Consider the following 57,671-nt stretch of genomic DNA (forward strand, 5'->3'; position numbering starts at 1 on the left):
GTCAGACAGGTCCGCATCGTTAGCATCGAAGTCGTTATAGAACACACGACCGCCGAGGCTGACGCCATCCACGGTAAAGTACGGGTTCGTCACCGACAGTTCAGTATAGGTCTGATAATCGTTTTTGGTGCCGTTAATCCCAACGGAATAGCCGGTACCGAGCCAGTTATCCTGCTGAACGCCGGCCTGGAAGCTGACGCCGCTTTCCGTACCGTAACCGACGCCGAAGTTAAAGCTACCGGTATTACGTTCTTTAACCTTATAGACCACGTCAACCTGATCCGGGCTGCCCGGCACGCGCTGCGTATCGGTATCAACCGTTTCAAAGTAGCCTAAACGGTTCAGACGATCTTTACCCTGGTCGACCAGGTCGCTACCCAGCCAGGCGCCTTCCATCTGACGCATTTCGCGACGCAGAACGGCATCTTTCGAGGTATCGTTGCCTTCGAAGCGAATCTTACGCACGTAGTAACGGTTGCCCGCATCGACGTTCACGTGCAGCTTCACGGTCTTATCGGTATCGCTGATTTCCGGCTGGGACTGAACGCGCGGATAGGCATAGCCGTAGCGACCGAGGAGTTTTTTAATGTCATTCTCCATTTTGGTCACTTTGGTGCCGTTATACAGCTCGCCCGGCTCGACTTTGGTCAGCGCTTCGATTTCTGCCGAATGCCCCGCCAGGTCGCCCGTCACCTGCACACCGGAAAGCTTGTACTGATCGCCTTCGGTAATGTTGATGGTGATGTAGATGCCTTTCTTGTCCGGCGTCAGGCTCACCTGCGTGGAGTCAATGTTGAAACGAGCATAGCCGCGATCCAGATAGTAGCTACGCAGCGTTTCAAGGTCCCCTGCAAGCTTCTGTTTCTGATACTTACGATCGCCCACCACGTTCCACCACGGAACTTCATCGCGCAGCTGGAAGGTCGAAATCAGTTCATCGGTGCTAAATGCATGGTTGCCGACGATATTGATCTGCTGGATTTTGGCCGAGACGCCTTCCTGGAAGACCAGCTTCAGGTCGACACGGTTACGCGGCAGCGGCGTCACGACAGCTTTAACGCTGGCGCTGTACTTACCGACACTGTAATAGAAATCCTCCAGCCCCTTTTCGATATCAGCAAGCGTGGTGCGATCGAGGGATTCCCCTACGCGTACGCCGGATGCCTCAAGGTTTTGCTTGAGCATGTCATCTTTCACCGACTTGTTACCGGAGAAAGTGATGCTGGCAATCGTTGGACGCTCTTTCACCTGCACCAGCAGGGTATCACCATCGCGCAGGACGCGAACGTCCTCAAAGTTGCCGGTGGCAAACAGAGCACGGATGGTGTTACTGATATCATCATCGGTTACGGTATCGCCAGGACGCACTGGCATACTGAGGAGGGCCGCACCAACAGCGACACGCTGAAGGCCTTCGAAATGAATGTCCTTCACCACGAACCCGTCAGCACCGTATACGGTTGCGCTGCTAAACAGCAGCGACGCTATGAGCAACTTTTTCATCGCCATCGTTATTATGCGTTCTTCCTAACAAACTCTCTTACAACCGAGAGAAATCATTGAAAAGTGCAAGCCCCATTAACAGCACCAGCAATATTGAGCCAATGCGATAACTAAAGTCTTGAACTCGCTCGGATACCGGTCCGCCTTTCAGCTTTTCAATCGCCAAAAACAGCAGATGTCCCCCGTCAAGAACGGGAAGCGGGAACAGGTTGATTATTCCAAGGTTCACGCTGATCAGCGCAAGAAACATCAGATAATAAATCAGCCCAAATTCCGCTGACATCCCAGCCCCCTGGGCGATAGAAATCGGCCCGCTGAGGTTGTTCAGTTTGACATCACCGGTTATCAATTTGCCCAGCATCCTGACCGTTAACGACATCAGCTGCCAGGTTTTATCCGTGGCTTCAGCGATGGCGGCAAACGGCCCGTACTGACGCACTGTCTTATATTCATCAGGCAGCGGGATGACCTTAGGTACGACCCCTGCAAACCCCTCAGCTTTGCCTTTGGTAGACTTCGTGTCCGGCGTCAAGTTCACCGACAAGGGGCTACCCTGCCGCTCGATGTCCAGAACTAATGCCCTACCCGGATTATCGCGCACCAGATTAACAAACGTCATCCACTGCGTTAACGGTTGACCATCGACTTTAACGATCCTGTCGCCCGCTTGCAAACCCGCCTTCTGCGCCGCCGAGCCAGATTGTACTTCAGCCAGGACGGTATCAATCTGCGCGCTGCGAGGCTGAATGCCCAACGAGGTAACCGGATCTTGTTTATCCGGCTCGAACGCCCAGTGCTGCAGATCGAGGATTTTATCCTGGCGTTGATTGGTCCCGAAAGGGGCGACGGTAACTATTGTTTGCCGATCGCCTATCTTCGCCACCAGCGCCATCCGTACTGCATCCCAATCAGGCGTTTCGATGCCATCTATCGCTTTAAGTTCCGTTCCTTTTGCAATTTGTGCTTGCGCGGCGATCGAGTTGGGCGTTATGTCGCCAACGACCGGACGAATGCCTGGGACACCTATAATGAAGACCAGCCAGTAGGCAAAAATGGCAAAAAGGAAGTTCGCGATGGGCCCTGCGGCGATAACGGCGGCGCGCTGACCAACAGTTTTGTTGTTAAACGCGGCGTGGCGCATCTCTGGCGCCACGGGCTCAACGCGTTCGTCGAGCATTTTGACATAACCGCCCAACGGGATAAGGGCGATAATAAACTCCGTTCCCTGCTTATCAAAACGGCGCCAAAGCGCTTTACCAAAGCCGATAGAGAAACGCTCAACGCGGATACCGCAGCGGCGAGCAACCCAGAAATGGCCAAATTCATGGACGGTGATCAGCACGCCCAGCGCAATAATAAAAGCAGCCAAATTCCAGAGAACGCTCAGCATAAAACCTTCCGTCAAATCGTCCTGAAAACCAACAAGAGTAGGCAAGCAAATACGGGCACCGCAGCGGTCAGGCTATCGATACGATCGAGAATACCGCCGTGTCCGGGGATCAGATTTCCGCTATCTTTAATGCCAGCTTCGCGTTTAAACATGCTCTCGGTCAGGTCGCCAAGTACCGAGGCCAGGGCCGCGACAATGGAACATACCAGCAGCACCATCGGCGTGACATCCAGATGAGCCCACCAGCCGTAAGCCCATGAGATAACCGCTGCCGTTAACAGACCGCCAAAAAAACCCTGCCAGGTTTTGCCCGGAGAAACCTTCGGCGCCAGCTTATGCTTACCGAACATTTTACCGAACATGTAAGCGCCGGAATCCGCGCCCCAGACCAGAATCATCACGTACAGCAACCACAGCGCGCCACTATAATGATCATCGGCGTAATGCCAGGCCCGAAGCGCCAGCATGCCCCAAAAAAACGGCACAATGGTCAGGACACCAAAAATCAGACGTAGCGTTTTTGAATTGCGCCAGAAAGCCGCTGAAGTGGGGTAAGTCAGCACCAAAAGCAGCGCGACGACCCACCAGCCAAATGATGCCCATAGCGCCCCCTCAACCAGCGGTTGATGAACGTCATAATGATATTCCGGCATCAGGAATAGCATCAGCGCCAGCAGCAGACCGCAAAGCACTGACAGCCAGACTCTCTGCGCCGTTGAAGTGAAGCCGCTAAATTGCCCCCACTCCCACGCGGCGAGCATGCAGACGACTAGCGTAACGATGGCAAAACCCGCGGGCGGCAGCAAAAAAAGCGCCGCTATCACCACGGGGATTAAGACGAAAGCAGAAATCAGGCGATACTTCAGCAAAAGTGACCCCCATCAGGCATTGTTGCCGCCCGGTTCAGTGCCGCCGAAGCGACGCTCACGATTAACAAAGGCATGGAGTGCACCTTCAAAGTCCTGTTCAGCGAAATCGGGCCAAAGAACATCCGTAAAGTAAAGTTCGGCATAGGCAATTTGCCAAATCAAAAAATTACTAATGCGATGCTCTCCCCCGGTCCTAATAACTAAATCTACGGGAGCAAGTTCATGCATACAGACCTGCTGGCTCAGCATCTCTTCTGTGATTTGCTCGGGCTGTAGCAACCCGTCTTGTACCTGTTTGGCCAGATGACGTACGCCCTGAACGATGTCCCAGCGGCCGCCGTAGTTCGCAGCAATGTTCAGGGTCAAACCGGTGTTGTTCTCCGTCAGCGCCTCGGCTTTGCGAATACGCTCCTGGAGACGCGCGTTGAAGCGCGTGGTCTCGCCGATGATACGCAGGCGCACATTATGTCGGTGCAGACTTTTCACTTCGCTATCCAGCGCCCAGACAAATAGCTCCATCAGCGCACTGACTTCCTGCGCCGGGCGATTCCAGTTTTCACTGCTGAACGCGTATAACGTCAACGCTTCAATACCATTATTCGCCGCGAAAGAAACGGCGCGACGAACAGATTTTGCGCCGGCTTTATGGCCAAAGGCGCGGATCTTTCCTTGCCGTTTTGCCCAACGCCCGTTGCCATCCATAATAATGGCCACATGACGGCACCCATGCGCAGGCAACATTTCGCTGACAGTTTGATTAGCAGACAACATAACGCGTTTTAAGTCCATAATAAGGATTAGCTAAGCTACTAAACACGGGCCACCGGTCAGCGCTGGATACGCATTTTTATCCGGTACCGGAGCTACGGCCAATCGCAGAGAACAACCAAAAGCTTTACGCAAAAAAGCCGTGTCTTGCCACGGCCACCGTAATCTTTCACAACAAAATGCAACGATCGGATGGCGCAGACTATATCACTGAAGCACAGCGCCCACAAATATCACAACGAGTATCAGAATTTGCGCCGCGCGGCCAGGAGCTGACCTGCGCTTACCCGGGCCATGGCATCAATAGCCAGCACTTCATCAATACTTTGCGGCTCATTTAACGCCTGTTGATCCAGCACCGCCTGATTTATCGCCGCAATATCGGTAAAGCGAATATCACCGTTCAGAAACGCCGCGACCGACACTTCATTTGCCGCATTCAGCGTCGTGGTCGCCGCCTGACCGACATCAAAAGCCTCCATGGCCAGCTTCAGGCACGGGTAACGGCCGTAATCCGGCGCCGAGAAGCTCAGATTGCTCAACTGACAGAAATCCAGCGGTTTCACGCCAGAATTAAGGCGTTTTGGCCAGCCCATCGTGTGGGCAATCGGCGTACGCATATCCGGCTCGCCGAGCTGCGCCAGGACGCTACCATCCTGATAACGCACCATCGAATGAATCACCGATTGCGGATGGATCAGAACTTCCATTTGCTCCGCCGAGGCGTTAAACAGCCACCGGGCTTCGATATACTCCAGCCCCTTATTCATCATGGTGGCCGAATCGACAGATATTTTGCGCCCCATCGACCAGTTTGGATGCTTACAGGCCCGGTCGGGAGTCATCGCCGCCAGCTCAGAAATCGCCGTTTCCCGGAAGGGGCCGCCAGAGCCGGTGAGGAGGATCGACGCCACGCCGTTTTGGGTTAAATCAGCGTATCCCAGATTATGTTGAATTGTTTCCGGCATACTCTGAAAAATCGCATTATGCTCGCTATCAACCGGTAACAATCGTGCGCCGGACTGCTGCACGGCCTCCATAAACAGACGACCGCAGGTCACCAGCGACTCTTTGTTCGCCAGCAGCACCGTTTTACCCGCGCGGATGGCTGCAAGCGTCGGCACCAGGCCCGCTGCGCCGACAATCGCCGCCATCACCTGCTCAACCTCGTCCAGCGCCGCCACCTCAGCCGCCGCCTGCTGGCCGCTCATGACTTCCGTACGGCTACCCTGCTCGCGCAGTTTTGCCCGCAGCAGCTCCGCGCTGTGCGCATCGTCCATTACCGCGTAACGAGGGGAGAATTCCAGACATTGTTCAACCATACGGTCGACATTTTTCCCGGCGACCAGCGCGGTGATAGAAAAGCTATCAGGATTATGGCGCACCACATCCAGCGTGCTGCAGCCGATAGAACCGGTCGAACCAAGAATGGTTAATTGCTTCATGAGGCGTCCAGAAAAATGAAGACAGGATAAAAAGCAAAACGCCGCCAGCAAACCCTTATGCATCAATCATCGGATAATAGAGCGGAGGCGCCGAGCCTTTGACATGGCGCCAAAGGCTACAAGGCCAGCCGTCTAAACGCAATCCCGAAAATTGAGCGTACGGTCTCCTGTACGGCGTTTCAGATTTTACGCAGGACAATGCTCAGACCTGCGTGTCGGCAGAGAATCAGAACTGCATCAGTTCCGCTTCTTTATCCGCCAGCGCCGCATCAACTTTCTTGATAGCAGCGTCAGTCATTTTCTGCACATCTTCCTGAGAGCGGCGATCGTCATCTTCGCTGATCTCTTTCTCTTTCAGAAGCGCTTTGACTTTATCGTTGGCATCGCGACGAACGTTACGCACGGCAACGCGCGCTTGTTCAGCTTCGCCACGCACGATTTTGGTCAGATCTTTACGACGCTCTTCGGTCAGCGGCGGCAGCGGAACGCGGATATCGCTACCCGCAGAGCTTGGGTTCAGACCGAGGTCGGAAGCCATAATCGCTTTTTCAACGGCCGGGCTCATGGAGCGATCGAAGACGTTGATCTTCAGGGTGCGGGAGTCTTCTACCGTTACGCTAGCCAGCTGACGCAGCGGGGTCGGCGTGCCGTAGTATTCCACGATAATGCCATCCAGCAGGCTGGGAGAAGCACGACCCGTGCGTATTTTGCTGATTTGGGTTTTGAACGCTTCGACGCATTTGTCCATGCGTACTTCAGCATCTTTTCTGATATCGCTAATCACGTTACGAATCCTTGAAAACTTGTCTCAGACAGACCAGACGGTCGCCCACTGCAAAAGTGAGCTAAGTATAGTCATGTTTATGCTCAGCGTCTTTCAGGCTACGGGTCAGCCGCAGCATTCCGTCCACAGAACATGTTGAAAACCATCGGGTCAAAAACCCGAAAAAGTAAGGCCGAATATTACCCGTATTTGACGCTGACGGGAATTACTCAGTAATTAATGTGCCTTCTTTTTCACCCATCACCACGCGGCGCAGCGCGCCAGGCTTATTCATATTGAATACGCGAATAGGCAGTTTGTGGTCACGCGCCAGGGTAAAGGCCGCAAGATCCATCACTTTCAGCTCTTTATCCAGTACTTCGCTGTAGGTCAGCTGATCGTACATGGTTGCGGAAGGATCTTTGGCCGGATCGGCGGTAAATACACCGTCGACTTTGGTTGCTTTCAGTACCACATCGGCTTCAATTTCAATGCCGCGCAGGCAGGCAGCGGAATCGGTGGTAAAGAATGGGTTACCGGTACCCGCGGAAAGAATCACCACGCGGTTGTTACGCAGCAGGCTGATAGCTTCCGCCCAGCTGTAGTTATCGCACACGCCATTCAGCGGAATCGCTGACATCAGGCGGGCGTTCACATAGGCGCGATGAAGTGCATCACGCATTGCAAGGCCGTTCATGACCGTTGCCAGCATGCCCATGTGGTCGCCCACAACGCGGTTCATACCCGCTTTCGCCAGACCAGCTCCACGGAACAGGTTACCGCCACCAATCACTACGCCAACCTGAATACCCAGCTCAACCAGTTCTTTGATTTCCTGAGCCATGCGGTCAAGTATGCTCGCATCAATACCGAAGCCTTCTGAACCTTGCAGAGCTTCGCCACTTAACTTAAGCAGAATACGTTTGTAGACGGGTTTTGCATTGGTAGCCATGTTTCTTTCCTGAGACTGTCAACGAATGAGATGAGTTAATTCTGGCGACATTGTACGTCGCTTTTCAGCGTACCCACTATAGCGGTTGGCTGAATTTACACATTAAGCGCAAAAAGAAGCCGCCCTCAGGCGGCTCCTTTTGAAAATTAAGACTGCTTGGACATCGCAGCAACTTCTGCTGCAAAGTCAGTCTCAACTTTCTCAATGCCTTCGCCCACTTCAAAGCGGATGAAGCCAGTCACGTCAGCGTTGTGCTCTTTCAGCAGCTGAGCAACAGATTTGCTCGGGTCCATAACGAACGGCTGGCCGGTCAGAGAAACTTCGCCGGTGAATTTCTTCATGCGGCCTTCAACCATTTTCTCTGCGATTTCTTTCGGCTTGCCAGACTGCATGGCGATGTCCAGCTGAACCTGGTACTCTTTTTCTACCACTTCAGCGGAAACGTCTTCCGGCTTAACGAATTCAGGCTTGCTTGCAGCGATGTGCATAGCCAGCTGTTTAACCAGCTCTTCGCTCGCGCCTTTAGCGGCAACCAGAACGCCGATACGCGCGCCATGCTGGTAAGAACCCAGAACTTCGCCTTCCAGAGAAGAAACGCGACGGATGTTGATGTTCTCACCGATTTTAGCAACCAGCGCAACGCGTTCTTCTTCGAACTGTGCTTTCAGAACTTCAACGTCAGTGATTTTGCCAGCAACAGCTGCGTCCAGAACTTTGTTAGCAAATGCCTGGAAACCACCATCTTTAGCAACGAAGTCAGTCTGGCAGTTAACTTCCAGAATGATGCCGTAGGTGCCATCGATTTTAGTAATGATTACGCCGTCAGCAGCAACGTTGCCTGCTTTTTTCGCTGCTTTAATAGCACCAGATTTACGCATGTTTTCGATTGCCAGCTCGATGTCGCCGTTCGCTTCAGTCAGCGCTTTTTTGCAATCCATCATGCCTGCGCCAGTACGCTCGCGCAGCTCTTTTACCAGGGATGCGGTAATTTCAGCCATTCTTTATTCCTCGGGAGATGTGATCTGCCCGGTTCCAGGAACCAGACAGATTTGAAAGTGAAAAAGGGGCCGCTAAGAGGCCCCTATTTATACACGGTACTAAATAAGGGTATGCCTTATTATTCAGCTTCTACGAAGCTTTCTTCCGCCTGAGAAGCCAGATCCTGAGAACGGCCTTCACGAACGGTAGCAGCAACAGCGCTCAGGTACAGGCTAACTGCACGGATTGCGTCGTCGTTACCCGGGATAACGAAGTCAACGCCGTCCGGATCGGAGTTAGTATCAACGATAGCAAATACCGGAATACCCAGGTTGTTTGCTTCTTTGATTGCGATGTGCTCGTGGTCAGCGTCGATAACGAACAGCGCGTCCGGCAGGCCGCCCATGTCTTTGATACCGCCCAGGCTGTTTTCCAGCTTGTCCAGCTCACGAGTGCGCATCAGCGCTTCTTTCTTGGTCAGCTTGTCGAAAGTACCGTCCTGGGACTGAGTTTCCAGGTCTTTCAGACGTTTGATAGACTGACGAACGGTTTTCCAGTTAGTCAGCATACCGCCCAGCCAGCGATGGTTCACGAAGAACTGGTCGCAGCTGTTAGCAGCGTCTTTTACCGCTTCGCTTGCAGCGCGCTTAGTACCAACGAAAAGGATTTTGCCTTTGCGAGAAGAGATCTTGTTCAGTTCAGCCAGAGCTTCGTTGAACATCGGTACAGTTTTCTCAAGGTTGATGATGTGAACTTTGTTACGCGCGCCGAAGATGAAAGGCTTCATTTTCGGGTTCCAGTAACGGGTCTGGTGACCAAAGTGAACACCAGCCTTGAGCATGTCGCGCATGGAAACAGTTGCCATGTTTAAAACCTCTATAGATAAAAGTTGGGGTTATGCCTCCACGTATCCCATATTACCGACCCCAAAGGGCACCCCGGAATATGTGTCGATACGTGTGTGTTGTTACACAAAGTGAGATTTGTCGCTTCAGTCCATCTTGTGTATCTGAGAATGGAACAGAAGTCCGGCGCGCTTTATACCACAAAACAGGATCGGAAACCAACTGTTGTTGACGTCGCGTGCTGCTAATGATTCTCAATTTGGCAGCAGGACGCCCGGACTGTTAACATTGTTCAGACATAATCTATTATTGTCGAAAAAATCGACACTGCTGGACACAATCCATGGCTATTTCTATCAAGACATCTGAAGACATCGAAAAAATGCGCGTTGCCGGCCGCCTGGCCGCCGAAGTGCTGGAAATGATCGAACCCTACGTAAAACCGGGCGTCAGCACCGGCGAACTGGACCGCATCTGCAACGATTATATCGTTAACGAACAAAAAGCCGTATCCGCCTGCCTGGGCTACCACGGCTTCCCGAAATCCGTCTGCATCTCTATTAATGAAGTGGTGTGCCACGGGATCCCGGACGACGGCAAATTGCTGAAAGATGGCGATATTGTCAACATTGACGTCACCGTCATTAAAGATGATTTCCACGGCGATACCTCGAAGATGTTTATCGTCGGTAAACCGACCATTCTCGGCGAGCGCCTGTGCCGCATCACCCAGGAAAGCCTCTATCTGGCCCTCAAAATGGTCAAACCGGGGATTAATCTGCGCGCTATCGGCGCCGCTATTCAAAAATACGTTGAAGCCGAAGGTTTCTCCGTGGTACGCGAGTACTGCGGCCACGGTATCGGCCGCGGTTTCCATGAAGAACCGCAGGTGCTGCATTACGACTCTCCGGAAACCAACGTGGTGCTCAAACCCGGTATGACCTTTACCATTGAGCCAATGGTCAACGCGGGTAAAAAAGAGATCCGCAGCATGAAAGACGGCTGGACGGTAAAAACTAAAGACCGGAGCTTGTCTGCGCAGTATGAGCATACTATTGTGGTGACAGATAACGGCTGCGAAATACTGACGTTACGCCAGGATGACACTATCCCGGCGATAATCTCGCACAACGAATGATGAAAAGCCGGCGCCAGCCGGCTTTTTTATGACGGGCATCCTGTGGGTCGCCGCAAGCGACGTTAATAATCGCTCCCGGCGATTTTTTATGACGGGCGTCCTGCCCGTCACCCTGTGGGCCGCCGCAAGCGACGTTAAAAATCGCTCCCGGCGATTTTTTATGGGCGATAGTTCTTTCTTATGGTGGCGCAATGAGCAACTCTCTATCTAATACTGTCCCCCCTGACCTGTACGCTCAGCCAGAAAATCCGGGCGAGTGGCCAAAAAGTGATTTCAATTGCGCGACGATTAAAGCGCTTATCGACGTTTTTCAGCGCTGGCTGGGCGAGGCTTTTGATAGCGGTATTGCCGCGGAAAGATTGATTGAAGCACGTACAGAATTTATCGATCAGCTGCTCCAGCGGCTGTGGGTCGAGTACGGTTTCGGTTCAATTAACGACATCGCGCTGGTCGCCGTCGGCGGCTACGGCCGCGGTGAACTCCACCCGCTTTCTGATATCGATCTGCTTATTTTGAGCCGCAAAAAGCTCCCCGATGAACAGGCGCAAAAGGTCGGCGAGCTGCTGACGCTGCTGTGGGATATCAAACTCGAAGTCGGCCACAGCGTGCGCACCCTCGAAGAGTGCCTGCTGGAGGGACTGTCGGACCTCAGCGTCGCCACCAACCTGATTGAATCGCGTCTGCTTATTGGCGACGTCGCGCTGTTCCTTGAACTACAAAAACACATATTCAGCGACGGCTTCTGGCCATCGGAAAAGTTCTTTGCGGCAAAAGTTGAAGAGCAGAATGTACGCCATCAGCGCTATCACGGGACAAGCTATAACCTGGAGCCAGACGTGAAAAGCAGCCCGGGCGGCCTGCGCGATATCCACACCCTACAGTGGATCGCGCGACGCCATTTCGGCGCCACCTCGCTTGATGAAATGGTCGGCTTCGGCTTCCTGACCGAAGCCGAACGCAACGAGCTTAATGAATGCCTGCATCAGCTCTGGCGCATTCGCTTTGCGCTACATCTTGAGCTCAATCGCTACGATAATCGCCTGCTGTTCGACAGGCAGTTCAGCGTCGCCCGCCGTCTGCGCTATGAAGGCGAAAGCAACCAGCCGATTGAGCATATGATGAAGGATTTCTTTCGCGTCACCCGCCGGGTGAGCGAGCTGAATCAAATGCTGATCCAACTGTTCGAAGAAGCGATTCTCGCGCTCACCGAGGATGAGAAGCCGCGGCCGATTGATGATGATTTTCAACTGCGCGGCACGCTTATCGATCTGCGCGATGACACGCTGTTTATCCGTGAACCGCAGGCCATTCTGCGCATGTTCTATACGATGGTGCGCAACAGCAGCATCACCGGCATTTACTCCACCACGCTTCGCCATCTGCGCCACGCCCGCCGTCATCTGGCGCAGCCGCTTTGCTACATTCCGGAAGCACGGACCCTGTTCCTCAGTATGCTGCGCCATCAGGGCGCGGTAAGCCGCGGGCTGCTGCCAATGCACCGCCATAGCGTGCTGTGGGCCTATATGCCGCAATGGTCGCATATTGTCGGCCAGATGCAGTTCGATCTGTTTCACGCCTATACCGTTGATGAACACACCATCCGCGTGCTGCTGAAGCTCGAGAGCTTCGCCAAAGAAGAGACCCGTAGCCGCCATCCGCTGTGCGTGGAACTGTGGCCACGCCTGACGCATCCGGAGCTGATCCTTATCGCCGCCCTCTTCCACGATATCGCCAAAGGGCGCGGCGGCGACCATTCGATTCTCGGCGCGCAGGACGTGCTGAAATTCGCCGAGCTTCACGGTCTTAACTCGCGCGAAACCCAGCTGGTCGCCTGGCTGGTGCGCCATCATCTGCTGATGTCGGTCACCGCCCAGCGTCGCGATATTCAGGATCCGGAAGTGATTAAGCAGTTCGCCGAAGAGGTGCAAACGGAAAATCGTCTGCACTATCTGGTCTGCCTGACCGTCGCCGATATCTGCGCCACCAACGAAAACCTGTGGAACAGCTGGAAGCAGAGCCTGCTGCGCGAGCTCTATTTCGCCACCGAAAAACAGCTGCGCCGGGGGATGCAAAACACGCCGGATATGCGCGAGCGGGTGCGTCACCATCAGCTACAGGCGCTGGCCCTGCTGCGGATGGAAAATATCAATGAACAGGCGCTGCACCAAATCTGGAACCGCTGCCGCGCCAACTACTTTGTGCGCCATACGCCAAACCAGCTCGCATGGCATGCGCGCAATCTGCTGCGGCACGATCTCAGCAAGCCGATGATCCTGCTCAGTTCCCACGCCACGCGCGGCGGCACCGAGATTTTTATCTGGAGCCCGGACCGCCCTTACCTCTTTGCTGCCGTTTGCGGCGAACTGGATCGCCGTAATCTTAGCGTTCACGATGCGCAGATCTTCACCACCCGAGACGGCATGGCGATGGATACCTTTATCGTTCTTGAGCCGGACGGCAGCCCGCTTTCCGCCGACAGGCACGAAATGATCCGCGTGGGCCTGGAGCAGACCATCAGCCAGCGCAGCTGGCAGCCGCCGGCGCCCCGTCGTCAGGCGGCGAAGCTGAGGCATTTTTCCGTGCCGACAGAGGTGAATTTCCTGCCGACGCATACCGACCGGAAATCCTTTCTTGAGCTGATTGCTCTCGATCAGCCGGGTCTGTTAGCGCGCGTCGGCCAGGTGTTTGCCGACCTCGGCATTTCGCTCCACGGGGCGCGAATTACGACAATTGGTGAGCGAGTAGAAGATTTATTTATAATCGCCACGGCAGACCGGCGCGCCCTTAATAATGAGCTACAGCAAGAAGTGCAACAACGGTTGACAGAGGCCCTCAATCCAAACGATAAAGGGTAACGTATTTTTTTTAAGTAAATGGAAAGAGTAAACAATGCAGCAATTACAGAACGTTATTGAGTCCGCTTTTGAGCGTCGCGCCGACATCACCCCGGCAAACGTGGATACCGTGACCCGCGAAGCGGTTAACCAGGTGATTTCTCTGCTTGATTCCGGCGCGCTGCGTGTCGCTGAAAAAGTTGACGGCCAGTGGGTCACCCATCAGTGGCTGAAGAAAGCGGTTCTGCTCTCTTTCCGTATTAACGATAACCAGGTTATCGATGGTGCGGAAAGCCGCTACTTCGATAAAGTCCCAATGAAGTTCGCGGATTATGATGAAGCGCGTTTCCAGAAAGAAGGGTTCCGCGTCGTTCCGCCAGCAGCCGTTCGTCAGGGGGCGTTTATCGCTCGCAATACGGTTCTGATGCCGTCCTATGTGAACATCGGCGCCTACGTTGACGAAGGTTCCATGGTGGATACCTGGGCGACCGTCGGTTCCTGCGCGCAGATCGGCAAAAACGTCCACTTGTCCGGCGGCGTCGGTATCGGTGGCGTACTGGAGCCGCTGCAGGCTAACCCGACCATTATCGAAGATAACTGCTTTATCGGCGCGCGTTCCGAAGTCGTTGAGGGCGTTATCGTCGAAGAGGGTTCCGTTATCTCTATGGGCGTGTACCTCGGCCAGAGCACCAAAATCTACGACCGCGAAACCGGTGAAGTGTTCTATGGCCGTGTTCCGGCAGGCTCCGTCGTCGTCTCCGGCAACCTGCCGTCAAAAGATGGCAAGTATAGCCTGTACTGCGCGGTCATCGTCAAAAAAGTCGATGCCAAAACCCGCGGCAAAGTTGGAATCAACGAACTTCTGCGTACCATCGACTAAGCAGTATGAAAAGCGGGAGGCATCCCGCTTTTTTTATATATTAAGCTGGCGAAGATAGATTTTTTCGTTAATTATTCAAAGATTACGATGATATCAAAGGTACCGTTATGTACGATAATCTGAAAAGTCTTGGTATTACCAATCCTGATGAAATCGATCGCTATAGCCTGCGGCAGGAAGCCAACAACGACATTCTGAAAATCTACTTTCAGAAGGATAAAGGCGAGTTCTTCGCTAAGAGCGTCAAATTCAAATATCCGCGTCAGCGCAAAACCGTGGTCGCCGACGGCGTGGGCCAGGGATATAAAGAAGTCCAGGAAATTAGCCCTAACCTACGCTATATCATCGACGAATTGGATCAAATCTGTCAGCGCGATCGTACCGAAATCGATCTGAAACGGAAGATCCTTGACGATCTGCGTCACCTGGAAAGCGTGGTGACCAATAAGATCAGCGAAATCGAATCCGATCTGGAAAAACTGACCCGCAATAAATAAGTTGAGCCCTGTTCCCGGCGTTAATCCTCCTGGCCGGGAACGGTATTCTATCTCTGCTCATCGAGCTGCAGCGCAATATACAGCAGCAGACGATCGTCAAAATTGCCTAAATCCAGCCCCGTCAGCTCAGAAATGCGGTTCAAACGGTATTCCAGCGTATTGCGGTGAATAAACAGCGCCTTTGAGGTCGCCAGCGGCTGCACGTTGTGACGAAACCATGCCTGTAAGGTGCGGCGTAGCAGACCGTTGTTATCCATCGCCTTCAGGCGAACCAGCGGGCGCGCCAGTTCATTGGCCTGCCAGCCGCCGCGCAGGCTATCAAGCAGCACCGGCAGCATCAAATCCTGGTAGAAATAGCTGCGGCTCTCCGGCATCCGCTGCTTGCCGACCATCATCGTGGTCCTGGCGGTGCGGTATGAACGGGCGATACTGCCCGGCCCGGTAAAAAAGTTTCCCAACGCCACGCGAAAACGCAGCTGACCATTCTCTTTCATCCGGCTGATCAGCTGCTCGACCCGTTTGCAATGATCTTCCGCATCCCAGCGGCCAAAGGCATTCAGCGCGGGTTTCAGCACCACCATTTCCGTCAGCGAGACAATGGCCACCAGATTATTACGGTCCGGCGTGGTCAACGCGGTCTGGAGCTGCTGCAGCTCCGCCATCGCGCTATCTACGCCCAACTGGCCGCTATCTACTTCTATCATCGCCACCACGCGAGGCTGATTGAGATCGATCCCCAGACGCTGGGCCCACTCGGTCAGCGCCGGGGTGTTCTCTTCCGCCTGAATCAGGTTCATAACCAGCTCTTCGCGCAGACGGCTATCCTGGGCCAGAAGATGCATCAACCGCGATTGTTCCAGCATCATCTCGGCGGTCATACAAACCAGTTCACCGTATTTACGCAGCGATTCCGGTTCGCCGGTCAGGCCGATGACGCCGACGATCTCCCCTTCCAGACGCAGCGGCAGGTTGATCCCCTGGCGCACGCCGTGCAGATGTCGGGCAACAGCATCATCAATATCGACAACGCGGCCCTGAGAAAGCACTAATAGCGCGCCTTCGTGCAATTCACCAATTCGCTCGCGGTCTCCGCTGCCGATAATGCGCCCGCGGGCATCCATTACGTTAATATTGGTATCAATGATGCGCATCGTACGCGCCACGATATCCTGCGCCATTTTGGTATCAAGATGCCAGCCAGCCATGTAACCCTCCCGTGAGCAGGCGACCAGCATAAAAGAGTTGGCAACACGCCGCATTGTGCATTCGCACAAAGGCGGGACAAGATGTATGGAGTTGTGGAAGATGTCACAGAACGAAAAAGGGAAGCTCCGGAAGAAATAAAAAAGCCCCTTCTCTCCGCAAGGAGAAAAGGGGCTTTGCGAACCGTCAGAAATTACTGCATCAGCAGATAAATCGACGTATCGCCGCGCTGGATATTGAGGGCCAGAACCGACGGTTTGGCATCAAAGATTTTGCGCAGGTCGGCGATATTTTTCACCGGCTGCTGGTTAGCGCCAACGATAATATCGCCTTTCTTCAGGCCAATCTGCGCCGCCGGCGTTCCCGCTTTCACATTGCTCACCACGACGCCTTTGTCCTGGCCTTTGTTGCTCATTTCAGCACCTTCAATACCGTTGAAGATAGTGCTTGAATCAACCTGATTCTGGTTGCTTTGCTGTAGCTCAACGGTCACCGTCACCGGCTTACCGTCACGCAGCAGGCCAAGCTCGACTTTGCTGCCGATCGGCATGGTGCCCACCTGGGCACGCAGCGCGGCAAAGCTGCTGATCGACTTACCGTTCAGAGTCGTAATCACGTCACCGGCTTTAATCCCCGCTTTCGCGGCCGCCGAGTTAGGCATCACCTGGCTGACGAAGGCGCCGCGCTGAGCGTCGACTTTCATCGCTTTCGCCAGTTCGGAATTCAGCTCGGTCCCCATGATGCCCAGCTCACCGCGTTTAACCTGGCCAAATTTGACCATCTGATCGGTCAGGTTTTTCACCATGTTGCTCGGAATAGCGAAACCGATACCAATGTTGCCGCCGTCCGGCGCCAGAATCGCGGTGTTGATACCGATCAGCTCGCCGTTGAGGTTAACCAGCGCGCCGCCGGAGTTACCGCGGTTAATCGCCGCATCGGTCTGGATAAAGTTTTCATAATTTTCAACGTTCAGGCCGCTACGACCTAATGCGGAGACGATCCCCGAAGTGACGGTTTCGCCCAGACCAAACGGGTTACCGATCGCTACGGTATAATCGCCGACGCGCAGGGCGTCAGAGTCCGCCAGCTTAATCGCGCTCAGGTTTTTCGGATCCTGAATTTGAATCAGCGCAATATCAGAACGCGGATCTTTACCCACCACTTTCGCGTCGAACTTACGTCCATCGCTCAGCTGAACTTTGATCGTGGTGGCGTTATCCACCACGTGGTTGTTGGTGACGACATAGCCTTTAGCGGCATCGATGATCACCCCGGAACCGAGGGCCATAAATTTCTGCTGCTGGCCGCCATCGCTACCCGGCGCGCCGCCCTGCCCGCCGCCCTGACAGAACGGAGAGCTTTGGAACGGAGAACCATCCTGACAGAACGGCGAATTATCGCCAAAGAACTGCTGGAAGTTACGCGGCATCCGCGGCGTATTAACGGTGGTGCTCCCCTCAACGTTAATGCTCACGACCGACGGCATCACTTTTTCCAGCATCGGGGCCAGGCTTGGCATTTGCTGCGCATTAGTCGCCGAAGAAGCTGTTTCCGCCGCGCTCGCAGAGAGAGGGGACAACGCCAGACCTAAACTCAGAGCCAGGGCACTCATTGCTAACGTGGTTTTTTTCATATGTTTCAATCTCGATTTCAGATAACGAATAGTTGCTGTGTTGGTGACTATCAGAGTCATTTTATAGCGCGAAGTTCCGGAATGAAGTTTGGGTAAAAGTAAAAATTTATTGTCCGTCTTTACAAAACTCACCCTTATTCTACGGCCATCAATCGTCGATATTCATCCCATGCATACAAGTCGGTCATGCCGCTGATATAGTCCTGAATGAGACGACAGCGATAATAATATTCCAGCACCGGGAATTCCGGATTATTGCGCGAAATTTTATTTACCGCCTCTACGTAGGCCAACCGATGACGAGTCGAAAGCTTCTGGAAAAGACGTGATGCAATCGGTAAACTTCTCACCCGCTCTTTTTCCACCAGCAGACTAAACTCATCCAGCGATAATTTTAGCAACGGCTGATAAATATCGAGTAAACCGCTAATAACACGATAGCCCTGAAGTTCCAGCTGTTCGACGTCAGGATGGCTAAACACATGTTTTACCGCAACATTTTTATAAAGCTCAAGCAATTGACTGCAATCGCTGTCATCCTCCAGCAGCGCATGATTAAAATCGCCGCTAAAAATCTTCGGCAGATTATCAATAAACCGACGCGCCGCGTAGGGTACCAGCCTATTGAGCGTATTTACCCGTAAATACATAAAAAATTGATCTTCGGTACTCCGGCTAAGAGAATTCGCACGCGATTTCTCCCAGGCGTTTTCGACAACTTGATTAAACAAGGAACCTTTTTCGTGAACGCCCCAGGCTTCATAGAGATGCTGATAAAGCTGCTCTACGCTGAAGATGCGTTTTTCTACCGCATCTTCAAGGTCGGCGACGCAATATGAGATGTCATCCGCAGCTTCCATAATCCACGTTAATGGGAAGCGATTGTAAGGGGCCAGATCAAGTTCTTTACGCAACCTCGCAACATAGCCCTCTTCGGCTAAATAATAACCGGGTTTTTTCATTAAATAATTGTGGCTGGCCGGCGGTTCCCCGCGCCACCATGCCGGACGCGTATATTTTAGAATACAGCCCACCTGCGCCCAGGTCAGATTCATTCGCATCAGCGTATGCACTAAGCGAATGCCCTGGGCATTGCCTTCAAACCAGCATAAATCCTGGCGAACCTTACGCCGCAGCTCATTCAGCTGGCTATCGCCTTCCTGCAGGCGCAGCGCCGCGACCCCGCAGCGATCGTCGGTTAACGGCTGGCTGGCCGCATCGCCGGGGAAAAGCCGCTGGCTGAACCAATCGTTAATGGCCGCCTCGCCAAAATGGCCAAAAGGCGGATTGCCGATATCGTGCATCAGGCAGGCCATTTCAACGATGCTTTCGAACGGCCCGGTGAGCTCATCCAGCCCGTAGCTCTCCAGCAGCTTCTGTTCTTTCAGGCGGCTCAGCACCTCTTTAGCGATATAGCGGCCAACCTGTTGAACCTCCAGGGAGTGGGTCAGACGGGTTCGCACCGCGGCGTTGCGCTCCAGCGGGAAAACCTGGGTTTTCTGCTGCAACCGGCGGATCGCCGGAGAGTTGATGATGCGCCCACGATCGCTTTCGAAAATTCGCAGGATTTCACGCTCCGTCTCAACGCCCTGCGGTGAACGATAGCGGCGACGCCAGTTAATCTTGTTGCGAAAATCGATCTTAGCCATGATCTCCCCCGAGCGAGCAATAACGTTTCCTTCTAAGCGCATGATAGACTATGCCGCTAAAACCCACACATCGCGAGTAAATCTATGAAAATCGGTATTATTGGCGCAATGGAAGAAGAAGTTACCCTTCTGCGCGACAAAATCGACAACCGCCAGACCCTCACTATCGGCGGCAGCGAAATCTACACCGGCCAGCTTCAGGGTATTGACGTCGCTCTGTTGAAATCGGGTATTGGCAAAGTGGCCGCCGCCATGGGCGCGACCCTGCTGATGGAGCACTGCAAGCCGGATGTGATTATTAACACCGGTTCCGCGGGCGGTCTGGCATCAACCCTGAAGGTCGGCGATATCGTCGTCTCCGACGAAACGCGCTATCACGACGCGGACGTCACCGCGTTTGGCTATGAGTATGGCCAGCTGCCGGGCTGCCCTGCCGGTTTCAAAGCCGATGATAAGCTGATTGCCGCCGCGGAGACCTGCATCAAGGCGCTGAACCTGAATGCGGTACGCGGACTGATCGTCAGCGGCGACGCCTTCATCAACGGTTCTATTGGCCTCGCAAAAATCCGCCACAACTTCCCGCAGGCCGTCGCGGTAGAAATGGAAGCCACAGCCATCGCGCACGTCTGCCACAACTATGGTGTACCGTTTGTTGTCGTTCGCGCGATCTCTGACGTTGCCGACCAGCAGTCGCATCTGAGCTTCGACGAGTTTCTCGCCGTTGCCGCGAAGCAATCCACCCTGATGGTGGAAAACCTGGTGCAGCGCCTGGCCCGTGGCTAAGTCGCTCAACGCGGCGCTTGCCGTCCTGTTGCTGCTCGCCCCGGCGTGGCTTTTCGCCGCGCCGCGGGTGATTACGCTCTCTCCTGCCAATACTGAACTGGCGTTTGCCGCCGGCATTACGCCGGTTGGCGTCAGCAGCTATTCCGATTATCCCCCCGAAGCCGCAAAAATAGAGCAGGTTTCCAGCTGGCAAGGGATGAATCTGGAACGCATCGTCGCCCTCAAGCCCGACATGGTGCTGGCGTGGCGCGGCGGCAACGCTGAACGTCAGGTGAATCAGCTAAGCTCGCTCGGGATAAAAGTCATCTGGGTCGAAACGGCGACCATTGAAGACATTATCGCAACGCTTCGCCAACTGGCGCAGTGGAGCCCGCAGCCGGAAAAGGCGCGGCAGGCGGCGCAGAAAATGCAGGACGAGTACCAGACCTTAAAAGCCCGCTATGCGAGCGGGCCGAAAAAACGCGTTTTTTTACAGTTCGGCGCCAGCCCGCTCTTTACCACCAGCAAAGGATCGATTCAGGATCAGGTTCTGACCCTGTGCGGTGGAGAAAACATTTTTGCCGCCAGCCGGGTTCCCTGGCCGCAGGTGAGCCGTGAACAGGTACTGGCAAGGCAGCCTCAGGCCATTGTCATCGCCGGCGACGCCAGTCAACTTCCCGCCGTTGAGCGCTATTGGCAGAATCAGCTAAAAATTTCGTTTATTGCGCTACATGGCGACTGGTTTGAACGCGCGAGCCCACGTATTATCCTCGCCGCAAAACAACTCTGTACTGCGCTCGAGCAGATAAAATAACCACCTGCTAACCCAGGTGCTCAGAACCTATCCCACCAGGCGCAATTGTTGCAGCCAGTTTGGAGGACAGCGCGGAGCAACCGCAGCGTACACGCAGTACGTGAGGTTTGTAAGCGCTGACCAGGGCCAAACTGGCAAATGAAATAGCCTGATGGAATAGACAATAAGTGGGAACTGACGATGCTTGTCTATTGGCTGGATATTATTGGCACCGCCGTGTTTGCCATCTCCGGCGTCCTGCTGGCTGGAAAGCTGCGCATGGACCCTTTCGGCGTGCTGGTATTAGGCGTGGTTACCGCGGTGGGCGGCGGGACCATTCGCGATATGGCCCTTGCTAACGGCCCGGTATTTTGGGTTAAAGATCCTACCGATCTGGTGGTGGCGATGGTTACCAGCATGTTCACTATCCTGCTGGTGCGCCAGCCGCGCCGGTTACCTAAATGGGTACTGCCAGTGCTGGACGCCGTTGGTCTGGCGGTGTTTGTCGGTATCGGCGTCAACAAAGCCTTTATTGCCCATAGCGGGCCCCTGGTGGCCGTCTGTATGGGCGTCGTCACCGGCGTCGGCGGGGGGATCATCCGCGATGTGCTGGCGCGCGAAATCCCGATGATACTGCGTACGGAAATCTACGCGACGGCCTGCATCGTTGGTGGCATCGTGCATGCGACGGCGTACTACACTTTTCAGGTTCCGTTAGAAAACGCGGCGATGATAGGTATGGTGGTCACGCTGGTCATCAGGCTGGCGGCAATCCGCTGGCATCTGAAGCTGCCAACTTTTGCGCTTGATGAGAATGGGCGGTAAGAAAAGCAAAACGGTAACCTTAACGTTACCGTTTTTAGCGTTGGCTCCCTCTCTCTGCGGGAGAGTTCAGGGAGGCCGCGCTATCTTTAGACGCTGAACGAGGAGCCGCAGCCGCAGGTGCTTTTCGCATTCGGGTTGGTCACGATAAAACGTGAACCTTCCAGACCTTCGGTATAATCGACGGCGCCGCCGACCAGATACTGCAGGCTCATTGGGTCAACCACCAGGCCGACGCCCTGCTTCTCAATAGTCATATCGCCTTCGTTAACCTGATCGTCGAAGGTAAAACCGTACTGGAAACCGCTGCAGCCACCGCCGGTGATATATACGCGCAGTTTCAGGTTGGGATTGTCTTCATCAGCAATCAGGTCTTTTACTTTAATCGCTGCGGCTTCGGTAAACTCCAGCGGCAACGCTACGTCATCACTCATTTTATGCTCCCATTGATACTTCTGACCGGTTAAAGAATAACCCGACCTTTTGAGCCATTATCCAATACCCGAGTAAATCGTTCAAGTATTCTCCCCGCCGACCGGCTGCGCCTTGGCTTCCTGCTCCGCCTTTTGTTTTGCCAGGGTGCGCTGCAGGATTGTCGAGTATAAAGGCTTACCGCCGAGGAATTGTGCCAATAGTGTTGCGCCGAGACAGGTAATAATCATTGGCAAAATGAGCTGATAGTTATCGGTCATCTCCAGCACCAGAACGATGCCGGTCAACGGCGCGCGGACCGAGGCGGCGAGCAGCGCGCCCATCCCGGCGATGGCAAAGGTTCCTGCATCCAGATGATAGGCCGGAAACAGCGGCGTCGCCGCCATGCCAAACGCCGTCCCCAGCAGCGTCCCCAGCGCCAGCATCGGCGCAAAGATACCGCCGGGCGCGCCGGAAGAGAAGCAGAGCAGCGTGGTGATCACCCGCGCGATAAAAATAAACAGGAGCAGGCCAACGGAAAAATTGCCCGCCGCGGCGATAGGGATCAGGTTAAACCCGCCGCCGGACGCCGTTGGCTGAATCAGCCCCAGCACGCCGCAGCTGCCACCGATCAGGCCGCCAATCAGCACCCACTTTTTGATATTGCCGCCGTGGATCCGCTGGAACATATCCTGGGTACGCAGCACCAGCGTATTAAACAGTGGGCCAATGCAGCCAAAAATCATCCCGAGGATCAAATACAACCACAGGGTGTTGACCGGCGCATTGCTGAGCTTACCGACCTCAATAACCGCTTTATCGCCGTTGAAGATACGGAAAACAATGGTGGCCATAATCACGCCGGTAAACACGGCTTTAATAGAGATCAGATTGTAGCGAAACTGCGGGCGCATCTCCTCAATGATAAACAGGATCCCGGCGAGCGGCGCGTTAAAGGCAGCGGAGAGCCCCGCCGCGGCGCCGGTCGCCAGCAGCGTATGGCGCGCTTCCGGACTGCGCATGCGGAACACGTCCACCACCATGCGCCCCAGATTGCCCCCGAGCTGGACCATCGGCCCTTCGCGTCCCAGCACCATTCCCGCGCCCAGCGTACCCATCCCGCCGATAAACTTCACCGGCAGCACGCGCCACCAGCGGACGGGACGCAGCTCTTCCAGCGCGCCTTCAATTTCCGGTATCCCGGAGCCGCCCGCTTCCGGCGCAAAACGCCGCACGAGGAAATAGCCCACCATCGCCAGCAAAGCGGAGAGAATAAAGGCCAGCGGCCACACCAGAAACCAGTGGTCAGCCACTTCTACCAGCGCGCCAATACGCAGGTTCTGCACCCAGTTGACGCTTTTCTCAAACGCGACGCCTACCAGCCCCGCCAGCGTTCCGACAACAGCGGCCATTAATAACACCGCCAGCGGCGTCTTATCACGCTGAATCAACCGACGCACGGCATCGCTGCGGCGAACGCGTACGAACTGATGTGCTGAAAAAGAGGGATTTTCTGCTTTCATGCCATTATCAATGATGAGTAATACAAATAGAAAGAAAGGCATTCTAGCCAACCGGACAAGCGCCGTCGTCAAAAAAATGCGCTGCGAGCCCATTGTTTCAATTGGGCAAAACTTTCATACCTAAATAATTCGAGTTGCAGGAAGGCGGCAAAAGAGTGAATCCCGATGAGCTTACTCTGGTAAGTGATTCGGGTGAACGAGCGCAGCCAACACACCTGCAACTTGAAGTATGACGGGTATATAACCTTCCTGGAATAACTTAGAATAACCGACAAAACATTTTTCACGAACCAGGACCCAGGCAATGAGCAAATCTGAAAATCTGTATAACGCTGCGCGTGAACTTATTCCCGGCGGCGTGAACTCTCCGGTACGTGCCTTTACCGGCGTCGGCGGTACGCCGCTGTTTATCGAGCGCGCCGACGGCGCTTACCTTTACGACGTTGATGGTAAAGCGTATATCGATTATGTCGGTTCCTGGGGCCCAATGGTGCTGGGTCACAACCACCCGGCCATCCGCAACGCGGTCATTGAAGCCGCCGAACGCGGTTTAAGCTTTGGCGCGCCAACCGAGATGGAAGTCAAAATGGCGGCGCTGGTTACCGAACTGGTCCCGACCATGGATATGGTCCGCATGGTGAACTCCGGTACCGAAGCGACCATGAGCGCCATTCGCCTGGCCCGTGGCTTCACCGGCCGTGACAAAATCATTAAGTTCGAAGGCTGCTACCACGGCCACGCCGACTGCCTGCTGGTGAAGGCCGGCTCAGGCGCGCTGACGCTCGGCCAACCGAATTCGCCGGGCGTGCCGGCGGACTTCGCTAAACACACCCTGACCTGTACCTATAACGATCTGTCCTCGGTTCGCGCCGCGTTCGAGCAGTACCCGCAGGATATCGCCTGCATCATCGTTGAGCCGGTGGCCGGTAATATGAACTGCATCCCGCCGCTGCCGGAGTTTCTGCCAGGCCTGCGCGCGCTGTGCGACGAATTCGGCGCGCTGCTGATTATCGATGAAGTGATGACCGGCTTCCGCGTGGCGCTGGCCGGCGCGCAGGATTACTACGGCGTGGTGCCGGATCTAACCTGCCTTGGCAAAATCATCGGCGGCGGTATGCCAGTAGGCGCATTCGGCGGCCGTCGGGAAGTGATGGATGCCCTCGCGCCGACCGGCCCGGTTTATCAGGCAGGCACCCTCTCCGGCAACCCCATCGCGATGGCGGCAGGTTTCGCCTGCTTAAGCGAAGTGGCGCAGCCCGGTGTGCACGAGACGCTAACCGAACTGACCAACCAGCTGGCTCAGGGTCTGCTGGACGCCGCTCGCGATGCCGGTATTCCGCTGGTGGTGAATAATGTTGGCGGCATGTTCGGCATTTTCTTTACCGACGCGCCAACCGTGACCAGCTACCAGGACGTGGTCAAATGCGACGTAGAGCGTTTCAAACGCTTCTTCCACCTGATGCTGGAAGAGGGCGTCTATCTGGCGCCGTCGGCGTTTGAAGCTGGATTTATGTCCATCGCCCACAGCGAAGAAGATATCGACAACACCGTTGCCGCCGCGCGTAACGCCTTCGCGAAGCTGTAACTCTGATTGCCGGGGCTGCTCAGCCCCGGCAATGCCTCTCCGAAGTGCTGTACTCTTTGAAAATCAATAAGCGGCTTATAACATCGCGACACCCGCCGGGCATCGCGATGCGGAAAAGCTACCGGCTCTGTTTTCTTAATAGATAGATAAAGTACGGCGCACCAATAAAAGTCGACAACAAGCCCGCCGGGATCTGGTACGGGAACAGCATCATTCGGCCGCACCAGTCGGCGAATACCAGCAGCACTCCGCCAATCAGGCCAGAGATCACCATATGCGGTATCGTACGCCGGAAGCCCATCATACGCGCAATATGCGGCGCCATTAGCCCCACGAAACTGAGCGGACCAATCGTCAGCGTCGCGGTCGCGGTCAAACATGCCGCCAGCAGCAGTAGCCCAATGCGTGACGGCGTCAGCGCCATACCGACCGCCCTCGCCGCCTCGCCGCCCAGCGGCAGAATCGTCAGCCAGCGGCGGCAAAGCGGGGCCAGCGCCAGCAGGATCAGCATCATCACGCCGCTGCGCACCACCAGCTCCGGCGTCGCACTGTAGGTGGAGCCGGAAATCCATGTCAGGATCTGCGCCATTCGCGGATCGCCGCTGGCCTGCAGCATCATCAGCAGCATGGTAAACGCGGTGCTCAGCGCCATCCCCGCCAGCAGCATACGGTGCGGCGAAAATCCGCCGCGCCCGGCGGCAATCAGAATGACCAGCAGCGTCGCCGCCGCACCGAGGCTACCGGCGGGCAGCAGCCAGCCAAAGGCATTTCCCGGCACCAAGAACAGCATCAGCACCACGCCGAACGCCGCGCCCGAGCTGATGCCGAGCACTTCCGGACTGGCCATTGGATTTCCGGTTAAGCGTTGGATAATGCAGCCCGCTACCGCCAGCATCACGCCAGCGAACAGCGCCGCCAGAATGCGCGGCCAGCGCCAGGGCATCAGCTGATCCAGTAACGTACCGCTGGCCCAGTGCCAGCCCTGCGCGTCGCGGCCGAAAGCCAGCGACGCGACGATGGCCAGCAGCAGAATAGCCAGCCCGCCCAGCGCGAACCACAGCACATGTTGGCGTTCAGCCAGCACTTTATCGCCACCGTTCATCACCGGCGCGCTAATGCTGCGCAGGCGCGGCAGCAGCCATAACAGCAGCGGCGCGCCAATCAGCGCGGTCACCGAACCGGTGGAGACCTCCATCCACACCCGGGCCAGCCACAGGATGAGCTGATCGGAGAGCCACAGCAGCAGCGCGCCAATCAGGGCCGCCAGCAGCAGGCGCGATAGCAGTCGGCGAGCGCCCAGCATCTTCGCCAGCAGCGGCGCGAACAGACCGATAAAACCAATAATCCCCACCGCATTCACCAACAGGGCGCTGATGATAATCGCCAGGGTCAACGCCCCCAGCCGCGCCAGCGAGAGCGCCAGACCGAGGTTGCGCGCCACGCCGTCGTCCAGCCCCATCAGGGTCAGCGGACGCAGCAGCAGGAGGGTTAGCATCGCTCCGCCCAGCAACTGCGGCCACAGCCGCTGCACCACGCTCCAGTCGGTCTGCGTCAGGGTGCCGGTACTCCACAGGAACATACTTTGCAGCTGGTCATGATGGAAGATCGCCATCAGTTGATTAAGCGCGCCGCAGTAGAGACTCACCACCAATTCTGCCAGAATCAACGTCACCGGCGAGAGGCGTTTGCCCCACGAAACGCCAAATACCAGCGCGCCGACAATGCATGCTCCGGCCAGCGCGGCAAACTGCGACGCCAGCACGCCAGGGATTGCCCACAGCGTGGTCACCGTCATGCCTAACTGCGCCCCGGTCGCCACGCCGAGCGTCGTCGGCTCCGCCAGCGGGTTACGCAGCACCTGCTGGAACAGCACGCCCACCAGCCCCAGCCCGGCGCCGACCAGCAGCGATATCGCCAGCCGCGGCAGCAGGCTGTAGTGGAACAGCATCTGGGCAATATTATCGATATTCGGCTGCCAGAGCGCCTGTCCCCACTCGCTTCGCGGCAGCGCCACGTTGAGGTTGAACAGCGTTAGCGCCGAAGCCACGCTAAGGAGAATTAAGAGCAGTAATGCCGCCAATGGCGAAATTCGCGATCTCACGCTGGGCCTCCCTGAGCATCGGCCAGCACGCGGGCAAAATGCATCGCCGATAGCGTCGCGCCATAGAACCATACCGCCGGGACACGCTGAAAACGCCCTTCGCGAATGAACGGCATAGCCCGCCACAGCGGCGTCGCCATAAGCTGCGCCATCTCTCGCGCATTGCCGTGGTCGAAGCAGATAACGTCAGCGTCTTTATATGCCGCCAGCCGGTCAATACCCACAGTGACGCTGCCCCAGAAGGTGGTTTCCCCGTGCCAGGCATTGTTGATGGCAAAACGGTCGAGCACTTCCTGGAACAGGCTGTTTTGCGCAAAAACCAGCACGTGCCGGGTATCAAGCAGAGTGATCATCAGCAGCGGACGATCGCCGCGCCGGGCAAAGCGCGGGCGCAGACTCTCCATCAGCGCGTCAAACTCAGCCAGATGACGTTTCGCTTGCTGCTGCTTACCGATCAGTTCAGCCATTTCGCTCAGCGACTGCTGAGCCATCGTCAGCGGGCGCTTACCGTCGCTGAAGGTAAATCCTCGCCCGGGCGCAATACGCGCCAGCTTTTCCGCCGAAGGTCCATACCCCGCCGACCAGACCAGAAACGATGGCTTCATCTGGGTCAGCAGCTCCAGATTGGGCTCTGTGCGCAGCCCGACGTCAATCACCGAGTCAGGTAGCGCCGGTTCATTGACCCACAGCCGGTAGTTAGGGATATCGGCAACGCCGTAGGGCGTGACGCCCAGCGCCAACAGCAGCTCTACCGGCAGCCATTCGAGCGCGACAATACGCTGCGGATCCACTTCCGCCGCCCGCGCGCCGCGCATCTGCCATAGCAGCGGCGACAGCGCCATCGCGGTCAGCAGGCGCCGCCGCGTGATGAATGTGAGGTTTTCCATCAATAGACAAAACTTACCGGCGCTGCGCCAGCCGGATGCGGCAGGATCCCCATCGGGATGCCGTAAATTTGTTCCAGGGTTTCGCTGCGCATCAGCGCCTCGGGCGTTCCCTGAGCGATCATCTCACCGCCGCGCAGCGCAACCAGATAGTCACAGTAGCGCGCAGCCATATTGATATCATGCAGTACGGCGATCACCGTCAGCCCGCGCTGCTGGCTGAGGCGATGAACCAGCGCCAGCACATCCACCTGATGGGCGATATCCAGCGCCGAGGTCGGTTCATCAAGCAGCAGGCAGCGGCTATCCTGGGCCACCAGCATGGCAATCCACGCGCGCTGGCGTTCACCGCCGGAGAGGCTGTCCACCAGCCGGTGGGCCAGCGGTTTTAGCCCGACCAGCGCTATCGCCTCTTCCACTTTCTCCCGATCCGCCGCGCCAAAACGCCCTAGCGCCCCGTGCCACGGGTAGCGACCGATCGCCACCAGCTCACGCACCGTCATGCCTTCCGCCGGCGGCAGCTGCTGCGGCAGATAGGCGACTTTGCGGGCAAACGCTTTGCTGCCCCAGCTGTCGAGCGGCTGGCCGTCGAGCAAAATATCCCCGTCCGACGGCGGCTGATGGCGGCCAAGCATTTTCAGCAGCGTTGATTTACCGGAGCCGTTATGGCCAATCAGGCCGGTGACTTTTCCCGCCGGGAAGGTTAACGACAGAGGATGCAGCAGCGTTCGGCCGGGCACGCGGAAGGTCACGCGGTCCAGTGAAAACGTCGTATCGGAGTGCGGAATGTTTTCCTGCATAACGGAACCTGGTCAGAGGCGCGGCGAACCGCGCCCGTTAAGTGGTTAGAAACGGAAAGTCGCGGTCGCCACAACCTGGCGCTCAGCGCCCCAGAAGCAGCCATAAGTATTAAAGCAGCTTGCCACATACTCTCGGTCAAACAAGTTGTTCACGTGAAGCGCCACGTTAGAACCCGCCATACCCACGCGGGCCAGGTCATAACGGACTAATGCATCAACAACCGTGTAGCTACCCACCTTAAAGGAGTTCGCTGGATCACCATAGCTGGAGCCAGTGAAACGTGCGCCAGTACCCAATGTCAGTCCAGACAGAGGACCGTTAAATAAGGTGTAGTCCCCCCACAGGGATGCCATATGTTTTGGCACCTGTGCCGGCGTGTTACCTTTGTAGGAGGTATCCGTAGTGTATTGCGCATCGGTATAGGTATAAGAACCGACAACGTTGACACTAGCTGAAAGCGCAGCTTTGGCTTCAATCTCCACGCCGCGCGAACGAATTTCACCACCTTCAACCGAGAAAAGCGAACCTGCAGGATCGGCCATCAGGTTATTGGTTTTGGTCAACTGATAGAGGGCACCGGTAATCACGATAGGACGATCGTTGGGTACGTATTTCACACCAGCTTCGTACTGTTTACCTTTAGACGGAGCAAAAACATTACCGCTTGCGCCGGTCTGCGAGGCTGGCTCAAACGATTCGCTATAACTGAAATAAGGCGTCATACCGTTATCGAACAGGTAGTTAACACCACCGCGCCAGGTAAATTGTTTATCATTTCTGGAGCTCTGCGTAGCGGAAACACGGTTCAACGAATCCTGCTTCGCCCAGTCGTAACGGCCACCCAGAGTAACCAGCACTTTATCCCACTGCGCCTGGTCCTGTACGTAAAGACCCGTCTGTTTCTGTTTATTCAGCACTTGATAAGCACCTGATGGCCCTGGGTGCGAACCAAAATCAAAATCGCTGCGATCGAGATTATAGATATCGGATGGCGTCACTGAACCCGCATAGCCAAACCAGGAATCGATATCGTTACGCATCCGCATGAAATCGACGCCAGTCAGCAGAACATGATCTACTGAACCGGTTGCGAACTTGCTTTGCAATTGGGTATCGACAGAGAAATTCTGTAATTTTTCATTATCAATAACGTACTGCCGGGTCAGCGTATGGCCCCATTGTGACTGAGGAACACTGGCGCAAGGGCTGGTGGTTGGGTTGCTCGAATAAAGTGGGTCAGAACACATGCCATAGCCGTAGACACTGTTCTGCGAAACTTTATTTTGCGCGTAACGCAGGTTCTGGCGCACCGTAAAGGTATCGTTGAATTCGTGGTCAAAGCTATAGCCAACCATTTTCTCATTACGTGAGTAAGTATTGTTGTTGGCGCCTTCGTTGAAGTCGGTTGGGAGACGATTACCGTTCGGTAACGTTGACACCGTTCCCTCTTTCGGCAACCACCCGTAGTAACCAGTCTCCGGCTCATTCTGAAAGTAGGAGAGGAACGTAAAGTTAGTTTTGTCATCCGGGCGCCAGCTAAAAGCGGGTGCAATCGCGTAACGTTGCTCCTCAGCGCCCTTCTGCTGTGCATTAGCGGAGCGCGCCAGACCAGTCAGGCGATAAGAATAAACGCCGTCCTCGTCAATCGCATCGCTGAAGTCAAAACCGGTCTGCCATAGATTATCGGTGCCCATTTTAAACTGGACTTCTTTTAGCGGCTCCGTTGTAGGACGTTTGCTGACCATATTCAGCAAACCACCCGGACTGCTCTTTCCGTAAAGTACGGAAATCGGACCGCGCATAACTTCCGCACGCTCCAGCATATAGGGATCAATCACCGCATCATTATAGAAGTTACCCTGCATTTTCAGGCCATTCAGAAAGTTATTCTGGCTTTGGCCATCAGCAGCGAAACCGCGGATGATCAGATAGTCATAAGTATTAGAGGCACCACGCGTTCCCACGGCAACACCAGGCGTATAGCTCAGTGCTTCTTTAACGGACTTCGGTTGATGTAGCGCCATCTCCTCAGCGGTCACCACGGAAATAGACTGTGGCACCTTTTGTATAGGCGTATCTGTTTTGGTTCCGGTGGCCGATTGTCGCGCCGCGATGGTCGCTGCCGGTCCCCAGGCGCTCTCCTGCGGGGCCGGAGCGGCAGTAACGGTAATGGTTTCTTCTTTCGGTTCAACTGCCGCCTGTGCATAAACAGACATGCCGCTAACCGCCGTGGCTACTACAGCTGCGAGTTTACGCAGCGAGTGATTTGGCTGAGCAGTTTTAAGACGCGCCATGGGTATATCTCTAATAGAAGTGAATGATAACGTAAACGAGAATTATTATTATAACGGCTGACATAATAGGCGAAACGATCGCGGCAAGGCAAGAAATATGCCCTTGACGAAATATCAAAGGATGAATAAATAACCAGACGGTAAGTGTGGAGTTAAGCGGGTGTTAATTAATTTATCGATATAAAAAGGCCCCCTAATACTGAGGTATTAGGGGGCCTTTATTTCAGCATCCATTTAAGCGACGAAACGTCGGCTTAAAGGATGAAGCGGATCGTTAATTACTGCCGAACATATCCTTAATCCAGCCCGCGACGCCATCGCTCTTCTCCTGCTTCGGCGGTTGCTGCTGCTGGTTTTGCTGCGGCTGCTGCTGCCCGGACTGATTAAACGGGTTATTCGCCTGTTGCTGTTCAAGCTGCTGCTGTTGGATCTGTTCGCCCTGGCGGCACAGCGCGTCCGGCGTGGTCGTCCATACCGGCAGCGAACGCATGCCGCCGCTGCAGACAAAGTTACCGCTGCCATCGACACCCATATCCACCACATCTTCCGGCGGCGTCAGCACCAGCGGGGTCGGGGTCTGGTTTGCCAGATAGCGTTGATAAATCGACATCGCGCCGCTGGCACCGTACAGCTTGGTCGGCTGGTTATTATCGCGACCCACCCAGGTAATGGTCACCTGACCGCCGTCAATACCGGCAAACCAGGTATCAACGTTGTTGTTGGTGGTCCCGGTTTTACCCGCCAGATGCAGACCCGGATACTTCGCGCCCAGCTGGCGACCGGTACCGCGCTGCACAACCTGCTGCATGGTCCATAGCGTCATGTAAGCCGCCTGGGCCGGCACCGCGCGCTCCGCCTGCGGATAGCTCTGATAGAGCACGGTGCCATCTTCGGCGATAACGGACCGCAGCGCTGACAGCGGCGCGCGGTTGCCCCCGCTGGCGATGGTCTGGAACGCCTGCGCCACTTCAATCGGCGTCAGGTTCAACGCCCCCAGCAGCATCGACGGAACCGCGTTCAGCTGATTCTTCGGCGCGCCCAGTTTAGTCCAGGTATCGACCACCGCCGGCAAGCCCAGCGCCATCCCGAGGTTCACCGTCGGCACGTTCATTGAACGCGTTAGCGCGTCGACCAGCATCACTTTACCGCTATCGCTGTAGCGACGGTCGTCGTTCTGCGGCGACCATGTCTGGCCGTTAGACAGACGAATCGAGATTGGCGCATCGGCAATCCAGGTATTGAGACGATACTGGTTCGGCTGGCTCAGCGCGGTCAGATAGGTCGCCGGTTTTGCCAGTGAACCAATCGAACGGCGCGCCTGCATTGCGCGGTTATAGCCGGCAAACTGCGGCTCCGCCCCGCCGACCATTGCCCGCACCTCGCCGGTGAAGCGGTCGACAACCACCATCGCGGTTTCCAGATCCGGCAGCTTACGCTGTTTCTTCAGCGCCGGAATACCTTCCGTCGCCGCCTTTTCCGCCGCATCCTGCGCGACTGAGTCGAAGGTGGTGAAGATCTTCACGCCAGAGAGATCTTTCACTTTGTCGCCCAGTTTCGCCTGCAGCTCCTGGCGCACCATCTGCATAAACGCCGGCTGCGGAGAGATAACCCCGCCGCGCGGCTGTACGCCCAGCGGACGCGCGCTCAGCATGTCATACAGCTCCTGATCGATAACCTGCTGCTGCTGCAGCAGACGCAGCACAAGGTTGCGTCGCTCCAGCGCCAGTTTCGGGTTACGCCATGGGTTGTAGACCGACGCGCCTTTTACCATCCCCACCAGCAGCGCCTGCTGATCGAGGCTCAGCTCTTCCACCGGACGGCCAAAGTAATAGAGGCTCGCCAGCGGGAAGCCGCGGATCTCGTTATCGCCGCTCTGACCGAGGTACACTTCGTTCATATACAGCTCAAGGATACGATCCTTGCTGTAGCGGGCATCAACGATCAGCGCCATATAGGCTTCGTTAGCCTTACGCCAGTAAGAACGTTCGCTGGAGAGGAACAGGTTCTTCACCAGCTGCTGGGTCAGCGTACTCGCCCCCTGCACCGTACGCCCGGCGGTCAGGTTCGCCAGCACCGCGCGGCCAATCGAGTAGAGACTGATGCCGTCGTGTTCGTAGAAATGGCGGTCTTCCGTCGCCAGCAGGGTATCGACCAGCAGATCCGGGAAGCCGTTGCGCTTAACAAACAGACGCTGTTCGCCGTTGGCCGATTGCAGCATGGTGATCAGGCGCGGATCGAGACGGAAGAAACCGAACTGGCGGTTATTATCCATATTCTCGATGGTGTCCAGGCGATCGCCGTTGAAGGTCAGACGCGCGCGCACCTGCCCTTCTTTACTGTCCGGGAAATCGAACGGACGGCGAATCATCTCGATGCTGTTGGCCTGTACCGTATATTCGCCCGGGCGCGTCATCGCGCTCACCTGGCGATACTGCGTGGCGTTAAGCAGGCGCACCATTTCGTTTTTGCTGATCTGCATATCCGGCTCAAGGTTGACCATCCGGCCATAGACCGCGGCGGGCAGATCCCAGACTTTACCATCAATGCGGCTACGGATTTTCTGATCGAGGTAGACGCCATAGGCGGCAATCAACACCGCGCAGACAACCCCAATCTTAATCAGCAGCCATAGCCAGGCGCGTTTACGACGAGGGGGTTTACCGCCTTTGCCTTTTCCTTTCCGCGGCATCGGTTTTTCATCCTCATAGTCATCATCGTAATCGTCATCGTAGTCCTCTTCCCGAACCCGACGACGAGTTACCTTTTGTTTTGCCGGGCGCGAGGGTCTCCCCTTCCGTCCGATCGGCTCGCGGTCATCTCCCGCCATGCTTTTTCTCCGCAACTTACAGGCGTAAAGGCCTGATTCTCAATGTTTCCCCGATTGGGGGAAAGAAGAAATCTCTCAAATTGACGCCCGACCGTTTTGGCTTTCAGGCGACCATTTATGAACTGCGCGACGCGTTATCATGTCGCTCGCATGATTTTCACTTTAAAAATTCACCATACAAATCACATTGTTACCGGCTTCATCGACAGAATAGTTCGGGACACGGTACTTGTTGTCCAGGCGATACAGGATAGCACTAAACCGCGACATTCTTAACCAGCATTTTACATGCTCATCAGGTAACAAAAGGGAAATTATTATGTTTTTTAACAACATAAACATGTCCGTCCGTATCCTTCTACATGCCGCCAAAAGAAAGCGGAACGGCAACGCCGGAAAATAGTATTTCCGCCAGCAAAAAGGAATAACGCAGATGAAAGAAAAGGAATTTAAAAGCGCACAATGATAAAAACGAGAGCCGCTTAACATTTATACCCGTCATACTTCAAGTTGCTTATGTGTTGGCTACGCTCATTCCCCCAGTCACATAGTTATCTATGCTCCTGGGGACTCACTCCCTTGCCGCCTTTAAGCAACACGAATTATTTAGGGTATATAATTTGGCAGATTTTCTGATGACTACGGATAAATATTTGTTAAACTGTCAGCCAATTAATTTTTCCGATTAATATATTATGCGCAACTTTATTCTATTTCCGCTGATGGCGGTCGTCCTGCTCTCAGGTTGTCAGCAAAATCGCCCGACAACCCTCAGTCCTGCCGTGAGCGGTCAGGCCCAGCTAGAGCAGCTTGCCTCCGTCGCTGCCGGGGCGCGCTATCTGAAGAATAAGTGCAACCGCAGCGATCTTCCCGCCGATGAAGCGATTAACCGTGCGGCAATAAACGTGGGTAAAAAGCGCGGATGGGCGAATATTGACGCTAATCTTTTAAGCCAACGCAGCACGCAGCTATATCAACAACTCCAGCAGGACAGTACCCCGGAAGCGACAAAATGCAGCCAGTTTAATCGCCAGCTGGCGCCCTTTATTGATAGCCTGCGCGGCAATAAATAGCGCTTATTTTAATTCCGCTCGCGCAATTTTTATTCCGCCTGCGGACTCTCCTCAATCTTCCCACCCGGCCAGTCATCCAGCGCCGCGAGGGTAAATGTTTTACCGTTGAAGCTAAATACGGTGAGATCCTGCTGAATCTGCTCAATAACCAGGTTTGCCAGCGGCGAATCGCCCTCCCTCCAGGATTGTCCGTTTAATACAATGCTGCGTTTCTCCGCCAGCGAGGCGTAGACGTGCGCGCTGTAGCGCAGAGGCGGCAGGTTATCTTCATCTATCGCTATTTCCGGTTCAGCCTCAATTTCGGGCTCGGCGTTAACCGGCGCCACGGCAGCTTTGACCGCAGGTTGATTCAGCGGAACTAACGCCGCATGGGCTACCGGCGGCCTCATCGACTGCGGCTCGGGCTTGTTCCGCCACTGCTCGCCGCCGAACCATCCGAGCGCAATCAGCAGCGCGGCGTACAGCGGTACGGTCACGAAGGGGATCTGCACCATTCTTCCCACCGCCGCCGGGGGCTCAGACTGCGGGTACGGCTCTTGCGGGCGAATAAGCACGGGTTTCTCCTTAATCAAGACACACCATCCCGGCCCGGGGTTTTGGCCCCGCGGGCCGGGAGGTTATGGTTTTACTTACTGCTTACCGGCAGCCCGGCGCCCTGGCCATCGCCCTGCGGCAGCTCCAGCACCGCAACGGACCAGGCCGGCAGGGTGACGGTGCCGTCAGCGGCAATCTGCACGCCGTTTGCCAGCGAGTTTTCGCCCGCCGCCTGCTGGATCGCGCTCAGCTGCAGCGTTTCACCGGCAAACTCATTCAGCGTGCGGCTTTCCGGCGCGGCGTTAATCGCCACTACCAGGCCGTCAAGGCGGCTATCCAGGCTGGCGCCCGCTTTCATCCCGTCATCCACGGTCATCACCAGCAGACCGGCCTGCTGGTCTGAACCGGTATTACGGAAATCAACGCGCTTCATTACCGCGCTGCCGTCGCCTAAGGTGAACAACGGCGAGGATTTCCGCAGCTCGGTCAGTTCCTGGTAGAACGCGGTCATCTGCTTCAGCTCCGCTTCGCCCGGAGTGGCAACCATCTCTTTGACGCGAGTAATTACGTCATAGTTGCTGCCGTCATCGCTGATGCGCGGCATGCCAACGTTGTAGTTATTATCCTGCAGGGAATAATCCACGCGGTTGAACCAGTCACCGGAATCGTAGGAGTCGCGGGTAAAGGATTTCGAACGCAGCAGTTCCGAGCCCTGCTGATCGAACGCGATCCCCTGCCCCAGCATCACCGTCGCCAACGAAACGGCCTGCATGCGAACGCGGGTCGCCAGGTCGGCTTCCTGGGACGCTTTATAGCTAATCATGTCCCACAGCGTCTGGTTGTCGTGCTTCGAAACATAGTTGACGACTTCCGTCGGGTCTGCGGCGTAGCCGCCAGGCGCGCCGTTATAGTCAATTTCGCTGCCTTTCTTCGCCGCGCCGTCTTTGTCGATCATCACAAAATCAGCGAGGTTACCGGCCATCCCCAGACGGGTCAGATCGGCCAGATGGCGGACCTGGTCATCACTCAGGCTGGCGAGTTCGTTTGGCAACACGCCCGCGCCGCTGCCAACGCCCTGGTTCTGACGCAGCGCATCGCCGGAATCGAACGGGCCGCCGCCGCGCACGGAATCGCGCAGGCGATCGGAGAACGTGCCGATGCCGGTACCTTTCAGGTTAATCTGCGAGGCGATTTCAAAACGATCGCTCTGGTTAGAGTCCCAGCCTTCGCCGAAGAAGTAGATATCCGGGTTCAGCGCCTTAATGCGCTCCCACGCTGACAGAATTTGCGCTTTCGGGTGATAGCCCATCAGATCGAAGCGGAAACCATCGATTTTGTAGTCCGTGGTCCACACCGCCAGCGAGTCGGCGATCAGCTTGGCAAACATCCGATGCTCCGGCGCGGAGTCGGAACAGCAGGTGGCGGATTCGACGCTGCCGGTGGTTTCATTCAGACGCTGATAGTACCAGGGCACGATCTTATCCAGCACCGACGTGCGGTCGCTCGGGCCCGCGGCGTTGGTGTGGTTGTAGACCACGTCCATAATGACGTTCATCCCCAGATCCTGCTTGATCGCCTGAATCATGGTGCGGAACTCTTTAATGCGCGCCGTGCCTTCCGGATCGGTCGCGTAGGATCCTTCAGGAACCGTATAGTGGAACGGATCGTAGCCCCAGTTATAGGAGTCGGTCTGCGCCACCAGCGTATTCAGCGCCTGCACCTGCGGATTATCCTGGCTATCGCTCTGCTTAAGCTGATTCAGTACCTCTTCCACCGTGGAGCCGCTGTCGCAGTATCCGGCGAACTCGCTGCTTTTCACCGCGCTGTTCACTTCGCACAGGCGGCTGAACGGTTGCTGAATATCGGCGACTTTGTCGCTGAACTCGTTCACCGTCGCCAGATCGAAGACCGGTAGCAGCTCAACGTGCGTGACGCCTGAAGCGGAGAGCTTCTTCAGATGCTGCACCATATTGCTGTCGCCGGCGGTCAGCGCAAGGTATTTTCCGCGCAGTTCGGCCGGAACGGTCTGGTCCCACGCAGAGAGATCGCGAATATGCGATTCATGGATCGTCATCTTCGCTAAATCCGCTTTCGTCTTCTGGGCATGCGGCATCGTCAGGCTGTCCCAGCCGTCAGGCTTCAGCGCGCTGTCGTTGAGATCGACAACCTGGCTGTACTCCGAGTTGGTCGACAGGCTATGCGCATACGGGTCGGTGACTTCGTACTGTTCAACCTTGCGCGACTGCAGGTGATAAACCGTCATCGCATAGCGGTAGAACGCGCCTTTCAGATCGCTACCGCCCTGCCATGACCACGCGCCGGAAGCGCTGTCGCGGGTCATCGGATGGCTGCCAATCACTTTTTTGTCCGCGCTGTAGACCACCACATCCACCTGCTGAGCGGTCGGCGCCCAGACGCGGAAGGTGACGCCGCCGTCGGTCAACTGCGCGCCGTAGCTCAGCGCTTCCGCCGCTTCGGCATAGGTGTCATCCAGGACGCCCGCCGTCTGCACCTGTGTGGCGGAAATCAGGATCCCGTCCTCTGCGGCGGCAATGGCGACCGTTTCGCCCTGCAGCAGCTCGTCAACGTTCGCATTGTCCGGCAGCTTAAAAGCCGCATAACTGGAAAGGTGCGGGAAGCGCATGCTGACCTGCTGGCTGACGGTAGTCGGCGTCAGTTTCAGGTAACGGTCGATAAATTTGCCTTCGCCATCCGCCGCCACTTTACTGCTGTGGCTGTAGTAGAGGCGCACGATGGGCTTGTCCTGTCCGCCCGGCCACAGCAGAGTATTTTTATCGACCCAGTGGGCTTCGGCCAGCGCGACGCCAAAAGCGGCGCGGAAAGCGTCGGCGCGGGAGTCATAGACCGCGCTGTTACCGGCGATCACCGAAACCGTACGATCGGTGAAGTCGCCAAACGACACCCGCAGGTCGCTATCGATCAGCTTATCAGTGCCGTCGCGGACAATGACGTTGATACAGCCGCTCTCTTTGTTGAGCGGAATCACCCAGTACGGGCCATATTTATCGCTGCCGCTCGGCGTGGTGCTGACGTCATTCCAGTCCGCTACCGGCGCGCTCAGCGCGTCGCAGGTTTCGTTGTTCCATAAGTAGAGGTTTTTGCTGCTGTAGTCCGCCGCGCTACTGCTGGTGATGCCGGCAATATCCACCAGGTGGATGACCGCCTGGTTTTCTACTGCCGTGACCGCTTCGCCGGGCACCGCAACGTCAGGTAAACGTACAACGACATCCTGATTACCAGGGGTGTCGGGATTTCCAGAGGAAGAAGAAGAGGATCCGTTATCGCAGCCGCTAAGTAAAACCAGCGATCCCAGAACCAGGGCATTACGGGTATATCTGAGCATTCGATAGTCCCTTTAATACCCGTCATACTTCAAGTTGCATATGCGTTGGCTGCCTCGCTCACCCCAGTCACGTACTTAAGTACGCTCCTGGAGACTCACTGCGTTGCCGCCTTCCTGCAACTCGAATTATTTAGGGTATATGCTGATTAATTATATGAAGTGTTCTATGAACGAAATTAGTCAGAGTGCATTACAGCACCATGAAAAATGACGAGCATATCTTTAAAGCGTCGATAATTAGATATTCTTGCTCTCTTAGGTTCAATCATCCATTCACTCATCCTCCGGGGGCGTAGGCGGCCGGAGGAGTAAAAATAAAAAGGGAATGACGACCACAATAGCCAAACTCTTTATGATTCACCGCGACCTACGCAGATTCCCGCAATAAGCACGCTCAAAAATAAAAAATGCCCCACCCATATCGGTAGGGCGGTACCTTTTGTTGAGGGAAATAGAATGAGCAAAGGAATAAAAATGCATAATTCCGTGATGAGATTAACAATACCAAATAAAAAAATAATAAAATATGCGCCTCATATTGTGACCTCCATCATATTATTTTTTATCTGCCAGCAGCTCGCGCAATTAACCTGGAAAATAATTATCCCGGTAAACTTTACGGATAACGTATTGAGCTCTGCCGATATGACGGCACCCGCAGCCCCTACCCCGGAAACGGCGCTGCCGCGCTTTACGCTGTTTGGCCTTGCGGAGAAAACCCCCGCCTCCGCGCCCGGCGGCAACCTCGACCAGGCGCCCGTTTCGGCGCTCAAACTTCGCGTTACCGGACTGCTTGCCAGCACCGACCCGTCCCGCGCCATCGCCATAATGATGAAAGGAAATCAACAGGTTAGTCTCGTGATTGGCGATAATACGCCGGGCGGAGAGGCGAAAATTGTCGCTATTTTCCCTGACCGCCTGATTGTTAATTACCGCGGCAGAAACGAGGCTATCCCGCTGTTTAACGACCCGCCCGCTGCCAGCAAAAATAGCGCCGCGCCGCCAGCCCGCCACTTGGCGCAGGAGCTCCGCGCGCAGCCGCAAAATATTCTTCATTACCTTAATATTTCGCCAGTCATGGTTAATGACAAGCTCAGCGGATATCGCCTGAACCCGGGCAAAGACCCAGCGCTATTTCGCCAGGCGGGTCTCCGGGAAAACGATCTGGCGATAGCCCTCAACGGTCTGGATTTACGCGATAAAGAGCAGGCTCGCCAGGTATTAGACCAGTTGCCGGAATTAACTGAAATAACCCTTACCGTTGAACGCGACGGCCAGAAAAACGATATTTATCTAGCCCTGAGGGATGAATAATTGATCATCGCCAACGTTATCCGCTCATTTTCCCTGACGCTGCTGATATTCGCCGCACTGTTATTCAGGCCAGCCGCGGCGGAAGAGTTTTCCGCGAGCTTCAAGGGCACCGACATTCAGGAATTTATCAATACGGTGAGTAAAAACCTGAATAAAACGGTCATTATCGATCCCAGCGTGCGCGGCACCATTACCGTACGCAGCTACGACATGCTTAATGAAGAGCAATATTATCAATTCTTCCTCAGCGTGCTCGATGTCTACGGCTTCGCGGTGATTAATATGAATAACGGCGTCCTGAAAGTGGTGCGTTCGAAGGACGCGAAAACCGCCGCGGTGCCGGTGGCGAGCGACGCTGCGCCGGGTATTGGCGATGAGGTCGTCACCCGCGTGGTGCCCCTGACCAACGTCGCCGCCCGCGATCTGGCGCCCCTGCTGCGCCAGCTTAACGACAACGCTGGCGCAGGCAGCGTGGTGCACTATGAACCCTCCAACGTCCTGCTGATGACCGGCCGCGCGGCGGTCATCAAACGGCTGCTAACCATCGTCGAACGCGTCGATAACGCCGGAGACCGAAGCGTAGTAACCGTTCCCCTCGCCTGGGCCTCCGCCGCCGATGTGGTCAAGCTGGTGACCGAACTCAACAAGGACACCAGCAAATCAGCGCTGCCCGGCTCGATGGTCGCCAACGTGGTGGCCGATGAACGCACCAACGCGGTACTGGTCAGCGGCGAGCCGAACTCCCGCCAGCGAATCATCGCCATGATTAAGCAGCTCGATCGCCAGCAGGCGACGCAGGGCAATACTAAAGTGATCTACCTGAAATACGCCAAAGCCTCCGACCTGGTCGAAGTGCTGACCGGCATCAGCAGCACGATGCAGAGCGAAAAGCAGGCCGCGAAGCCGGTGGCGGCGCTGGATAAAAATATCATTATCAAAGCGCATGGCCAGACTAACGCCCTGATCGTCACCGCCGCCCCGGACGTGATGAACGACCTTGAACGGGTAATCGCCCAGCTTGATATCCGCCGCCCGCAGGTGCTGGTCGAAGCGATTATCGCCGAAGTGCAGGACGCTGACGGTCTGAACCTCGGCATCCAGTGGGCCAATAAAAATGCCGGAATGACCCAATTCACCAATAGCGGCCTGCCGATATCCACCGCCATCGCCGGGGCCAACCAGTACAACAAAGACGGCACCGTCAGCAGCTCGCTGGCCAGCGCCTTAAGCTCCTTCAACGGCATTGCCGCCGGCTTCTACCAGGGCAACTGGGCGATGCTATTAACCGCCCTCTCCAGCAGCACCAAGAACGACATTCTCGCCACGCCGAGCATCGTTACCCTCGACAACATGGAAGCCACCTTTAACGTCGGCCAGGAGGTCCCGGTACTCACCGGCTCGCAAACCACCTCCGGCGATAACATCTTCAATACCGTCGAGCGTAAAACCGTCGGCATCAAGCTGAAAGTGAAGCCGCAAATCAACGAAGGCGATTCAGTTCTGCTGGAGATTGAACAGGAGGTCTCCAGCGTGGCGGACGCCGCCTCCAGCACCAGTTCGGATCTCGGCGCGACCTTCAATACCCGCACGGTCAATAACGCAGTGCTGGTCGGCAGCGGCGAGACGGTGGTCGTCGGCGGCCTGCTGGATAAAAGCGTCTCCGACACCGCCGACAAGGTACCGCTGCTCGGCGATATTCCGGTCATTGGCGCGCTGTTCCGTTCCACCAGTAAAAAGGTCTCCAAGCGCAACCTGATGCTGTTTATCCGCCCGACGGTGATCCGCGACCGCGACGAGTACCGTCAGGCCTCATCCGGGCAGTACACCGCCTTTAATGACGCCCAGAGCAAACAGCGCGGCAAAGAGAACAATGACGCGATGCTGAATCAGGATCTGCTGGAGATCTACCCGCGCCAGGATACCGCCGTGTTCCGCCAGGTCAGCGCCGCTATCGACGCGTTCAATCTGGGAGGCAATCTATGACCCCCGCCGCTGAACGACGCCCGCTGCTCCCCTTCGGCTACGCCCGCGCGCACAACGTGATGCTCCTGAGCAACGGCGAAAGCTGCGAGGTTTTCTGCCTCGCCGCTACCGCGCCGCAGGCGCTGCTGGAAGTCCGCCGGGTCGCCGCGATGCCGTTTCGCCTCGAGCGGCTGGAAGAAGAGGCGTTCGAAAAGCTGCTGGTGCTGAGCTATCAGCGTGACTCCGCCGAGGCCCGACGCATGATGGCGGATATCGGCAACGAGCTGGACTTATACACCCTTGCTGAAGAGCTGCCGGACACCGACGACCTACTGGACAGCGAAGACGACGCGCCGATTATTCGCCTGATTAACGCCATGCTTACCGAGGCCATCAAAGAGAAAGCCTCGGATATTCATATCGAAACCTATGAGCGCCACCTGCAAATTCGCTTTCGCGTCGACGGCGTCCTGCGCGAAATCCTGCGCCCCCAGCGCCGCCTCGCCGCGCTGCTGATCTCGCGCATTAAGGTGATGGCGAGCCTGGATATCGCCGAAAAGCGCATTCCTCAGGATGGGCGCATGGCGCTGCGCATTGGCGGACGCGCCGTCGACGTGCGCGTCTCCACCCTGCCGTCGAGCTACGGCGAGCGCGTGGTGCTGCGTCTGCTCGATAAAAATAGCGTCAATCTCGACCTGTTGACCCTCGGGATGACTCCCGCCCTGCTGAAGCAGGTAGATGGGCTGATCGCCCGCCCGCACGGCATCGTGCTGGTGACCGGGCCGACCGGTTCGGGAAAAAGCACCACCCTCTACGCCGCGTTGAGCCGCCTCGACGCGCGGGAACGCAACATCATGACCATTGAAGACCCCATCGAATATGAGCTGGAGGGCATCGGTCAGACCCAGGTTAACGCGAAAGTCGATATGACCTTTGCCCGCGGGCTGCGCGCTATTTTGCGCCAGGACCCTGACGTGGTGCTGGTGGGCGAAATCCGCGATGGCGAGACGGCGCAAATCGCCGTACAGGCCTCGTTAACCGGCCATCTGGTGCTCTCGACGCTGCACACCAACAGCGCGCTGGGGGCCATCTCGCGCCTGCAGGACATGGGCGTGGAGCCTTTTCTGCTCTCCACCTCGCTGCTGGCGGTGATGTCGCAGCGGCTGGTGCGCCGACTCTGCCCGCACTGCCGCCAGCAGGAACCGGCAAACGCCGACGCCGCCCGCCAGATGGAGATCGCCCCCGGCACGGCGCTCTGGCAGCCCCGGGGCTGCGCCGAATGCGGTTTTACCGGCTATCGCGGACGCACCGGCATCCACGAACTGCTGCTGGTGGACGATCGCGTACGCATGGCTATCCACCGCGGCGAAAATGAGGTGACGCTGATCCAACAGCTAGGGGCGGATTATATGACCCTACGCCGCGCCGGGCGGGAAAAGGCGCTGGCCGGGATCACCAGTTGGCAAGAGGTGCTAAGGGTCACCGAGCAGCCGATCGCGGAGGCTTCCTGAAATGACGCTGTTTCGTTACCAGGCCCTTGACGAACAGGGCAAACCCCGGCGCGGCGTCCAGCAGGCGGACTCCGCCCGCCACGCGCGCCAGCTATTGCGAGAAAAGGGCTGGCTGGCGCTTGACATCGACCCGGCAGCCGGCGGCGGCAGGCCATTGCGCTTTATCCGCCGCACCGGCGCCCGCGATCTCGCCCTCGTCACCCGCCAGTTGGCGACGCTGGTCGCCGCCGCCATCCCGCTGGAAAAAGCGCTCGACGCGGTGGCCCAGCAGAGTGAAAAACCGCAGTTGAAAACGCTGATCGCCGGCGTACGCGGCAAAGTGCTGGAAGGCCATTCGCTGGCGGAAGCGATGCGCGGCTACCCGAATTGCTTCGACGCGCTCTACTGCGCGATGGTCGCCGCCGGAGAAGCTTCAGGCCACCTCGACGGCGTGCTGAACCGGCTGGCGGACTACACTGAGCAGCGCCAGCAGCTTCGCGCCCGCCTGCTGCAGGCGATGATTTACCCCATCGTGCTGACCCTGGTGGCGGTCAGCGTGATTGTGATTCTGCTTTCAACGGTGGTGCCGAAGGTTGTCGATCAGTTTATCCACCTTAAGCAGGCGCTGCCGTTTTCCACCCGCCTGCTGATGGCGATGAGCGATATGCTGCGCGCCGCCGGGCCGTGGCTGCTGCTGGCCGCCATGCTCATCGCTCTGCTGCTGCGCTACCTGCTGCGGCAGCCGGCAAAGCGACTGGCCTGGCACCGGCTGCTGCTGCGCCTGCCGCTGATTGGCCGGGTCGCGCGCAGCGTTAACAGCGCCCGCTACGCCCGCACCCTGAGCATTCTCAACGCCAGCGCCGTTCCGCTGCTGCTGGCGATGCGCATCAGCGCGGAAGTGTTAAGCAACGCCTGGGCGAAGCGCCAGCTGGAAGCCGCCAGCGACGCGGTGCGCGAAGGCGTCAGCCTCCATCGCGCGCTCGAAATGACCCAGCTTTTCCCACCGATGATGCGCTACATGGTCGCCAGCGGCGAACGGAGCGGCGAGCTCAACGGCATGCTGGAGCGCGCGGCGGATAACCAGGATCGGGAGCTGAGCGCGCAAATTCAGTTGGCCCTCAGTCTGTTTGAACCTCTGCTGGTAGTGGCGATGGCCGGCATGGTGCTGTTTATCGTCCTCGCCATCCTGCAGCCGATACTGCAGCTCAATACTTTGATGAGTATGTAATTGTTCTAATGGAGAAAAATATGCAACGACAGCGCGGATTCACCTTACTGGAAATCATGGTGGTGATTGTTATCCTCGGCGTGCTCGCCAGCCTCGTGGTGCCCAACCTGATGGGCAACAAGGAAAAGGCCGACCGGCAAAAAGTGGTCAGCGATCTTGTGGCGCTCGAGGGCGCGCTGGACATGTATAAACTGGACAACAGCCGCTATCCCACCACCGAGCAGGGGCTGCAGGCGCTGGTCAGCGCGCCATCCGCCGAGCCGCACGCGCGCAACTATCCCGAAGGCGGCTATATTCGCCGTCTGCCGCAGGATCCCTGGGGCAGCGATTACCAGCTACTGAGCCCCGGCCAGCACGGACAGGTGGATATTTTCAGCCTTGGGCCGGACGGCGTGCCGGAGAGCAATGACGATATCGGCAACTGGACGATCGGGAAGAAATAGTGCGACAGCGCGGCTTTACGTTGCTGGAGATGATGCTCATTTTGCTGCTGATGGGGGTCAGCGCGGGCATGGTGCTGCTGGCCTTCCCCGCCTCGCGCGACGATAGCGCGGCGCAGACGCTGGCGCGCTTTGAAGCGCAGCTGCACTTTGTCCAGCAGCGAGGGCTGCAAACCGGCCAGTTCTTTGGCGTCTCGGTGCACCCAGACCGCTGGCAGTTTCTGGTTCTGGAGGCCCGCGATGGCGCCGATCCGGCTCCCGCCGACGACGGCTGGAGCGGCTATCGCTGGCTGCCGCTGCGCGCCGGACGCGTCGCCACTTCGGGCAGAAGCGCCGGGGGCAAGCTGAACCTCGCCTTTCCGCAGGGCGATGCCTGGACGCCGGGCGACAATCCCGATGTGCTGATCTTTCCCGGCGGGGAGATGACGCCGTTCCGGCTGACCATCGGCGAGGCGCCAGGTATCGCGTATAACGCCCGCGGCAAAAGCCTGCCCGAAGCGCAGGAGGCGCAATGAAAAAGCAGTCCGGTATGACGCTGATTGAAGTCATGGTCGCCCTGGTCGTCTTCGCTCTCGCCGGGCTGGCGGTGATGCAGGCCACGCTCCAGCAAACCCGCCAGTTGGGACGCATGGAGGAGAAAACCCTCGCTAGCTGGCTGGCGGACAATCAGCTGGTACAGCTCCGGTTGGAAAACCGCTGGCCAGCGCTGAGCTGGTCGGAAACCACGGTGCAGGCGGCAGGCGTCAGCTGGCATATTCGCTGGCAGGGGGTGGAGACCGACCTGCCTCAGCTGCGGGCTCTGGACGTCGAGGTCCGCCACGCCAAAAGCGATAAGACCGCGATCTCTTCGCTGCGCACCTACGTGACGTCGCCATGATCCGGCGCTCAAGCGGCTTTACCCTCGTCGAAATGCTGCTGGCGCTGGCCATTCTCGCCGCGCTCAGCGTCGCCGCGGTCACGGTGCTGCAAAACGTGATGCGCGCCGATACGCTCACCCGCGATAAGGGCGGGCGCATGCAGGCGTTACAGCAAACGTTCAGCCAGATGGCGGCGGACTTTAGCCAAATCATTCCCCGCCGCAGCCGCGACAGCGCGAGCCTGTTTTTTGCCGGGCGCTTTCAGCTCGGCAGCGACGACTGGGCGATCGCCTTTAGCCGCAACGGCTGGCCCAATCCTTTGGGGCTCCTGCCGCGTTCGGAAATTCAGAACGTCAGCTACCGCCTGCGCGACAGCCAGCTGGAACGTCTGAGCTACGAGCAGCAGGACCCGCTGCCCGGTAGCCAACCAACGGTGACTATTGTGCTGCGCGGCGTGCGGGCATTTGGCCTGCGTTTTTACGCCAGCGGCCGCTGGCAGGATGAATGGCTGCAGACGCAGACGCTGCCGCAGGGGCTGGAAGTCACCCTGACGCTGGAGCCGTACGGCGAGATCCGCCGACTGTTTCTGCTTACGCCGGGAGGCAGTCGATGAACAACCGCCAGCGCGGCGTCGCCCTGCTCATGGTGCTGCTGATCCTCGCCCTGATGATGGTGCTGGCGAGCGCCATGACCGAGCGCAGCGCGCGGATGTACCAGCAGACCGCCACCACCCTCGATAACCTGCAGGCCAAATGGTACGCGCTGGGGGCGGAAACCCTCGCGGCTGCGCTGCTGCAACGCGACACGATCGACTCGCCGAACCAGACCCATCTGGCGCAGAACTGGGCCCAGCAGGGACGCCGCTTTACGGTCAATGACGGCGAGATCTACGCCACAATGACCGACGCTCAGGCCTGCTTCAACCTCAACGCCATTAACCAGCGTGGCGACGACGAAAGCGACGAAATACCTTACCCCGCACAGATCTTTACCCGACTCCTGGAGAACCTCGGCAGCGAGCCGCTGCGCGCCTTACAGCTGACCGCCGCCCTGCGCGACTGGGTCGATGACGATCGCCAGGCCCTACTGAACGGCGCGGAAGACGAAGTCTATATGGCGCAATCCCCCGGCTATCTGACCGGCAATCAGCCGCTGCAGGACGTCAGCGAGCTGCGCCTGCTGGCCGGGATGGACGCCGCGCTCTATCAGCGCCTGTTGCCATTTGTCTGCGCCCTTCCGGAGGATGCGCTGCAGGTGAACGTCAATACCCTGCAGCCCGCTCAGGCCGCGCTGCTGGCGGCGATCTTCCCCGCTGAACTCACCGTCTCTGAAGCCCGGCAGCTAGTACAAACCCGCGCGGCTACCGGCTGGAGCAGCGTCGCCGCCTTCCTGTCGCAACCGACATTACAAAAAATCGATACCGCCGCCGCGCGTCCGTGGCTGGCGGTGCGCAGCGAGCGTTTTATCGCCACCTTTAGCGTGGTGATGGGCAGCGCCCGCTATCAGCAACGCAGCCTCTTGCAAAAGCAGGGGCGTACCTTCGGCGTCGTCCAGCGGCGCTACGGAATCTATTGGGTAGCCGATGAATAACCACCATACCTCTTCCGCCGCCGTGCTGATTGTTCGCCTCAATCCTGATGCCGTGACGGCGATATGGCGGCTTGCCGCGCCGGGCGACGCGGCGCAGGCCGGAGAGTGGCATCCTGACGCTGACGATCGGACGCTCAGCCTGCTGGCGCAGCGCCATCCGGCCTGGGTACTGGTGCCCGCCAGCGACTGCGCATTTCATCGCGTCACTCTGCCCGCCGGGGCGCGCAGAAGACCACAGCAGGCGCTGGGGTTTTTACTCGAAGAACAGCTGGCGACGGAGGTTGAGGAGAGCCACTTTGCCCTGCTCCACCAGCACAAAACCGACTGCGCCGTGGCGGTGGTCGGGCGGGAAAAGATGCGCGCCTGGCAGGCCTGGTGCGAGGGGCTCGGACTGAACGTGCTGGCCCTGACGCCGGATGTCCTTACCCTACCGCACAGTCCCACCGCCTGGAGCGCCGTACGCTGCGGCGAGCAATGGCTGTTTCGCTGTGATTCGTGGGGCGGAATGGCGGTGGAAACCGTATGGCTCGACCCGTTGCTGACCCACTGGCAAGACCTCGCGCCCATCGCCTGCTACTCGCCGCCGCCGGATATCGCCGCGCCGTGGCAGCCTCTCCCGGCGCAGGATCTGCTGGCGCTGGCGGCGGCCAATCCCGATGCGCGCAGAATCTGCTTACGCCAGGGCGATTTTGCTGCTAAACGCCGCCGGCAGCCGACGCCACGACGCTGGCGCCCGGCAATCGCCGGGGCGCTGGCGCTACTGCTGCTGTGGAGCGGTAATCGCCTCCACGATCATCTCATGCTGGGACAGCAGGCCGACGCCGCCGTGCAGGCCAGCCGTGATTTTTACCGCCAGTGGTTCAAAACGGAAAAGAACGTCGTCAACCCGCGCCAGCAAATGCAGCAGCATCTGCGAGAGATGAAAAACGCGGGCGCCCGGCCAGCGCTTATCTCGCGGCTCGGCGCGCTGCAGCAAATCATCGACGACACGCCGGGCATCCGCCTGCGGACGCTGAGCTTTGATGCCGCGCGCAACGCGCTGCAGCTGGAGATATCCGCCGTTTCCTCGCAGGCCATGGAGCAGTTCAGCCAGCGGGCGCGGGCGGGGTTTCGCGTGCAGACCGGCGAGATGAAGCCGCGCGCCGACGGTATTGAAGGGCGCCTGACGCTGGAGGGGGACGATGCATAACCTGCTCACCTTATGGCAACAGCGTACGCGCCGCGAACGGTATCTGCTGCTGGGGATGGTCGTAGCGCTGCTCATCGGCCTGGTCTATTACACGTTATGGCAGCCGTGGCAAAACCGCGAAGCGCAGTGGCGGCAAACGCTGGCCAGGGAGCAGGCCAGCCTGCAGTGGATGCGCCAGCAGACGCCCCTTCTCCGTCAGCTTAACCAGCGGAAACCTTCTGCCGCGCTGGAAGAACCCTCGACGGTGATTATGCGCGAAGCCGCCCGTCACGGCATCGCTATCGTTCGCCTGCAGCCGCAGGGCTCCCGCCTGAGCCTTACCGTACAGCCCGCCGATTTCCAGGCGCTGATGGCATGGCTGGACGCGCTGGGTCAGACGGGGATGACCACCGCCACCCTGGCGGTGACCGCCGTGGCGCAGCAGCCCGGTTGGGTGACGATTAATACGCTAGTGCTGGAGCGCAGCGATGAAAAATAGACTCACTATCGGCCTGCTACTGGCGGCGATCTATCTCTTCTGGCTGCTGCTCAGCGCGCCGGCGCGTCTGCTGGCTCTGGCGCTACCGGAAGGCGCGCGGCTCGTCGAACCAACAGGCACCCTGTGGAAGGGAGAAGCCCTTCAGGCCAGCTGGCGCGGCGTTGAATTAGCCTATTTACGCTGGGAATTTGGCTTCTCGTCCTGGCTTCCCGGCTGGCATATCCGTTTTAACGATCCTTCCGGTCTGCGCGGCCAGGTCTGGCTGCACGGTCTGAACGAATTCGTGGTGCGCGAGGGCCGACTCGAAGCTCCGGCCCGTTTAATCAGCCAGCGGCTAGCGCTGGGTATGCCGCTGGAAGCCCGCGGTCAGCTGGTGATGACGCTGCCGGAGGCCAGCTTTAACGCCGGCGGTTGCCGACAGATGACCGCCAGCACCGTGCAGTGGCGAGACGCGGCGCTCAGCTCCCCCGCCGGGTCGCTCGAACTGGCCCAGGTCAACGGCAAATTAAGCTGTACCCCGGCGGGCGCCCTGGCTGTCGCCCTGACCCAGGACTCCCATCAGCTCAGCCTCACCGGACAGGGCGTTCTAACGCCCGACGGGCGCTATACGTTTAACGGTACGCTACAACCTCGTCAGGCGGCTCCGGCACTGCTGACGCTGCTGCTCGCGCAAAACGGCCGTAAAGATGAGCAGGGACGTATACCGTGGCGGTGGCAAGGAGAGTGGCTATCCGAGGAGAAAAAATAATGTTCGAAAACATCGCGTTATTACCCGAGTTCGCCGCGCAATACCCGTCAATCTGGGGCGGCTTTTTATTCCTGTCCGGACTGGCGTTCGGCAGCTTTTTTAACGTCGTTATCCATCGTTTACCGCTGATGATGGCGCACGCAGAGGGAATCAATCTCTGTTTTCCCGCGTCGTTCTGTCCGCAGTGCCGTGAGCCCATCGCCTGGCGGGACAATATCCCGCTGCTGAGCTTCCTGTTTCTTAAGGGACGTTCGCGCTGCTGCGGGGAACCCATCTCGCCTCGTTATCCTCTGATGGAGCTGGCGACCGGCGCGCTGTTTATGCTGGTCGGATACCTGATACCTCCGGGCATACCGCTGCTGGGCGGCTTGCTTCTGCTGTCGGTTCTACTGATTCTTGCTACCATCGACGCGCAAACGCAGCTGCTGCCGGACGGGTTGACGCTACCGCTGCTGTGGGCCGGTCTGCTGTTCAATCTTTCCGATACCTTCGCGCCGCTGGCGGAGGCGGTCATTGGCGCGATGGCCGGGTATTTGTCGCTGTGGTCGGTGTACTGGGTGTTCCGTCTGCTGACCGGTAAAGAGGCGCTGGGCTACGGCGATTTCAAGCTGCTGGCGGCGCTCGGCGCGTGGCTCGGCTGGCAGGCGCTGCCGCAGACGCTGCTGCTGGCTTCCGCCAGCGGCCTGGTCTGGACGCTGCTGCAGCGCCTGATAACCCGGCAGTCGTTCCAGCAGCCTTTGGCCTTCGGGCCTTGGCTGGCGCTGGCGGGCGGCGGCATCTTTTTGTGGAGCCAGGTATAAAATATCCCCTGCTCGCGCTGCGCTTAGCAGGGCTACGGGCGGTGCTGGTCCGGTAGCCCGGGTAAGGCGCTTACGCCGCAACCCGGAAACTCTCCGGTTACGAATACTTTTTGGTGCGCCGGGTCGGGGCGGTATTGGCCGGATCGTCCGGCCAGACATGCTTCGGATAGCGCCCTTTCATCTCTTTTTGCACTTCGCGGTAGCTCCCCTGCCAGAATGCGCCTAAATCGCGGGTGATCTGCAGCGGGCGCTGCGCCGGCGACAGCAGCTCCAGCACCAGCGGCACCCGCCCCTGAGCGATGGTCGGGGTCGTCGCCTCGCCAAACATCTCCTGCATCCGCACCGCCAGCGCCGGAGGATTATCATCGTGATAACGAATCGCGATGCGGCTACCGGTCGGTACCGTATAGTGCGTGGGCAGTTCGCTGTCCAGCTTCTGGCGCAGCGGCCACGGCAGCCAGTTTTGCAGCGCCTGACGCACGTCCAGCGCCTTCAGCGCGCGCAGCGAATGGACGCCCGCCATCTGCGGCAGCAGCCACTGTTCAAGCGATGCCAGCAGCGATGCCTCATCAACGGCCGGCCATGCCTCCTCCGGCAGCCACTGCGCCGCGCAGTGCAGTCGCAAACGCAGCTGCTCCGCTTCCGGCGTCCAGTTAAGCACGCTCAGCCCCTTCTCGCGGATCCCGTTGAGCATCGCCTGATGCAACTCCTCTTCCGACGGCTTCGCCAGCGGCTGGGTCTTAATCACCAGGCGTCCGATACAGGTGCGCCGCCAGGCCTTCAGCGTGCCTAACGCCTCATCCCACTCGACGATATCGGAGCGCTGGGCCAGCGCCGGACACCGCTCAATCAGCGCGTGAATATCGACCGGCAGCGCCAGCAGGATCCGGGCGTCCGGCGATGCACTCCCTTGCAGCAGCAGTGGCGCAATCAACCATTCGTGGCGGCCCAGCGCATCGTCGGCGTCGAGCATCGCCCCCATCCCGTTAGCCAGTTGGTAGCGCCCCTCCTGGCCGCGGCGATGGGCGATACGGTCGGCAAAAGCGGAGGCCAGCAGCGCCGCGATTCTGTCGGCGTCGGGCTGACCGCCGCGCACCGTCAGCCTTTTCATCAGCTGCTGCGCCCGCTGCTGCCAGTTGCCCTGCTGACGGGCAAACGCCGCGCTAAGATCGCTATGGCCGCCGCGCGGCGGCTCTTCAAGGATCGCCGCCAGTTTAGCCGCCGTGGCGGCGCTATCGGCATCCTCCGCCGCGGTCAGCATCGCCGCCAGGCGCGGTTCGTTACCCAACGCCGCCATTTTGCGCCCGTGCGCCGACAGCCGCTCGCCTTCCAGCGCAGAAAGGTCGGTGAGCAGACGTCGGGCCGCAGCCAGATTGTTCGCAGGCGGCAAATCCAGCCAGCTAAGCTGGGCCGGGTCCTGGCATCCCCACTGCAACAGCTCCAGCAGCAGCGAAGACAGATCGCTCTGCAGGATTTCCGGGTCGCTCTGCGCCGCAGCGCGCTCGGCCTGCTCTTTAGCGAGTAGATGCAGGCAGATCCCCGGTTCCAGACGCCCGGCGCGTCCGGCGCGCTGGGTCATCGAGGCCTGGCTGATCCGCTGCGTGACCAGGCGAGTGAGCCCGGTGCGGGCGTCAAAGCGGGCGACGCGCTCCTGGGCGCTATCCACCACCAGACGAATCCCCTCAATGGTCAGACTGGTTTCGGCGATATTGGTCGCCAGCACCACCTTGCGCATCCCGGCAGGCGCAGGCAGTATCGCCTTGCGCTGCTCGTTCAGCGGTAGCGCGCCGTACAGGGGGCAAAGGATCACATCGCTCGCCACCCGCTCCGCCAGCCGCTCCTGTACCCGTTGGATCTCTCCGACGCCGGGCAGAAATAGCAGCATTGAACCGTTCTCGCTACGCAACAGTTCCGCAGCGGCAATCGCCACCCCTTCGTCAAACCGTTGATGGGCCGGCAGCGGCAGAAAACGCCGCTCAACCGGAAACGCGCGCCCTTCGGAAACGATAACCGGCGCCTCCGGCAGCAGACGCTGCAGGCGCTCATTATCGAGCGTCGCCGACATAATCAGCAGCTTGAGATCGTCGCGCAGCCCCTGCTGTACGTCGAGCAGCAGCGCCAGCGCCAGATCCGCCTGCAGGCTGCGCTCGTGAAACTCATCGAGGATCGCCAACCCCACGCCGCTCAGCTCCGGATCGCGCTGGATCATCCGCGTCAAAATGCCTTCCGTCACCACTTCGAGGCGCGTGTTCGGCCCGACGCAGGTCTCCGCGCGCATGCGGTAGCCCACGGTCTCGCCGGGCTTCTCCCCCAGCAGTTCTGCCAGCCGCTGCGCCACGTTACGCGCCGCCAGCCGCCGCGGCTCCAGCAGGATAATGCGCCCGCTAATTTCACCCTGCGCGAGGATTTGCAGCGGCAGCCAGGTGGATTTCCCGGCGCCGGTTGGCGCATTAAGCAGAACCTGCGGCGCATGCCGCAGGGCAGAAAGAAGTTCAGGGAGGACGGCGGCAACCGGCAATGAGGACACGAAGCGCTCCGGAGGTTAACATTTGCGGGCAAGCATTGTAGCATCCCGGTAATTCATTACCGAGTCTCTATCATGTCCGAGCCGAAAAGGCTGTTTTTCGCCCTTGAACTTCCCGCAGAAGTTCAGCAGCAGATCGTTCACTGGCGCGCCGCCAGCTTTCCCGAAGATGCGGGTCGACCGGTGACGGCGGCAAACCTCCATCTGACGCTGGCGTTTCTTGGAGAAGTGAGCGCGGATAAACAGCGGGCGCTATCAGCAATGGCCGAACGAATTCGCCAGCCGGGCTTTACCCTGACCCTTGACGATGCCGGGCAGTGGCTGCGTTCGCGAGTGGTATGGCTGGGCACTCGTCAGCCGCCGCGCGGGGTTCTGCAATTAGCGAATATGCTGCGCGCCCAGGCCGCCCGCAGCGGCTGCTATCAGAGCCCGCAGCCGTTTCATCCGCATGTCACCCTGCTGCGCGACGCGCGCCACGCGGTGCCTATTCCGCCGCCCGGATTTCGCTGGGCGTTTGCGGTCAACGAATTTGTGCTCTACGAATCCAGCTTTAGCCGCGGCCGTACCCGCTACAAGGCGCTGGAACGTTACCCTTTCGACAAGGAAAGCTGATGCTATTTACTCCCCCGCTACGGTCCGCCACCCTCATTAAACGTTACAAACGGTTTCTCGCGGATGTGGTCACCCCCGACGGTCGCGAGCTGACCCTTCACTGCCCCAATACCGGCGCCATGACCGGCTGCGCCGCGCCGGGCGATACCGTCTGGTATTCGACTTCAGATAATCCTAAACGCAAATATGCCCACACGTGGGAAATAACCGAAACCGTAGAAGGCGCGACAATTTGTGTTAATACTCTACGTGCTAACACGTTGGCGAAAGAGGCGATTCTGGCAGGAAATATTCCCGAGCTTTTGGGCTATAACACGCTGAAAAGCGAAGTGAAGTATGGTGATGAAAGCAGCCGCATTGATATTCTGTTACAAGCAGATGACCAACAAAACTGCTATATTGAAGTGAAATCGGTTACGTTGGCGGAAAAGGAATACGGTTACTTCCCCGATGCGGTTACCGAACGCGGCCAGAAGCACCTGCGGGAGCTGATGAGCGTGGCGGCGGCGGGCGATCGGGCGGTGATTTTGTTCGCCGTGCTGCACTCGGCGATCGACCGTTTCTCTCCCGCGCATCATATTGATGCCAGATACGCACAGCTATTGATTGAGGCGCAAAACAAGGGGGTGGAAATTCTCGCGTACAAGGCGGAACTTTCTACTGAGATGATGACTCTGAATAAGCCGATTACCGTGGTGTTAACCCCCGGTAAATAAACGGCTAAATAGTATTCGGGTCGCGAGCGCAAATACGCTTTTCCTCACAGGGTTGTCAAGTGTAACGTTTAGATAATTGCTATCCGGAAAAGCATCTGCTATTTATAGCGGCCTGATTTTTCCCCCAACACGGGGATCGATAGTGCGTGTTAAGGAGAAGCAACATGCAAGAAGGGCAAAACCGTAAAACATCGTCCCTGAGTATTCTCTCCATCGCTGGGGTGGAGCCGTACCAAGTGAAGCCGGGCGAAGAGTATATGAACGAAGCCCAGCTGGCGCACTTCAAGCGCATTCTTGAAGCGTGGCGTAATCAACTTAGGGATGAAGTGGATCGCACCGTAACGCATATGCAGGATGAAGCTGCTAACTTCCCGGATCCGGTAGACCGTGCCGCTCAGGAAGAAGAGTTCAGCCTGGAGCTGCGTAACCGCGACCGCGAACGTAAACTGATCAAAAAGATCGAGAAAACGCTGAAAAAAGTCGAAGACGAAGATTTCGGTTTCTGTGAATCCTGTGGCGTCGAGATTGGTATCCGTCGTCTGGAAGCGCGTCCGACCGCCGACCTGTGCATTGATTGCAAAACGCTGGCGGAAATTCGCGAAAAACAGATGGCAGGCTAATTCACTTCGCTGGCACATCTCTGGCGGGAGCTTTCTCCCGCCCTGATGTTTTAGTCATATCATGAAAGATTCACACTACATCGGGCGCTTTGCCCCCTCACCTTCCGGCGAACTCCACTTCGGTTCATTGATTGCCGCGCTTGGCAGCTATCTGCAGGCTCGGGCGCAGAACGGTATCTGGCGCGTGCGCATTGAAGATATCGATCCGCCGCGAGAAGTCCCAGGCGCCGCGGACACCATTCTTCGTCAATTAGAACACTACGGCCTGCACTGGGACGGAGAGGTACTCTGGCAGTCAAAACGCCACGAAGCTTATCGCGAGCGCCTCGCCTGGCTGCGCGAGCAGGGCCTCTGCTACTACTGCACCTGCACCCGCGCGCGTACCCACGCTATTGGCGGTATTTACGACGGCCACTGCCGGGATTTACGCCTCGGCGCGGAAAACGCCGCTCTGCGCCTGCGGCAAACGCGTCCTGTCCTTGAATTTTACGATCGGCTGCGCGGTACGCTCGTCGCCAATGAGCCGCTGGCGCGGGAAGATTTTATTATCCACCGTCGCGATGGGCTGTTCGCCTATAATCTGGCGGTGGTGGTGGACGATCATTTTCAGGGCGTCAGCGAAATCGTCCGCGGCGCCGATCTTATCGAGCCGACGGTGCGGCAAATTTCGCTCTATCAGCATTTTGGCTGGCAGGCGCCGGACTATATCCATTTGCCGCTGGCCCTCAACGCGCAGGGCAATAAACTGTCGAAGCAAAACCACGCTCCGGCGCTGCCTGAAGGCGATCCGCGCCCGGAAATTGTGCGGGCGTTAACGTTTCTTAATCAGGATGTCATTCAGGAATGGCAGACGCTCTGTATTGAGGATTTACTCAAGTACGCGATAGCGAACTGGCGGCCGGAGCAAATCCAGCATTCTCAAATGCGTTCCGCTGAGCTATGATTAGCCGCTATTTTTTTGTCCTGAAGTCTGTCTGACACTACGAGGTGTACCATTTTTACCCGAGTCGCTAATTTTTGCCGTAAGGTGCTAAGCCGTGAAGAGCGCGAGGCAGAAGCCGCCGTCGAACAATTACATATGACGGTTATCCCGCGCGAGCAGCATGCAATTTCCCGCAAAGATATCAGTGAAAATGCCCTCAAGGTCATGTACAGACTCAATAAGGCGGGCTACGAATCGTGGCTGGTCGGCGGCGGCGTACGCGATCTGCTGCTGGGCAAAAAACCTAAAGATTTTGACGTCACCACCAACGCGACTCCGGAACAGGTCCGTAAGCTGTTCCGCAACTGCCGTCTGGTAGGCCGCCGCTTCCGCCTGGCGCACGTGATGTTCGGACCGGAAATTATCGAAGTCGCCACCTTTCGCGGCCATCATGAAGGCCACACTACCGATCGCATCACCTCCCAGCGCGGCCAGAACGGCATGCTGCTGCGCGACAACATCTTCGGTTCGATTGAAGAAGATGCCCAGCGCCGCGACTTTACCATCAACAGCCTCTACTACAGCGTGGCGGATTTCACCGTCCGCGACTACGTCGGTGGCATGAAAGATCTGCAGGATGGCGTCGTCCGCCTGATCGGCGATCCGGAAACCCGCTATCGCGAAGATCCGGTGCGCATGCTGCGCGCGGTGCGTTTTGCGGCGAAGCTTAATATGAGCATCAGCGAAGAGACCGCCGAGCCGATCCCGCGCCTGGCGACGCTGCTGCACGATGTGCCGCCGGCGCGTCTGTTTGAAGAAGTCCTGAAGCTGCTGCAGGCCGGCGACGGTTATGAAACCTATATCCTGCTGCGCGAATATAATCTGTTCCAGCCGCTGTTCCCGACCATTACCCGCTACTTCACCGAGCGCGGCGATAGTCCAATGGAGCGCATCATCAGCCAGGTGCTAAAGAATACCGATACCCGCATTCGCAACGATATGCGCGTTAACCCGGCGTTCCTGTTCGCGGTAATGTTCTGGTACCCGCTGCTGGAAACGG

At 57.5% G+C, this 57,671-nt stretch carries 49 protein-coding genes (2 of these 49 cut by a window edge); 27 read left to right on the forward strand and 22 right to left on the reverse strand.

What is annotated here, in order from left to right; genetic code table 11:
* From bamA to rpsB, 9 genes are all read right to left on the reverse strand, one after another.
* Nucleotides 1-1,509, reverse strand: partial view of an outer membrane protein assembly factor BamA gene (gene bamA, locus EGY08_RS09845; protein ID WP_004129114.1) — the 5' portion only. The gene continues 921 nt to the left of window position 1, outside the view; the window shows 1,509 of its 2,430 coding nt (coding positions 1-1,509); its start codon is at nucleotides 1,507-1,509; its stop codon lies beyond the left edge, outside the window.
* A gap of 31 nt (nucleotides 1,510-1,540) precedes the next feature.
* Entirely contained in the window at nucleotides 1,541-2,893 is a 1,353-nt protein-coding gene (rseP, locus tag EGY08_RS09850) for a sigma E protease regulator RseP (RefSeq protein ID WP_004129112.1), read from the reverse strand.
* Nucleotides 2,894-2,904: 11 nt separating this feature from the next.
* Complete coding sequence (cdsA, locus tag EGY08_RS09855) at nucleotides 2,905-3,762, reverse strand: phosphatidate cytidylyltransferase (protein ID WP_004129110.1); 858 nt, start codon at nucleotides 3,760-3,762, stop codon at nucleotides 2,905-2,907.
* 12 nt (nucleotides 3,763-3,774) lie between these two features.
* On the reverse strand, nucleotides 3,775-4,533 hold the full coding sequence (ispU, locus tag EGY08_RS09860) for a (2E,6E)-farnesyl-diphosphate-specific ditrans,polycis-undecaprenyl-diphosphate synthase (RefSeq protein ID WP_004129109.1): 759 nt from the start codon (nucleotides 4,531-4,533) through the stop codon (nucleotides 3,775-3,777).
* Nucleotides 4,534-4,775: 242 nt separating this feature from the next.
* Nucleotides 4,776-5,975: a 1-deoxy-D-xylulose-5-phosphate reductoisomerase gene (gene ispC / locus EGY08_RS09870; RefSeq protein ID WP_004129108.1), complete on the reverse strand. Its 1,200-nt coding sequence runs from the start codon at nucleotides 5,973-5,975 to the stop codon at nucleotides 4,776-4,778.
* A gap of 226 nt (nucleotides 5,976-6,201) precedes the next feature.
* Complete coding sequence (gene frr, locus EGY08_RS09875) at nucleotides 6,202-6,759, reverse strand: ribosome recycling factor (RefSeq protein WP_004098748.1); 558 nt, start codon at nucleotides 6,757-6,759, stop codon at nucleotides 6,202-6,204.
* 205 nt (nucleotides 6,760-6,964) lie between these two features.
* Entirely contained in the window at nucleotides 6,965-7,690 is a 726-nt protein-coding gene (pyrH, locus tag EGY08_RS09880; RefSeq protein WP_004098747.1) for a UMP kinase, read from the reverse strand.
* Nucleotides 7,691-7,836: 146 nt separating this feature from the next.
* On the reverse strand, nucleotides 7,837-8,688 hold the full coding sequence (tsf, locus tag EGY08_RS09885) for a translation elongation factor Ts (RefSeq protein WP_004098746.1): 852 nt from the start codon (nucleotides 8,686-8,688) through the stop codon (nucleotides 7,837-7,839).
* A gap of 119 nt (nucleotides 8,689-8,807) precedes the next feature.
* Entirely contained in the window at nucleotides 8,808-9,533 is a 726-nt protein-coding gene (gene rpsB, locus EGY08_RS09890) for a 30S ribosomal protein S2 (protein ID WP_003856207.1), read from the reverse strand.
* Between the two features lie 323 nt (nucleotides 9,534-9,856).
* On the opposite strand from rpsB, the gene map reads away from it, so the two are divergent.
* The 4 genes from map (at nucleotide 9,857) to EGY08_RS09910 (ending at nucleotide 14,862) form a co-directional block, all read left to right on the forward strand.
* Nucleotides 9,857-10,651 carry a type I methionyl aminopeptidase gene (gene map / locus EGY08_RS09895; protein ID WP_004129107.1) on the forward strand — a complete coding sequence of 265 codons (795 nt, stop codon included), beginning with the start codon at nucleotides 9,857-9,859 and terminating at the stop codon, nucleotides 10,649-10,651.
* Between the two features lie 191 nt (nucleotides 10,652-10,842).
* Complete coding sequence (gene glnD / locus EGY08_RS09900) at nucleotides 10,843-13,506, forward strand: bifunctional uridylyltransferase/uridylyl-removing protein GlnD (protein WP_123828450.1); 2,664 nt, start codon at nucleotides 10,843-10,845, stop codon at nucleotides 13,504-13,506.
* A gap of 34 nt (nucleotides 13,507-13,540) precedes the next feature.
* Nucleotides 13,541-14,365, forward strand: a complete 825-nt coding sequence (dapD, locus tag EGY08_RS09905; RefSeq protein ID WP_004129103.1) for a 2,3,4,5-tetrahydropyridine-2,6-dicarboxylate N-succinyltransferase — start codon at nucleotides 13,541-13,543, stop codon at nucleotides 14,363-14,365.
* Between the two features lie 107 nt (nucleotides 14,366-14,472).
* Nucleotides 14,473-14,862, forward strand: coding sequence for a DUF3461 family protein (locus EGY08_RS09910; RefSeq protein ID WP_004098742.1), 390 nt, complete (start codon nucleotides 14,473-14,475; stop codon nucleotides 14,860-14,862).
* A 47-nt stretch (nucleotides 14,863-14,909) separates the two neighbouring features.
* Here EGY08_RS09910 and cdaR read toward each other — a convergent pair whose 3' ends face one another.
* From cdaR to dgt, 3 genes are all read right to left on the reverse strand, one after another.
* On the reverse strand, nucleotides 14,910-16,067 hold the full coding sequence (gene cdaR / locus EGY08_RS09915; RefSeq protein WP_004098741.1) for a DNA-binding transcriptional regulator CdaR: 1,158 nt from the start codon (nucleotides 16,065-16,067) through the stop codon (nucleotides 14,910-14,912).
* A gap of 191 nt (nucleotides 16,068-16,258) precedes the next feature.
* Nucleotides 16,259-17,698, reverse strand: a complete 1,440-nt coding sequence (gene degP / locus EGY08_RS09920; protein WP_004098740.1) for a serine endoprotease DegP — start codon at nucleotides 17,696-17,698, stop codon at nucleotides 16,259-16,261.
* A gap of 134 nt (nucleotides 17,699-17,832) precedes the next feature.
* Nucleotides 17,833-19,347: a dGTPase gene (dgt, locus tag EGY08_RS09925; protein ID WP_123828451.1), complete on the reverse strand. Its 1,515-nt coding sequence runs from the start codon at nucleotides 19,345-19,347 to the stop codon at nucleotides 17,833-17,835.
* An 84-nt stretch (nucleotides 19,348-19,431) separates the two neighbouring features.
* Between dgt and mtnN the strand changes: the two genes are divergently transcribed.
* The 3 genes from mtnN (at nucleotide 19,432) to EGY08_RS09940 (ending at nucleotide 21,727) form a co-directional block, all read left to right on the forward strand.
* A complete protein-coding gene (mtnN, locus tag EGY08_RS09930; protein WP_004129100.1) occupies nucleotides 19,432-20,130 on the forward strand; it encodes a 5'-methylthioadenosine/S-adenosylhomocysteine nucleosidase in 699 nt (232 codons plus the stop codon).
* Nucleotides 20,123-20,923 (forward strand): vitamin B12 ABC transporter substrate-binding protein BtuF, encoded by an 801-nt coding sequence (gene btuF, locus EGY08_RS09935; RefSeq protein ID WP_004129097.1) that lies wholly within the window; start codon nucleotides 20,123-20,125, stop codon nucleotides 20,921-20,923. The genes mtnN and btuF overlap by 8 nt, the downstream gene beginning before the upstream one ends.
* 180 nt (nucleotides 20,924-21,103) lie before the next feature.
* Nucleotides 21,104-21,727, forward strand: coding sequence for a TRIC cation channel family protein (locus tag EGY08_RS09940; protein ID WP_004129095.1), 624 nt, complete (start codon nucleotides 21,104-21,106; stop codon nucleotides 21,725-21,727).
* An 86-nt stretch (nucleotides 21,728-21,813) separates the two neighbouring features.
* Here the strand turns inward: EGY08_RS09940 and erpA are convergent, their stop codons facing one another.
* Nucleotides 21,814-22,158 (reverse strand): iron-sulfur cluster insertion protein ErpA, encoded by a 345-nt coding sequence (gene erpA / locus EGY08_RS09945; RefSeq protein WP_004098733.1) that lies wholly within the window; start codon nucleotides 22,156-22,158, stop codon nucleotides 21,814-21,816.
* Between the two features lie 81 nt (nucleotides 22,159-22,239).
* Nucleotides 22,240-23,658, reverse strand: a complete 1,419-nt coding sequence (gene clcA / locus EGY08_RS09950; RefSeq protein ID WP_123828452.1) for a H(+)/Cl(-) exchange transporter ClcA — start codon at nucleotides 23,656-23,658, stop codon at nucleotides 22,240-22,242.
* A gap of 304 nt (nucleotides 23,659-23,962) precedes the next feature.
* Here clcA and hemL point away from each other — a divergent pair, with 304 nt between their 5' ends.
* Nucleotides 23,963-25,243 (forward strand): glutamate-1-semialdehyde 2,1-aminomutase, encoded by a 1,281-nt coding sequence (hemL, locus tag EGY08_RS09955; protein WP_049113687.1) that lies wholly within the window; start codon nucleotides 23,963-23,965, stop codon nucleotides 25,241-25,243.
* 118 nt (nucleotides 25,244-25,361) lie between these two features.
* Here hemL and fhuB read toward each other — a convergent pair whose 3' ends face one another.
* The 5 genes from fhuB to mrcB form a co-directional block, all read right to left on the reverse strand.
* On the reverse strand, nucleotides 25,362-27,344 hold the full coding sequence (gene fhuB / locus EGY08_RS09960; protein ID WP_123828453.1) for a Fe(3+)-hydroxamate ABC transporter permease FhuB: 1,983 nt from the start codon (nucleotides 27,342-27,344) through the stop codon (nucleotides 25,362-25,364).
* A complete protein-coding gene (gene fhuD, locus EGY08_RS09965; RefSeq protein WP_112166707.1) occupies nucleotides 27,341-28,231 on the reverse strand; it encodes a Fe(3+)-hydroxamate ABC transporter substrate-binding protein FhuD in 891 nt (296 codons plus the stop codon). The genes fhuB and fhuD overlap by 4 nt, the downstream gene beginning before the upstream one ends.
* Nucleotides 28,231-29,028 (reverse strand): Fe3+-hydroxamate ABC transporter ATP-binding protein FhuC, encoded by a 798-nt coding sequence (gene fhuC / locus EGY08_RS09970; protein WP_004129090.1) that lies wholly within the window; start codon nucleotides 29,026-29,028, stop codon nucleotides 28,231-28,233. Before fhuC ends, fhuD begins: the two co-directional genes overlap by 1 nt.
* 45 nt (nucleotides 29,029-29,073) lie before the next feature.
* On the reverse strand, nucleotides 29,074-31,323 hold the full coding sequence (gene fhuA / locus EGY08_RS09975; RefSeq protein WP_123828454.1) for a ferrichrome porin FhuA: 2,250 nt from the start codon (nucleotides 31,321-31,323) through the stop codon (nucleotides 29,074-29,076).
* Between the two features lie 274 nt (nucleotides 31,324-31,597).
* Nucleotides 31,598-34,150: a bifunctional glycosyl transferase/transpeptidase gene (mrcB, locus tag EGY08_RS09980; protein WP_004129087.1), complete on the reverse strand. Its 2,553-nt coding sequence runs from the start codon at nucleotides 34,148-34,150 to the stop codon at nucleotides 31,598-31,600.
* Between the two features lie 695 nt (nucleotides 34,151-34,845).
* Between mrcB and pulS the strand changes: the two genes are divergently transcribed.
* Nucleotides 34,846-35,223, forward strand: coding sequence for a GspS family T2SS pilot lipoprotein variant PulS (pulS, locus tag EGY08_RS09990; RefSeq protein WP_004129085.1), 378 nt, complete (start codon nucleotides 34,846-34,848; stop codon nucleotides 35,221-35,223).
* A 29-nt stretch (nucleotides 35,224-35,252) separates the two neighbouring features.
* On the opposite strand, the gene gspB is transcribed toward pulS, so the two are convergent.
* Together gspB and pulA are read right to left on the reverse strand one after the other, a co-directional pair.
* Complete coding sequence (gene gspB, locus EGY08_RS09995) at nucleotides 35,253-35,777, reverse strand: type II secretion system assembly factor GspB (RefSeq protein WP_123828455.1); 525 nt, start codon at nucleotides 35,775-35,777, stop codon at nucleotides 35,253-35,255.
* Between the two features lie 71 nt (nucleotides 35,778-35,848).
* Nucleotides 35,849-39,121 carry a pullulanase-type alpha-1,6-glucosidase gene (pulA, locus tag EGY08_RS10000; protein ID WP_123828456.1) on the reverse strand — a complete coding sequence of 1,091 codons (3,273 nt, stop codon included), beginning with the start codon at nucleotides 39,119-39,121 and terminating at the stop codon, nucleotides 35,849-35,851.
* Nucleotides 39,122-39,595: 474 nt separating this feature from the next.
* On the opposite strand from pulA, the gene gspC reads away from it, so the two are divergent.
* From gspC to EGY08_RS10065, 13 genes are read left to right on the forward strand one after another with little or no spacing between them, the layout of a single operon-like run.
* Complete coding sequence (gene gspC / locus EGY08_RS10005; RefSeq protein WP_004129082.1) at nucleotides 39,596-40,435, forward strand: type II secretion system protein GspC; 840 nt, start codon at nucleotides 39,596-39,598, stop codon at nucleotides 40,433-40,435.
* Complete coding sequence (pulD, locus tag EGY08_RS10010) at nucleotides 40,436-42,418, forward strand: GspD family T2SS secretin variant PulD (RefSeq protein WP_087828440.1); 1,983 nt, start codon at nucleotides 40,436-40,438, stop codon at nucleotides 42,416-42,418.
* Nucleotides 42,415-43,908, forward strand: a complete 1,494-nt coding sequence (gene gspE / locus EGY08_RS10015; protein ID WP_004129080.1) for a type II secretion system ATPase GspE — start codon at nucleotides 42,415-42,417, stop codon at nucleotides 43,906-43,908. Before pulD ends, gspE begins: the two co-directional genes overlap by 4 nt.
* Before the next feature lies 1 nt (nucleotide 43,909).
* Nucleotides 43,910-45,115 (forward strand): type II secretion system inner membrane protein GspF, encoded by a 1,206-nt coding sequence (gspF, locus tag EGY08_RS10020; protein ID WP_004129079.1) that lies wholly within the window; start codon nucleotides 43,910-43,912, stop codon nucleotides 45,113-45,115.
* Between the two features lie 20 nt (nucleotides 45,116-45,135).
* Nucleotides 45,136-45,558 carry a type II secretion system major pseudopilin GspG gene (gspG, locus tag EGY08_RS10025; RefSeq protein ID WP_004098709.1) on the forward strand — a complete coding sequence of 141 codons (423 nt, stop codon included), beginning with the start codon at nucleotides 45,136-45,138 and terminating at the stop codon, nucleotides 45,556-45,558.
* Complete coding sequence (gene gspH, locus EGY08_RS10030) at nucleotides 45,558-46,070, forward strand: type II secretion system minor pseudopilin GspH (RefSeq protein ID WP_049115509.1); 513 nt, start codon at nucleotides 45,558-45,560, stop codon at nucleotides 46,068-46,070. Before gspG ends, gspH begins: the two co-directional genes overlap by 1 nt.
* Nucleotides 46,067-46,432 (forward strand): type II secretion system minor pseudopilin GspI, encoded by a 366-nt coding sequence (gene gspI, locus EGY08_RS10035; protein ID WP_049115511.1) that lies wholly within the window; start codon nucleotides 46,067-46,069, stop codon nucleotides 46,430-46,432. The genes gspH and gspI overlap by 4 nt, the downstream gene beginning before the upstream one ends.
* Complete coding sequence (gene gspJ, locus EGY08_RS10040) at nucleotides 46,429-47,025, forward strand: type II secretion system minor pseudopilin GspJ (RefSeq protein WP_049115513.1); 597 nt, start codon at nucleotides 46,429-46,431, stop codon at nucleotides 47,023-47,025. Before gspI ends, gspJ begins: the two co-directional genes overlap by 4 nt.
* On the forward strand, nucleotides 47,022-48,002 hold the full coding sequence (gene gspK / locus EGY08_RS10045; RefSeq protein WP_049115516.1) for a type II secretion system minor pseudopilin GspK: 981 nt from the start codon (nucleotides 47,022-47,024) through the stop codon (nucleotides 48,000-48,002). The genes gspJ and gspK overlap by 4 nt, the downstream gene beginning before the upstream one ends.
* A complete protein-coding gene (gspL, locus tag EGY08_RS10050) occupies nucleotides 47,995-49,191 on the forward strand; it encodes a type II secretion system protein GspL (protein WP_123828457.1) in 1,197 nt (398 codons plus the stop codon). The genes gspK and gspL overlap by 8 nt, the downstream gene beginning before the upstream one ends.
* Nucleotides 49,184-49,669 carry a type II secretion system protein GspM gene (gene gspM / locus EGY08_RS10055; RefSeq protein WP_087828445.1) on the forward strand — a complete coding sequence of 162 codons (486 nt, stop codon included), beginning with the start codon at nucleotides 49,184-49,186 and terminating at the stop codon, nucleotides 49,667-49,669. The genes gspL and gspM overlap by 8 nt, the downstream gene beginning before the upstream one ends.
* The gene (locus EGY08_RS10060; RefSeq protein WP_123828458.1) at nucleotides 49,659-50,417 is read left to right on the forward strand and encodes a type II secretion system protein N; all 759 of its coding nucleotides are present in this window, start codon (nucleotides 49,659-49,661) and stop codon (nucleotides 50,415-50,417) included. The genes gspM and EGY08_RS10060 overlap by 11 nt, the downstream gene beginning before the upstream one ends.
* Nucleotides 50,417-51,217: a prepilin peptidase gene (locus EGY08_RS10065; protein ID WP_004129059.1), complete on the forward strand. Its 801-nt coding sequence runs from the start codon at nucleotides 50,417-50,419 to the stop codon at nucleotides 51,215-51,217. The genes EGY08_RS10060 and EGY08_RS10065 overlap by 1 nt, the downstream gene beginning before the upstream one ends.
* A gap of 97 nt (nucleotides 51,218-51,314) precedes the next feature.
* On the opposite strand, the gene hrpB is transcribed toward EGY08_RS10065, so the two are convergent.
* On the reverse strand, nucleotides 51,315-53,744 hold the full coding sequence (gene hrpB / locus EGY08_RS10070) for an ATP-dependent helicase HrpB (RefSeq protein ID WP_123828459.1): 2,430 nt from the start codon (nucleotides 53,742-53,744) through the stop codon (nucleotides 51,315-51,317).
* Between the two features lie 72 nt (nucleotides 53,745-53,816).
* On the opposite strand from hrpB, the gene thpR reads away from it, so the two are divergent.
* From thpR to pcnB, 5 genes are all read left to right on the forward strand, one after another.
* Nucleotides 53,817-54,353: an RNA 2',3'-cyclic phosphodiesterase gene (thpR, locus tag EGY08_RS10075; RefSeq protein WP_004129056.1), complete on the forward strand. Its 537-nt coding sequence runs from the start codon at nucleotides 53,817-53,819 to the stop codon at nucleotides 54,351-54,353.
* Nucleotides 54,353-55,069 (forward strand): DNA/RNA nuclease SfsA, encoded by a 717-nt coding sequence (sfsA, locus tag EGY08_RS10080; protein ID WP_004129055.1) that lies wholly within the window; start codon nucleotides 54,353-54,355, stop codon nucleotides 55,067-55,069. The genes thpR and sfsA overlap by 1 nt, the downstream gene beginning before the upstream one ends.
* A gap of 164 nt (nucleotides 55,070-55,233) precedes the next feature.
* On the forward strand, nucleotides 55,234-55,689 hold the full coding sequence (dksA, locus tag EGY08_RS10085) for an RNA polymerase-binding protein DksA (RefSeq protein WP_004098689.1): 456 nt from the start codon (nucleotides 55,234-55,236) through the stop codon (nucleotides 55,687-55,689).
* 61 nt (nucleotides 55,690-55,750) lie between these two features.
* The gene (gene gluQRS / locus EGY08_RS10090) at nucleotides 55,751-56,632 is read left to right on the forward strand and encodes a tRNA glutamyl-Q(34) synthetase GluQRS (protein ID WP_004129053.1); all 882 of its coding nucleotides are present in this window, start codon (nucleotides 55,751-55,753) and stop codon (nucleotides 56,630-56,632) included.
* A 51-nt stretch (nucleotides 56,633-56,683) separates the two neighbouring features.
* On the forward strand, nucleotides 56,684-57,671 hold the 5' portion of the coding sequence (pcnB, locus tag EGY08_RS10095; protein ID WP_075208596.1) for a polynucleotide adenylyltransferase PcnB. 410 nt of this gene lie beyond the right edge of the window; the window shows 988 of its 1,398 coding nt (coding positions 1-988); its start codon is at nucleotides 56,684-56,686; its stop codon lies beyond the right edge, outside the window.

Origin of the sequence: Klebsiella sp. FDAARGOS_511 (genome assembly GCF_003812845.1) — a bacterium.
GTDB classification, from domain to species: Bacteria; Pseudomonadota; Gammaproteobacteria; order Enterobacterales; family Enterobacteriaceae; genus Klebsiella; species Klebsiella grimontii.

What these genes read in the sequence shown, in the direction of transcription:
- rseP (WP_004129112.1), bottom strand. Translation starts at nt 2,893, where the DNA reads ATGCTGAGCGTTCTCTGGAATTTGGCTGCTTTTATTATTGCGCTGGGC.
- ispU (WP_004129109.1), bottom strand. Translation starts at nt 4,533, where the DNA reads ATGTTGTCTGCTAATCAAACTGTCAGCGAAATGTTGCCTGCGCATGGG.
- ispC (WP_004129108.1), bottom strand. Translation starts at nt 5,975, where the DNA reads ATGAAGCAATTAACCATTCTTGGTTCGACCGGTTCTATCGGCTGCAGC.
- pyrH (WP_004098747.1), bottom strand. Translation starts at nt 7,690, where the DNA reads ATGGCTACCAATGCAAAACCCGTCTACAAACGTATTCTGCTTAAGTTA.
- tsf (WP_004098746.1), bottom strand. Translation starts at nt 8,688, where the DNA reads ATGGCTGAAATTACCGCATCCCTGGTAAAAGAGCTGCGCGAGCGTACT.
- rpsB (WP_003856207.1), bottom strand. Translation starts at nt 9,533, where the DNA reads ATGGCAACTGTTTCCATGCGCGACATGCTCAAGGCTGGTGTTCACTTT.
- map (WP_004129107.1), top strand. Translation starts at nt 9,857, where the DNA reads ATGGCTATTTCTATCAAGACATCTGAAGACATCGAAAAAATGCGCGTT.
- glnD (WP_123828450.1), top strand. Translation starts at nt 10,843, where the DNA reads ATGAGCAACTCTCTATCTAATACTGTCCCCCCTGACCTGTACGCTCAG.
- dapD (WP_004129103.1), top strand. Translation starts at nt 13,541, where the DNA reads ATGCAGCAATTACAGAACGTTATTGAGTCCGCTTTTGAGCGTCGCGCC.
- EGY08_RS09910 (WP_004098742.1), top strand. Translation starts at nt 14,473, where the DNA reads ATGTACGATAATCTGAAAAGTCTTGGTATTACCAATCCTGATGAAATC.
- cdaR (WP_004098741.1), bottom strand. Translation starts at nt 16,067, where the DNA reads ATGGCTGGCTGGCATCTTGATACCAAAATGGCGCAGGATATCGTGGCG.
- degP (WP_004098740.1), bottom strand. Translation starts at nt 17,698, where the DNA reads ATGAAAAAAACCACGTTAGCAATGAGTGCCCTGGCTCTGAGTTTAGGT.
- dgt (WP_123828451.1), bottom strand. Translation starts at nt 19,347, where the DNA reads ATGGCTAAGATCGATTTTCGCAACAAGATTAACTGGCGTCGCCGCTAT.
- mtnN (WP_004129100.1), top strand. Translation starts at nt 19,432, where the DNA reads ATGAAAATCGGTATTATTGGCGCAATGGAAGAAGAAGTTACCCTTCTG.
- EGY08_RS09940 (WP_004129095.1), top strand. Translation starts at nt 21,104, where the DNA reads ATGCTTGTCTATTGGCTGGATATTATTGGCACCGCCGTGTTTGCCATC.
- erpA (WP_004098733.1), bottom strand. Translation starts at nt 22,158, where the DNA reads ATGAGTGATGACGTAGCGTTGCCGCTGGAGTTTACCGAAGCCGCAGCG.
- clcA (WP_123828452.1), bottom strand. Translation starts at nt 23,658, where the DNA reads ATGAAAGCAGAAAATCCCTCTTTTTCAGCACATCAGTTCGTACGCGTT.
- hemL (WP_049113687.1), top strand. Translation starts at nt 23,963, where the DNA reads ATGAGCAAATCTGAAAATCTGTATAACGCTGCGCGTGAACTTATTCCC.
- fhuD (WP_112166707.1), bottom strand. Translation starts at nt 28,231, where the DNA reads ATGGAAAACCTCACATTCATCACGCGGCGGCGCCTGCTGACCGCGATG.
- fhuC (WP_004129090.1), bottom strand. Translation starts at nt 29,028, where the DNA reads ATGCAGGAAAACATTCCGCACTCCGATACGACGTTTTCACTGGACCGC.
- fhuA (WP_123828454.1), bottom strand. Translation starts at nt 31,323, where the DNA reads ATGGCGCGTCTTAAAACTGCTCAGCCAAATCACTCGCTGCGTAAACTC.
- mrcB (WP_004129087.1), bottom strand. Translation starts at nt 34,150, where the DNA reads ATGGCGGGAGATGACCGCGAGCCGATCGGACGGAAGGGGAGACCCTCG.
- pulS (WP_004129085.1), top strand. Translation starts at nt 34,846, where the DNA reads ATGCGCAACTTTATTCTATTTCCGCTGATGGCGGTCGTCCTGCTCTCA.
- pulA (WP_123828456.1), bottom strand. Translation starts at nt 39,121, where the DNA reads ATGCTCAGATATACCCGTAATGCCCTGGTTCTGGGATCGCTGGTTTTA.
- gspC (WP_004129082.1), top strand. Translation starts at nt 39,596, where the DNA reads ATGCATAATTCCGTGATGAGATTAACAATACCAAATAAAAAAATAATA.
- gspE (WP_004129080.1), top strand. Translation starts at nt 42,415, where the DNA reads ATGACCCCCGCCGCTGAACGACGCCCGCTGCTCCCCTTCGGCTACGCC.
- gspF (WP_004129079.1), top strand. Translation starts at nt 43,910, where the DNA reads ATGACGCTGTTTCGTTACCAGGCCCTTGACGAACAGGGCAAACCCCGG.
- gspG (WP_004098709.1), top strand. Translation starts at nt 45,136, where the DNA reads ATGCAACGACAGCGCGGATTCACCTTACTGGAAATCATGGTGGTGATT.
- gspI (WP_049115511.1), top strand. Translation starts at nt 46,067, where the DNA reads ATGAAAAAGCAGTCCGGTATGACGCTGATTGAAGTCATGGTCGCCCTG.
- gspJ (WP_049115513.1), top strand. Translation starts at nt 46,429, where the DNA reads ATGATCCGGCGCTCAAGCGGCTTTACCCTCGTCGAAATGCTGCTGGCG.
- gspK (WP_049115516.1), top strand. Translation starts at nt 47,022, where the DNA reads ATGAACAACCGCCAGCGCGGCGTCGCCCTGCTCATGGTGCTGCTGATC.
- gspL (WP_123828457.1), top strand. Translation starts at nt 47,995, where the DNA reads ATGAATAACCACCATACCTCTTCCGCCGCCGTGCTGATTGTTCGCCTC.
- gspM (WP_087828445.1), top strand. Translation starts at nt 49,184, where the DNA reads ATGCATAACCTGCTCACCTTATGGCAACAGCGTACGCGCCGCGAACGG.
- EGY08_RS10060 (WP_123828458.1), top strand. Translation starts at nt 49,659, where the DNA reads ATGAAAAATAGACTCACTATCGGCCTGCTACTGGCGGCGATCTATCTC.
- EGY08_RS10065 (WP_004129059.1), top strand. Translation starts at nt 50,417, where the DNA reads ATGTTCGAAAACATCGCGTTATTACCCGAGTTCGCCGCGCAATACCCG.
- thpR (WP_004129056.1), top strand. Translation starts at nt 53,817, where the DNA reads ATGTCCGAGCCGAAAAGGCTGTTTTTCGCCCTTGAACTTCCCGCAGAA.
- sfsA (WP_004129055.1), top strand. Translation starts at nt 54,353, where the DNA reads ATGCTATTTACTCCCCCGCTACGGTCCGCCACCCTCATTAAACGTTAC.
- dksA (WP_004098689.1), top strand. Translation starts at nt 55,234, where the DNA reads ATGCAAGAAGGGCAAAACCGTAAAACATCGTCCCTGAGTATTCTCTCC.
- gluQRS (WP_004129053.1), top strand. Translation starts at nt 55,751, where the DNA reads ATGAAAGATTCACACTACATCGGGCGCTTTGCCCCCTCACCTTCCGGC.